This is a genomic window from Nodosilinea sp. FACHB-141 (assembly GCF_014696135.1).
Classification (GTDB): Bacteria; Cyanobacteriota; Cyanobacteriia; order Phormidesmidales; family Phormidesmidaceae; genus Nodosilinea.
This window is the reverse complement of sequence record NZ_JACJPP010000029.1, coordinates 1-57,671: the sequence shown is the minus strand read 5'-3', so window position 1 is coordinate 57,671 and position 57,671 is coordinate 1. Positions and strand designations below refer to the sequence as shown.

The window sequence follows — 57,671 nt, the reverse complement described above, 5'->3', positions numbered from 1 at the left end:
GATGCGCCGGAGAAAATCACCGAGAGTACGTGCTTCCATACAGAGTAGAGAGAGCCTCGTAAAATAGGCATCACCGAGAAGGTTGATTGATAGGCTCAACCAACCAAAAAGCCGTTATAGAACCTGTGGATGCCTACCCTTCAACGAACGAACTAATGAACAAACGATAGCCACACGCAGACCAGACAGGGCCTGCGGGAACGCGTCCGTCCATACGTCCGTATGTCGGGTGGACAAAGACTCGAACCTTTGGGTGCGTCGAGCCGTCCGGATCCACTTTCCTATAAGCAGTAACAAACCGCGTCTTTTCAATCAGTTAGAAAAACTAAAAGACAAGGTTTGTTTCCGTTTTGCTTTGAAAAACAACAGTTGTTTGAACTGTCTTGGTTGCTAGCTAGTGAGCTGTCTTTTCGAGTTTCCGTTTTGCCATATGCCTTCCCTTGCAATAAGCAGACAATTGTTGTTAATGGCCGTGCTGGTTTACCAGGCACCCGTGTTTCAGAGTGCCTGGTAAGCCCAGAAGCGGCGAGATGAACTACCGATCGTGTGAGACCCCTCAGCGCTTTCGTAGTCTGTTCAAAAGATGCGGCTACCACCCCGCATCCAGAATGCCATTGGGAGCAGCCTACTCCCCCGCTGACACGCCCCACTCGACGTCGAGTGGGACCACCTACTTGCGCCACGCTCCCAGACTTTGAGGTTTGACCGTTGGCCTAGCGTTTGGCCAACCTTTGCGGGAACCACCCGCCAGCCTCGAAGTCCTTCCCCAGTTCGTGTCAGTCGTTCCACGTGAGATCCTGTCGCTAGCGGATTACTATCCGCAGTGGTAATCGTGCTGGTGGCTTACCCACTCACCTTGCAGTTTTCGGGGGCAGAAAGCGGAAAGCTCCCCCTTACAAGCACGCACCGTTTTTGCAGTTCGGCATCAGCTTCTCACGCAGTTACCAGGAAGGGCATGGTTCATTTGTGTGAACTTGGTGCCCCTTTCACCGTTGAGCTTTTTAGCGGCTCTGATTTCCAGAGTCCCCGAAGTTACCATCCTCCGGTGGGCCACATTACTGTGCCCAGCCTCCCGGCCCTGGGATACGTTACGCGCCATTACAGCTCGTCCCATACCACGGATTAGTCGGGGTTTAACCCGACGCACATCGGTGGCCCGATGTGGATTTCACCGCTTCGACTGCTATTCCCTACGACTCACTTTTACCCCCGAAGAGGATTGGAGCCTTCAGGTTGCCACGACCTTACGCACAAGCGACGACTACGCTGCCGCTCTGACGCAAGGCATTCCCTGGTCGCCAACCTTCAAGAAAACAACTGAAGGGAGAATTCCTCCCGCTAAAACAACACCGAGTCGAATGGAAGGGTTACTCCTTACTCCGGAAGACGCTGCTTCCATCAAGTAAGGGATTAGTCTCCCAAGCCCTCGTTACGCACAGGCAAGCCCCTCTCGAGGCACCTGGCGCGAAGGTGCAGTGGGTTGTGGGTGGGTTAGTCCCACGCCCTTAGCCTTGGCTTGGTAATATTGTTGCCAAGGTTTACCGGGCTCCACCGTCACACGATCTGGTAGCTGAACTCGTTGCTCTGTTTAAGCGAACTGGTAGACACAGCCTCTGGCGAGGAACGGTACTCCATGGGGTTAAGGATTTACAGGAAAAAGTGACGAGATAATAGATAGTTGCAGACCGGGGGAGTATGGGCTCAGAAGGCCTGTGTCGCTCAACAGTAGCGACGAGAGGGAGAGAGAAAGGCGGGGACACACCCGCGAAGAAAAAAAAGACAGCTCACGGGTATGTCCCCATGAACCGTAAAAAAACCAACCGGGGGAGACCTTAGCACGGAAGATTAGGCGAGAGGAAGAAAAATAGTGAGCGCGATCAGTGGGATAAGGTTTGATTTAGGTGGTAAAGGTGCGTTCTTTGATGAACGTACTGGGCGGGGGCCAAGGCGGCTTCGGGTTTAGAGTGTTCCACGCACTTTTGGAGGACGCGATCGCACGACGATTTTTGGAGTCGCGTTGGGGCTGCTAAGTCTTTGAAATAAAAGCTTTCCTGCATACTTCTGGGTCTTCCTTAAGGAGGCTTTTCGGGGTGACATACCTGTGGAACACCCGTAGACTTTGCCGCAATAAACATTAGCTGGCTACCGATTCTTTGGTGAAGGTATGGATTCTGGCTTACGCGAAACGGCGCGTGCACTTCATTCGACAGGAGTAACAACCCCGGAAATCTGCCAGCGCCTGGGACTTGGACTTGATGCAGTGATGGCGCTGCTCCTCCCGGTACCGCCACCGACGGATAGACGAAAGGACGGGCCTCAGGGGGTAAAGCGCCCCGTCGGTCGCCCTCCCTGGAGCATAGAGAAAGAGGATGGGGTGCGGCTGCTTGGTCGGCTCGTGGGCCATGGTAGTAGTGGTAGCAGCACTCCTTCCATCTGGACTCTTCCCCAGTTGGTCACCGAACTTAGAGAGGTGCTGCCGGCTTATCCCCCTTCGGTAGATACGGTGCGGCGGGTGTTTTATCGGTTGGGACTTACTTTTGAGGCGCAGGTGGAGGAACTCTGTTCCACAGGGCGATTGTTTCCTCGGTGTCGAAAGGGTCGGTGTCGGGAGCTCTTGTACCTGGTGACCCACCGAACGACCTGTCAGCTTGGGCTTGTCTCGCTGCTGCCCCCAGCGACAGTGGTGGTTGGCCTAACGCCTGGAAATCGGGTGGCGCTTGCAGTACGGATGCAGAGTCGGGTATCGCCCAAATTTATCCGAGAATTTTTGGCTGGTCTCTCGGCCCTTCATCCGAACCGGCGGATGGTTGGGATTTTGGTTTGAGGGGTGGTGTTTGCAATTCGCGATTCGCGAATTGCAAATCGTCGGTAGTTAGGGTATTCCTACATCGATGGCTTCTAAATCGGTACCCTTAAAACCCCAAGACGTTTTGCTGCTTTTAAAGCTCTTGGCTTGTCCGGAAGAGCAGTGTCGCATTATTGACCTTGCCCACGGAATTCAGGTGAGTGCCTCTGAGGTTTCTCATGGGTTATCGCGGTTGCAGTCCTCCCGGCTTATCGCGGCTGAGACGCGAAAGCCTCTCGTGCTCAACGCCATTGAATTTTTGGTTCATGGGCTCAAGTATGCTTTTCCCCCTCAGGTAGAAGCTGCGACTCGTGGGATCCCGACCGCCCACTCAGCTCCACCTCTTGTTGCATTGCTCACTATGACTACAGCGGGTGATCACTATGTGTGGGCTCACGAGAGTGGGTCCATTAGGGGACATGCCTTACGGCCTCTTTACCCAAGCGTTCCTTCAGCAGCGCTTAGATGCTCAAAGCTCTATGAGCTACTGGCCCTTTGTGACGCGATTCGGATTGGGAGGGTGCGGGAGCGAAAGCTAGCAGAGCAGGAACTTAGATCGAGAATCCTTCGGGAACTGGCGGTGTGATGGGTGATAGCGGCGCAATTGCAATGTTAGAAGAAGCATCCAGTGTGTTGGAGCCTCTCCTCAATCAGATCGCTTTTGTTGGTGGTGCAGTTGCAGCTCTTTACGTTGATGCAACTGCTGCCATCCCTCTACGGCCCACTGAGGATGTTGATTGTGTTGTTGAGATCACTTCACTAGATCAGTATGCCGAGCTAGAGGAGGAGCTTCGGGGGTTGGGTCTGAGGCAGGATCACACGTCACCTTGCATCTGTCGTTGGCAAATTGGTGACTTGAAGATAGATGTGATGCCCACAAGTGGTCTGATACTTGGATTTATTCATCAGTGGTATGTGCAAGGGCTTCGTCTTAAAGAAGAGCGAGTTCTTCCGAGCGGTCGGAGTATTTTTGTTTTCCCTATCGCATGTTTTCTCGCGACCAAGTTTGCAGCCCTCAGGGATCGCGGAGGAAGCGATTGGCGTACCGCTCACGATCTTGAAGACATTCTCTTGGTGATCGAGGGATGTGTTGACCTACTCTCTAAGGTTGCCGTAGCTCCTGTCACGGTAAGGTCGTTCCTGGGGGAGCAGGCGAGAAGACTTATTGCAGATTTGGATTTTGAAGAGTTACTTATTTCTCATCTTGGTTGGGAAGGTAGTTCAGCTATTGGCAGGGTGAAAAGACTCCTTCTTGAGGTAGCGCAGCTTCGCTGACAACCAAAGATAACCCTCGTTCGACTGACCGACCGACCGAGGGGTGATCTAGACCGCCTCTCCACTCTTATCCAAATCGGCGGGTAGTGACGTTTCTTGCACACAGGGTTAGACAACTCACTTTTTTCTTGAACCACCACTACACATTTCGTTATTTTCACTGCGCACCATATCGACACGGGTAGAAGTCGGCTTGTAGCTCCTTGGGCCAGGAGACCATGCAGGGTAGATAGCCCCACGGTTTTTTCCTATTGAGGGTTTTTTATCTTCCGCATGGGCCTGCGGTATTAGCAGGAATGTCCTTTGCGTGTAGAGAGGGTTTTAGCCGATGGCGAATCCACCATATTCGCTGACTGAAGACGAGCTTTCGCAGTTTACCGGTACATCACAGTACTACCAGCACCCGTTAGGCGTGCTGTACACCGATGGTGTGCAGTACATGGCGGAGCGAGGCGGTGGGTACTGGATTATCGATGTGATTGCTGCGTGGCAGTTGCATCCGCAAGTGGCTCTCGATCCTATGCTCCAGCAGATCCAATTCTGGAAGCTCATCGTTCACGATGATGGTTCAGCTACCATGTTCTGTGAGCGGGATACTGACGATGTCGCAGTCTCCCAACGGATTCCACTTACGGATTTTCCGCTCAAACAACTTCGGCTCTACTTTCAGAATGGGGTAGTGCTACTCCCTTCTGAGTATTGAGCCAGTGAGAGAGCCGTCTTTGTCATGCAGGTGGTAGGAGTGTGAAGGTTTTTCGCTGCTCCCCTGCATGATCCCCTGGTCTAGTGCTCTGTTTTCTAGCAAACGCCCCTATGGCTCTGGCACTAGGCGCAACTGCGCCCCTATGAATCGGAGCACCACTGCTGTTCGCAGCCCTCTTTGCCTAGATTGTAATTATGTTAGCGAGTGCGATCGCCATCATCGCAGGACTTTGGTATATCCTCAGGAACCTGTATCTAGCGCGATCCACCTAATGCGGCCTCTGGCTATTTACCTAGGGGCTTTTTGCTGGCACACTCGCTCCGCTTACTACTGCTCTATCTAAAGTTTCATGAGGTGCGCTGCCTCAACAACTCATTCCAATATTCAGCAACGCTCGCTCTCGCTCCCACAGTAGGATTTCATATTAGGTTGAAGTTTTAATTGAGGGAATTATAGACATAAATATCTGGATAGCGGTGTTGCAGTTCATCCCAGGGTAGCAGCAGGCTATCTTCAATGTCAGCTCGAACATCTGGGCTCACTGCACCCTCAATTTGCATTAGTTTAACGAGGAAGTGATTGGCATCGTAGTAGCGTTGCAGTTGTTGTTTCTGTTGCTGATTAAACTGCCAGTCATGCCCTATGTTGCGGTGCTCAATCATTGCCTGCCGCAGGTCCTCCAGCCACTGTCGACCCTCTGCTTGCCACCATTGCTGAAAGTGCTGCCAATTTTTTGATAAAGGTAATCTAGTTTTCAACTGCTCCAGTTTGACTGCAAGTTTATCGTCAAGGACACGGGCGCGATCGAGGGCGCGGTCAAGAGTAAAGGCGCGGTCGAGGGCGCGGACGCGGGCGTGGTCGAGTCCGGGGTCGAGTCCGGGGTCGAGGTCGTCGAGGAGGTCGTCGAGGTCGAAGTCGAGGGCGCGGTCGAAGTCGAAGTCGAGGTCGCGGGCGAGGTCGAAGTTGAGGTCGAAGTCGAGGGCGCGGGCGAGAGCGAGGTCGAGGGCGAGAGCGAGGTCGAGGTCGAGGTCGCGGGCGAGGTCGAGGTCGAGGTCGCGGGCGCGGTCGCGACCGAAGGCAAAATAGAAGGCCCGAAGGGCGGCAGGTTTATCGTTTGTTCGGATCGAGCCTGCTTTCTGCAAAACCCAGTTTAAAAATCGATTCAAAGTTAGTTCACCTGCGATTGACCGATCGATGGATTGTTTAATCAGGCGCAATAAGCGATCGGCAGGCTGCTGTGATTTCACTAATTGCTCGACAACCTGCTGCCATTGCGAGTCTGCAATCTTCTCGGCCAGTTGTGCTGGGGACAGTTGAGTCAGCCATTGAACGGTAAAATGTTCCTGAAACGTGAGGTGGGAAAAAGACCACAATTCGTCTGCCCGTTCGATTAGCAACCCGTGCTGAGCTTCCATTGCTTTCAGGACTGCAACACCTTCTTTGTGGCTAGCGAGGTGGAGAAATTGGGCAACCTGAGTGCCAATCTCTGCTTGTTCAAATAAAACAAAGTTCTTTGGGTTCTCAAATTTGCGGGCGGCAATCTCAAGCAGTAGTGATTCTTTTTGCTCCACACTTAATTTTCGGTAGGTGTCACTACCTACCTCCCACCCTTCGATTGCCTTGGTATCATTCCATTTCTCTAGCAGTAACCGAATCCCTCTTTTGTAAAGATCAGTCATTCGTGGGGGCATTTCTCCTTCGTCGTGGAGGACTAAACACATCAGACTCAACAACACCGGAGTCACTGTCAGCTCCCTCAGTGCCGGATTCTTTTCTACGGCATTGTTGAGCCTCTCCCACTGCTGCAACACTTCTGCATCCGATTCTCCGCTTGCCTGAAACCAGTTCTGGACAAACTGCTGCACTTGTTCTGAACTGAAGTCTGCTACTTCCACTGAGGTGAGCCAATCCGGAATCGATGCAATAATCTGGGTGCGACAGGTCAAAATCCATCGATTATTGGCATACTGATTTGCCATCTCTAGAAATTGATTCTGGGCCTTGCGTCGCAGTTCACTCGTTGGCACTTCGTCCAATCCATCCATCAGCACCAGGAGTTTGTCTTGCTTCAGCAACTCTTCAGTTTGCTCTGAAGTTTCCAGTCCCAATTCCTGGCGAATCGCGTTCAGTAACTTCCATTCCCCATCCCGAATGCGACGAAGTTCGATGAAGACCGCAATCAGATCTGGCTGAAACTGTTCCTTACACCAGTCCACTGCCAAGTGTTTGAGAAAGGTTGTTTTTCCTGCACCGGGTTTACCCAGAATCAGAAGTTTTGCATTAGTATTGGCAACCTCAAAACTCGGATTGCGTTTGATGCGATCGCCTAACCCCAGCCGATCGTTCCGCAAATCAAAGGTTTGCAGCAGCTTATCTTGAGACACCTGAAAGGTACGAGGCGAGCGATTCAGCAACCAGACATCGACATAAAGCTGATCAACTCCAATCTCCTCCCCACTCAGCAATCTCATCCGACTGTGAAGGTTAAAGATTTTTTGACGGCAATGTTCTCGAATGTGCTGGAGTGTAGCAGTCTCCTTTTCGGATTGGGAAGCGTTAGCAAAGCTCTCCGCAGGAATCGCCTGAACCGTAGAAACTTCTTGCCAATTCAGCCGCAAAGCTAAACAGATCTTACGGAACTTCGCTTCACGCACAGGCTTTTGATTGAAAAAAGCGGTGATGGTGGTGCGGGACATCTTAACGTGCTCTGTCAGCTTCGATTTATTGCCCTCGAAATATAGATTCAATGCATCGTTCGCTTGTGTCCAATTTGTCAAAGCCAACTTGCGCGATCGCTCCATCCATCCCACTGCTCCGCTATTCCAGCCTGGTCATCATTCTATCCACATGGACACATCTGGACACTCGTGAACAACTCTGAACACTGGCTGAACAAGTGCTGAACAGCCTGTTCCATAGGGCTTTGACAGACTGAGAGTAAGTTGACCAGGTAACCAAACAATGAAAAGAACACTACTTACTCTTGCTACAGTTATCACCACCAGCGCCACTGGCATCAGCCTCTACATCGGTACCCTGCCTAACCCCACCGATGTTCAAAAACAGCTGAGTAACACGACGAACACGATCGCGATCGCTGGGGCAACAGCGCTTTTTGGGTTGCTTGACGATAATGATGAAGGCAACAGCACGAATCCTTAATTTCTGATGTCTCAGGTTTACCAGCGAGGGTTAGCAATTATCTGAGATAAATGTGGGCCGAGATAGCAAACGTCTCTTAGCTAATAGGTCGATTTGTAATGCTGCCCCTAGTGCAAAACTGGGGGGTTCTTCACCCGAATTTTGAAAAGGCACTTAACCAACGTGTTAAAGCAGTATGAGCGCGGTCCTGATGAACTCTCGTTAGGCCCACCAGATTATGATCTCAAAGCTTTGCCAAAAGTCGCTTTGTAGCCGTCGACCTCAGGTTTCGCTCTATTTCTCTATTCTGCTTCAACCATTCGTCTGAGGAGCCGTTCTCTGGTCACCATTTGAAGTCGAAAGACCCGTATGGTGTTTGAGTCAAGCGAGTTCCAGATAGGAAGTAAGAAGCCATAGATGAGAAAGAACTGCATTAATGGGAAGAAAGAGTAGGGCGTGCCCCCTGACTGCTGTCAGGGGACCGGGCTCTTCCAGGGCTTCGCGTCGTCGAGACGACGCTCGGTCCTAGCGGACGCCGCCAAGGCGGCCCCTTCCGATCCCTCACGCGAGGAGAAGTTCTTTGGAGCGTTGCTCCGGGTAACGTGAGCAGCAGCGGAGCCTTTTACCTGGCAAGAATGCACTGCCCGCAAAAACCTTCGAGATCTTTGTTTTTGTGGGAATAAAGTGCTGCTTTGGGACTGCTGTGGTCGCTTTCCACTGCTGTTCTTTGTGTGGACGCTTCCTTTAGGAAAGGGGCCTCTACGGCGGCCCCTCTCGTCAAGGGACTTCACTAGACAATTTTGGCTCCCCCCACCTGTCGCTTCGCTCCATGCGGGTACCCCCCAAAATTCTCTAGTGAAGCTTCCCCTTGACGATTCACCCAGCCTTAAAAAATCCAGCTGTTAAGGAAAGTGTGCGCGGCACACTTTCCGAAAACGAGTTTCGGAAGTGAGCCCAAAGAAAGAAACGAGGCCATCCACAAGCGCACAACCGACTATGGATGGCCCCAAAAAAAGGCATTGCTATGACTGCTGACTATACCGAGGGTTCGCTTCGAGAGGAAGACCTTCGCCAGTTCAGATGCACTGAACAGTACTGGAAAACGGGAATGCCGTGGCATCCGTTTGTCTACACCGACGGAGTGCGCCACGTGGTGCACCGTGGCCAGGCTCTCTGGATGCTCACCGTGATTGGTTCTTGGCAAACGGATCCGAAGGTGAAGAAGAATAAGAGGCTTCAGGATATGCAGTTCTGGACGTTTGAGAAGGATAAGCACGGTTCTGGTGCGGTGATGCGATGTGAGCGCGATGAAAATGATGTAGTCGTTGAACAAACAATCGGCTACACAGACTTTCCGCTTTCACAGATGCGCTTTTACTTAGCCCATATGTGGTGCCACTGGGAGGCCCGCTCAAAGAAGAATGGCGACGAGGACTTGGGTTTCTTAAGGCCAAGCACCGGAGTTCTTCTGTTACCGAGCGAGTACTAAAGTTGTGAATGATTAAGTGGCGAGGCTCCCTCTATGCGGGGGCCTCGCCTTGATTGAACAGATGGTTCCTTGTTTATCGGAGGAGTCTATCTACACAGGGTCGAATATGAATATGACTAGAAAGCCGTTTGTATATATTGAAACAAGTGTTGTGAGCTATTTGGCGAGCAAGGGTAGTCGGGATTTAGTTATAGCCGCTCATCAAGAAATTACGTCTGAGTGGTGGACGCTTCAGAGAGCCCATTACCGATTATTTGTTTCGGAATTGGTGTACCAGGAGGCGAATATAGGTGATGACGAAGCCCGGAATCGGAGAATTTCGTTGATTGCTCAAATTGAATCTCTCACTATTGATGCAAGAGCAGCGGATCTTGCAAAACAATTGGTGGAACGACGTATAGTCCCTCAAAAAGCCGCCGAGGATGCTGTTCATATTGCGCTTGCTGCCGTTAATGGGATTGATTTTTTGCTTACGTGGAACTGTAAACATATCGCAAATGCATTGATGGAACGAGCTATTCGTAAGGTATGCGGTGATGCAGGGTATTTAATGCCCTCAATATGTACACCTTTAGAGTTGATGGATTGGTGGGATTATGTCGAAGGAACAAGTTAATCAAAGGGAAGACTCAATAATCGCTGAGGTACGCGAAGCGCGTGACGTGCACGCGCAAAAATTTAACTACGATGTCGATGCTATTGTGGCTGATTTGATAGAGCAGCAGGAAAGGCGTGCGGCGGAAGGTGGTTGTAAGCTTGTGTCTTTCCCCGAAGATGATGATGATGATGACACAATACCTTTTGGTGTTACAGGTAAGAAGCCTGATCAATCAGCAACTGAATCGTCGTGAGTTTTTTACCCAGTGAGTACCCTACAGGGTACTCACTGGGTGATTCTGGGTAATTCACCAGTCATTTACCCCAGCTCTCCCCACCGACTTACCAGCGTATTTACCAATTGATAACCACCTTAAGGCCCCATTTATTAGCCAATTAGAGTCCCCACACCAATGCACTAAAGTGCTCTGAGATCGAGCAACTGCCAAGGTGACTTAAAGGCTCCTTTAAAAGTCACTACAACCTTTTAGACATGATTAACTGACATTAGCTCTCAGGGTGTTCTGGATAATCCAAAAAGAACGTTGGATAATGCTCCTCTAAATGGTGGGGATTTTGGGTAAGGAAACTGTGGAGTGTAGTTGCTGCTGCCCATTCCTTCCTGATTCCCTTCATGTAAAGACTGCTTACACCTTCGGGCAGGTTTTGAAATTCAAATATAGGGAGCTTCATCGTAGGAACCCGATTAACTGATGGTAGGAAGAAACTTTTGCCACTGCTTTTCTCTGGATCATAAAGATAAGCACCTAGGCGTGGTAGATCTTCGGTTACCCTTACATTGAATGCTCTATGATAATTTTTATTTCGGGATTCTAAATCCGAGTGGAATTGCTTAAGACGTCGAAGTGCACGAACGACACTGTTTTTACAAGCATTCCTCAATATACTTTCTTCCTCATTCAAAAGGCGCGCTAGGTTAGGAATCTGCTCACTTTCAGGATTTAGAAAAAGGACGTTTATGCTGACCCCTCTATGCAGACATTGCAGAAATTCATCTTCTGTAGGACTAAGACTTATCTCCAAAGAATAATCATAAAGCCAGACTTCTTCCGTTGCTTGTTGCAGTATAGAAACAGCCTGATTGTAATATTCGACCTTGGAGTGAATCTGCACAAAGCCAGACCGAGAGGTTGTTTTCTGTTGGGGTTCAGCTGGTGGAGGAAGTAGTTCTATCGATTGCTTCCACTCAAAATATGACTTTTGGTAAAGAAATTTACAGAGTACTTCGACTGTTGATTGACGGAACCGAACCGAAGTACTTGAAAGGAAACTACGACGAGTTTGATGGCTTATGGCTTTGCAGGTTTTCGCCGTACACACGTCTTCTTGGGTGCAATGTTTAAGTTCGATACATTTCTTTATAAAGGAGGTGTGATTTACGTAACCTGCTCCTGCGAACGTATCGCGGAAGTCCTGCCGAAGCCTTTCACATTCTTCTTCCGATAAAGTGATGACTGGGTCTGCCATAAGATAAGGTGGGAAGCCCAAGTTGGGGCCAAGTTGCGGTGTGCTGTTCACTGTTTCACATTGCAAAATCCTTTGTCCGGGAATCTTTATAGGCTGGCCAGCATAGTTTTTGAAGTCTTTAAGACAACGTGAAGCACAAGTTGAGAATGCGGTCCAAGTTGGTAGCAAACGAAGTGCTTGTACTAGTTTTGCTTCCACACAGCAAAAATATGGTTTATGCTAATTTCATCTCTGAAAGCTAGTTTTAATGTACTAGCCTTCTTAGAGCATAATCTGTCGACTGAGCCGCTGAGTTTTAGTAATCAAGCTTATGAGGACAGCTTCACGGGAAGAGTTTCCTTGGATTGATCAAACGTTCTCTGATTTCAGGAGATGCATTATGCATTCAAAAGCTCGTCTCCCCAGTGCTCATAATTAACTAAACCCACCTGCATGTCGGATTACCCACAACGCGTGGGACCAACGGATAGGTGTCAATGTGCAAGGTTCATCACTTGCCCCTTTAGATTTTCCCCAAGCTCACCCTAGCGTGTGCTGTACATAGCCTGTTTTCCCTTCGACTCGACAGAGTAGAAGGCGAGATTGTGTACGCAGATAAACCAACTAGACCAAACGAAAGTGGAGTATACGGCGAATGCTAGATGCTTTGGTTGTTGCGATACATGATTCGGTTGTCGCCCTGATAGCGGTAGTACTTAGCAGGGTTTCGGTCCCATTATTATTGATAGCTCAACAACAACAACGACAACTCAAGTATGGCCCTCGTGGGCGAATTTATCTTGCCGTTGATAACCCCAATATTTTGGCAGCTGCGCGTGAGAATAGCGTGCATGTTTATTTCGATAAAGTGCTGCGGCAGGCTGGGCAGGGGACTAAGGGTGTTGCAGAAGCTCATTTTTTTACTCAGGCCTTTGGAATTAGTGCGGAGCATGAGCGCTTCCTACAGCAGATTGAATCTGCTGGCTACACCACGATTAAGGCGCTCCCAGGAAGGCCTAAAAACGGTAAGCAGCATCCCGATATTGATTGTTTGCTTATCACTGACATTCTGGCCCACCCAGAGCGCTTTGACACCTGCGTCGTCCTGAGCGGAGATCTCGATTACCTCCACGCCTTTAGGTACCTCCGATCGCTTGGCAAGCGAGTAGAGGTTTGGGGGTTTCCCAACAGCACGTCTCAGGAAATCAAAGACGAAGTAGATGCCTTTGTTGATCTGCGGACACTGCCTGGTGTGTGTAAGCCCCGCCAACAATAGCGCGGAAGCTAGGTAATTCGTTAATGGGGGAGCGTTTTCTCCTACAGTTTCCCCATTTTGTCTGTTCTTGGCCCAAATACAGATAGAAAAAGAAGGATGCAGCTATGACTTCAAGTACAAAAGTCACCTTAGAGGACAAATTCCCACCGAGTAAGTTTCGGTTGGAAGAGCTGTCGCGTAATCGCGAAGGTGGCCGAATCACCTATAAAGCGACCGATATAGCGCTCAAGAACGCCTTCGTCCTAAAGCAATTCCGGTTTGCGAATAGTAGTGACTGGTCAGGTTGGGAGTTTCATCAGCGAGAAATCCGAGCGCTAATGAAGCTTAATCATCCGGCAATCCCTAAGCTGCTTGAGACTCATGAGACGGATGATGGATTTCTCCTTGTTCAAGAGTATGTAAACGCTACCTCGCTTGCAGCGCAGATGCGCCATCGGGTGTTTACCCAAGCCGAGGTGCGTGCGATTACAACGTCGCTGCTGCTTATCCTTCAGTACGTTCATGAGAAGGGCCACCTGTGCCACGGCGATATTCAGCCTGGGAATGTTCTTGTTGACCTGAGTAGCGGTATATCGGTGTACCTAATCGACTTTGGGCTTGCACGCTCAAGCGGTGACTCAGTGGCGGTCACTACGGCGCTCGGGGGCACACCAGGATTTACCGCTCCCGACCAGGTGCTTAATCGCCAGGCAGAAGCTCACGGTGACATTTACGGCATAGCCGTAATTGCAATTTGTCTTTTAACCGGTAAAGACCCTGGTGATATTGCATCGCTTCGAGACCCTCGGACGTTTCGATACAGCTATCGGGAGTCACTGAAAGGGTCAGCAGCAGCAGCACCTCCTGAGTATTTCCTAAAGTGGATTGATAAGTGTGTATCGCCAAATTCCGCTGACCGGTATCAATCGGCTCGGGTTGCCCACGAGGCGCTGAAAGTCAGTGAACAAAGGCATCAGAAAGCTCGCACTTTCCGTTGGTGGCTTGCACCTCCTTTAGGGCTACTGCTAGGCACGATCATTGTCGGAGGGTTTTGGAGATACCAGACCCGAACAATCGATAAGCACATGGCGGAGCTGGCCGAACTAGAGGCTCAAAGCAAGGCGCAGCTGAGTGCAGCCGAAGAGCGAGCTGAGCAGCGTCGTCAAGAAGAGCTAAAACGCCAAGAGGAAGAACGTAAACGCCGAGAAGAAGAAGCCGCTCAGGCGATTCTCGATCAAAGACAGTGGAACGTAGAACAGCTCGTGCAAACCAGATCGTGTAATGGGTGCGACCTCAGAGAGGTCGATTTATCCCGGTTGGATCTTGAGGGGGTTGACCTTCGCAATGCTGACCTATCGAGAGCAAAGCTTGAATCGGTGCGCTTAGTGGGAGCAAATCTCGCGGGGGCAGTGCTTACAGAAGCAAATTTGAGCGATTCGAATATCTCCAATGCCAATTTTTCTGGCGCCTATATGGAAGGAGCCCAGCTCCAGCGGGTTAATGGCTCAGAAGCAGTATTTCAAGGTGCAGTCCTGACCCATACAAACTTTGGTAGCGGCATTCTTCCAGGCAGCACGTTTGTTAGTGCGGACTTATCAAATGCCGATCTCGGTAACGCCGAATTTGAGGGGGCGAACTTTGAGATGGCCAATCTTGATGGAACGTTTACGTTCTTTACCTCGTTCCGAGATGCCCGGATGCCAAACGGCTTTGAACGCTAATTTCTCTCGATGCCCAATAACTATTCCTAGGAAGTGGCACCCATGAATCCGCTACGACAGCTGAGCAACATCATCTCGCTCATCATTTCGCTTTTGGTTATCGGCTGGTTTGGGCTCACCTGCTTTAAGGCAGGATGGCATGCCCATGAGCAACCACTGCTTAGCCCTCTCCTTATGCGCCTGCTTGCAGGTAGCCACGCCGAGGACGCTGAGAAATAGCGAGGACCACTATAAGGCCTCAAATACCACAGTAACCAAGCGATAAGCGCGTGGGGCAAAGAGCGAGTCTGCCAACTAAAACTGGCGCACTCGCAACCAAAGAAACCGTTGCCCCACGAGAACCCATTTATGTAACCCACTTACCGCTGCTAACCGTTATGACTCCCACATCTTCGCTGGATGCGAATCAAAATCCGGACAAGTCACCAGAAAAAATAATAGCCGAAATCCTCACTCTTCAGGTTGAAGAGTTGCAGCACTTAAAGCACGAGGTTCAGGCGCTACGCCAAGACGTCGGGGCGCTTAAGGTAGCGCACTACGTTGCTATGGAACTAATCCTTATCCACGGCAGTGGCCTCTCTCCTGATGAGGCTCATGAGTCTATGGAGGAGCTTTTTGCGGGGGGAGGTGCCGGATGGTAGCCACGGAAATGCTTCTTCATCTAGGTAGTGCGAAAGCTCCGTATTACACCAAGCTAGGTCCTGAGCATTATCTTGGTTTGTCTCCTAACAAGGACGACGACGACGAGATTTCACTTGGTCACTTCGATGGAGAGGGGGCAAAAGTTCTCGGGCTTTTTGGAGAGCCCATACGTGAGAACGATCAACGCTTCGCCGCACTGTTTCAAGGGCTTCATCCAGAGACCTATGATCCAATGCGTAAAGGGCTTACCGAGCGCACGTACGATGGCAAGCCTCGAAAAGCCGTCGTTGCAGATGACATCGTATTTTCCGCTCCACCAGCCGCAACTGCCATGTTTGCTGCTGGAAGCCACGAAACTAGGATAAGGGTCTTAGCTTCTCTTGAGGCTGCGGCAAAAGACACGCGCGCGCATATTGAAAAGAACTATTGCTTCACTCGAACCGGTGCAGGGGGAAGTGTACGCACACAAGCTCTGCCTATATGGGGGTGCTTTACCCATATAGAAGATCGCGCTGGGATGCCACAACTACATGTCCATAACGTTCTTTTTACAAGTGCGGTTCGGCAAGATGGCAAGTATGGAGCACTTGATTTAAGGCCACTTCTTAAGCGAGAGACAATTTTTGAGATAGGGCAGGTATTTCGAGATTCGCTGCGCGGTCATCTTGCAAGGGAGTTTGAGTCGTCGTACCTCCAGTTTCCAAATGTACCTATTAAGAATGGGCGGAGCTTTACGGTTCAGGGATACGGAGGTGAGGAGATTCCCCAAGGGCTTCTTGATAGGTACAGCCCTCGAAGTAAAACGATTCGGGAGGCTCTCCGTAATGTGCCTAATCCAATCTCCAAGGAGGTGCAAGCAGCGGTTCTTAGGACAAGGCCTGAAAAACCCCCTGTAGAGACAGCTGCGCTCCGTCAGCAAGAGTGGCAAACGATCGCAAAGAAGGAGTTTAAATTTGACACAGACTCGTTTTTGGGGCGATCGCGCGATCAGTACATAAAACAGGCTACTGACCAGGCAGTGTTTGCGGTCTTACGGGATCGCGTAAAGGAAAGGCAGCAACTTCAACAGCCGCAACCTTCAACCTTTCCGTCCTGGCAGGCAAAAGCGTCAAAGCAGGCAGCGGCTATCAACCGTCGGGCTGGTGCACTTGCGAAAGACCGTCGAAGGAGTGCTTCGGTACCAAGCGGTAAGGTGGCGTCGGCCCCCAAAAGGGATATTTGGGCTCTTACCCGCTCTCTTGTAAGGCGGCATAGTAGTAACCCCCAGGGAAAGAACCGGCCTCAGTATTCGTTTGAAGGGGCGCTCAGTGATGCGCGCGCAAAGAGCCAGAAGCGAGCACAACGGTTTCGCACCAAGCTTCGCTTTCTCTATTACACCTCTCAGATCGATCACGCGACGTATAAGAAATACACTCGTCCGCCAAAGAAACAGACACGGCTTGCAATTGAGACCAAGTACTGGACTGGGCAAATAAGCCAAAGCCAGCGGCTGTTTCTGCATTCATACAGCGGCCATAGGACTCCACGGTACGGGGTTCCTAAAAGCCGACTCGCAATTAATTTTTCTTACGCGACGGGCCAGATTAGCCGTACTCAGCAGCTAGTTCTTTTGAAGCAGAACCGGCACATCAAGCCAAACTCACCTGAGATTCGTGTCCGTAGAACTTTTCGACATTCCTACGACTAGGGAGGCAACAATAAATGCGTCACTTTTTTAGACTGAAACGTCCTTCGCAAGGCGAGCTTCGTAAGCTTCAAAGCAGAATGTTCAGGTTTGTGAAGAAACTTGGCAAATCTTTCAACTCGCTAGTGATTCAGACAAGTAGGTATTTAAAAGAAGTCATCACCGTCTACATAAGGGTGTTTCAAGGCATTGAGCACGAGATGCTCCGATCAACAGGGGATCTTCTCTCAGCCATCAATCGACCCACAGCAGTGTTACTGGGCATGCTGCTTGGCTATGCCTATGGGCCACATTTCGGTCCTGTTATGGAGGCATGGACCGCAAACCTTCTGCTCCATCCAGTTCCGCTCCATTGGTGGGAAGGGATTCTACAGTGGCTCTGTGCACTTGTATGGGGGGTCTCCGGATGGGTAGCCGCCGAACACTATGAGCGACTCTTAAAGCTTCGAAGGGCTCACTCCGACCTGTATGGCGAATTTTACGAAGTTGCTCGCCCGACAGGGGGATGGCTCACGGATATCTTGTGGGGCTATCTAGCGGGCTTTGTGATCATGACCGGGTCGTTTGTCGCCGGATGCTTATTTTGGCCATTTCTACCGTTTCTTGTCTCTAGGAACTGGTTTGTTGTAGGGCTTTTGCTCTTGCTGCTTGCTAGTGGCTGGCAATTAGTAGCCCTGGGTACAAGGACCGTACTTACTGATGTGTTTAAGCCGCGACGTCTTGAGTACGAGGTGCAGAATCCAGGGGTAATAATCCCACGATTGAAGAAGGCTTTGGATGAGCGACGGAAGAATTCTTCCAAAAAGAATAAACCTGAAGATGATGAGGTAAGAAAAGATGCATGGTGATTTTTTTGCTGAAACGCCGAGCGATGTGGCTCGTCGGATTATTAGGGCAGAAAGACTTGGCGATAGCACTCTTCAACGCCCTACACACCACTATCAAGATGCGTACGAAATGCTTAACGGACCGCCCATATCGTTTGCTGGGCATAAAGTTGGTCTGGATGAGCTTGGTCATGTCGCAGTCGTTGGAGCAAGTGGTGCCGGAAAGAACTTTACGATGGGTCCAACAGCGCGAACGTTGATTGAAGCAGTCCGTGCTGACCCGTCGAGACGACTGCTCATTTTAGAAACGAAGGAGGATTTTTTAAAGGCAGTACGGGCAGGAGGTGTGCTCTATGAGCTTGTGACATTTACCTACAAGGACGGCAAGACTTGGAATATTGCTCGTGACTTTGCCTCTCCCCAGCTTATTGCTCAGCTTGGATATGTGCTTTTCCCTGAAATGGAAGGCAATAATGCGTTTTTCCGCAACGCTGGCCGAGCGCTGTTTGTTGCAAGTGTCATCTCGATCCACCAGGTAACTGAAGGAGTATGGGGCATGGATGACTTAGTGAATGTCGCTCTTGCTGATCCAGTAATTCTTAAAAGGATACTTAGGCAGAGCGAACCGGGCCAGTGGGTACTTAATACGCTCTTTGCAGGTAAGGATGGAGAGGAGCATCTCAATAAGGTTCGAACTGAGGTTATGTCGCGCGTGTGGCTCTATCTTATGACGCCTGCCGCAAAGTACCAACACTCTGAATCAGGCATAAGCCTTGTGGACTTTTGGAAGGGGCATACGGAAGCTTCTATCCTCGTCGTGAAGATTAACCCTGAAAAATACGACGTCGAGCGTCCAATCGCTCAAGCCATTATTTCTCGAAGCTTGGACATCATTATGGCTTCTCCCGAGAGTGACAAAAAAGACAAGATTGTTGTGGCTGACGACTTCAATTTTTACGGTCCTATTCCAAAATTTCGTGAGGCATCAGAGCTTATTCGTGGGCGCGGAGGACTTCTATTTATATTGTTTCAATCCATTGAGGGATTACGAGCTAAGGACTCCTACGATGATCGGGCGGAGGCAGTCCTTGCGAACTTTAGTTGGAAAATTATGCTCCGGGCATCTTCTCCTGAAACAGCTCGGTGGTGTGCGAGTCAGTTTGGCCGTGACGTGGTGCGCGAGACCGATGTAGGAGTCTCGTTTGACAAACGTGGAACTAGTGGAAAGGAAGAAAATCGTCGATCAGTGGAGAACATTGTCCACGAACGAACCTTCCTCAATCTGCCTCTTCCATCAAAGGCGCATGGTATCACTCTCTATCTCAAGACACCGAAGTGGGGAGAAGAGCTAGAAAAGCATCTCCCTTGGGATCAGGTAGTGAAGCGTCATCCGCCCCGCACAAAAAAAGTGATTCTTCGCCCTCTTCCACCAGATCAGGAGTTACCAAGCCTTTGGAGTAATGCCCGAAGCGACTGGCTAATTACTGGTGAGAGGCCGAGTGAAGATGAGCCAAAACCTACTAATCGTCCAAAGAATCAAGGTGTCATGGATAACTTTGAAATCTTTGAGAGCGAACTACGTGGCTGTGTCTATGACGAAGTATTGAATGTCATTAAAGATATGGCCGTTTACCTGGAGATTCCCGACGATAACACAGCTGACTAATTGTGTTGAGTGATTTGCTCTGATGTTCTTTTCATTGTGGTAACTGCCATGAACTACAATTTTGACCCAGACCGTGATTATTCAAAGAAAGAAATTGCTGAAATTACCGAATTATCAGCTAACACAGTGACGGATAGCCTTAAAACTGCGGGGCTCTCAACAAGTAAGCGATTCTATACAGGTTCTGAACTGCTTGAGCGGTTTGTACCGGTACGGAAGATGCTTGATGCTGGCCGCACACACGAGGAAATTTGTGCAGCGCGTAGAATGAGACAAGCAAGTTCCTCTACCCAGGAAAATTGGCCGGGTGGAGGAGGTTTCCAGCCACCGGACTCCTCGTCGGCGCTTGAGACAGATGAGGCTGTGATTGCTGGAATGGGCTCTTTTGAAGATGCTATTAATGCAGGAATAAGAGAGTCTATTGAAAGTGCCGTACAGGATGCTACGCGAGACATCGTACAGTTCATTCCTGCTATGGTTGCCAAAGCGCTCGCGGAAGCGGCTCAATCGGGGCAGATTCGAGACGTCTTTCATAGCAGGCTACGGGAGTATTTTGCGCAGCGACGAAGTGCTGAATTTCTGCTTCAAGCCAATAAAGACAAGGAACATTTGGATTCTAAAAATGGTGATGAGGATGATGGAGACTCCGTCAAAGATGGAGACGGCGACACTACTGTTGATATATCAGCGGAGGAGTAAATAGGCGTCTTTACGGAGAGATGTTGGGGAAGGAGCGGTCGGTCTTTGCAGCATTCTTAATAGTTGTTACTGAGAACGCTGCAAGGGCTACTTCTGCCAACATCTTTCCGTAAGCGGTAGCTCATTGAGCTCGGGCCGAGCTTCGCACCAGGTAAGATAGTGCTCATTGAGGATGGCGATAAAGCGATTCCAGTGTGGGTCAAAACGGCAGACGCCATAAAGCTCATTGGGTTATCCTCTTCGTGCCTGAAGAACTACTGGCTGAAGCAGGGATACCTAATCAAAGGGATCTACTGGGTGTATACGAATTCAGGCCGGCGGATGATTCTCTATAACGTCGAACTGCTGTGCGATTGGGTGGCCAACCGGGGGAGTCCGAAGGTGCATTTGAGGAGGATTGAAGCGTATTTAGTGGAGAGGGAAAGGCGAGGGTAGGATAATCGCTTACAAGCAGCAGAAAAGGAAAAAGGAGCTGGCAACTGTCACTGCACTAACGCAAAACTTAGAACCCGCGTAATTCGCAGCTCCGCACATATCCACATTCAACAACGGTAATACTATGGCTGAATATATTTCGGTACAACCGCCTGGCTGCGCTGATTGGCCCGATGAGGATTGGCCCACAGATCAAGAGGCATCAAACCCACTTTTTGATCTCTCTAACTTCGAAAATATTCGCAAGCTAGCGAGGGCAATAGCCTGTCAGAACGATATGGTGGACGCTGGATTGCTGAGCGGAGAGATTGCCTATGCCTATCAACATGAAGAGTACAATGTGGCGTGCATCAAAGAAGTGCTTGTGGGCAGCTTTAAGGATGACCTTGAAGAGGTGCTCGCCGCGTTAGCTGACCTCAGTGCTGCCGGTAAAAACAATGTTGCTCAGGTCCTTACAGCTGGGGCTCAGAGGGCACTTGATCAGAGTCGAGAGCAATTTGGATCTCAGTCGAAGTGAGGGGGCTAAGAGTGGGCCGGATGTACACTTGGCTTGCACGGCAGTGGCCGAAAGCTTTATGCGGGTTCAATGGTGAGGTGGTCTACGCAGCTCGCTAGATAACAGTCATGGGAGAAAACGAATTAGGAGGTATTGTCGGTGGACGAGTAGAGAGGGCGCACGCAAAACTCGCACCAGTGGTGCGAGAGCGTATTCGCGCTAATTAATTAATCGTCGGTAGTGTCGGCTTCACCGTCCTCCATCTCCTCAATAGCAGTGCTTAGTTCCAGATCGAATTGTTCCACCGTAGGTAGGCTGCTTTGGATATCTGGCGGAAGTTGTCCCTGGGTTTGAAAGGTTGAAACTCCGATCGGCTGCTGGGTCCCCTGGAGCGCATATTCCACAATGGTTTTGTCTTTGCTTCGACAGAGAATAATGCCGATCGTGGGGGCATCACGTTCGGTGCGCATGAGGTTATCGACCGCAGCAACATAGAAGCTCATCTGGCCTGAGTGCTGCGGTTCGAATTCGCCCATTTTGAGATCCAGCACAACGTAGCAGTGGAGCTTTACATGGTAGAAGAGGAGATCGAGGCGATACTCTTTATCACTCACCACGAGGGGATACTGACTGCCTAAGAAAGCAAAGCCCATACCGAGTTCGAGAAGAAAATCGCGGATGTGATCAACGAGCCCACGCTCAAGTTCTCGCTCTTGTGCGTCTTTGCCGAGGGTAAGGAAATCAAAGTTGTACGGGTCTTTGAGGAGCTGCTGTGCGAGGTCAGATTGAGGAGCAGGGAGCGCTCGCTCGAAGTTGGTGACAGCACTACCTGTTCGTTCAAAGAGGCCGCTTTCGATCTGCATCTCAAGGATGTTTCTACTCCAGCCGTTTTCAACAGTTTGCTGAACGTACCAGAGCCGTGCCTCCGGATTTTTTACCTTCTCTATGATGCGGATGTTGTGGCTCCACGGAATTTGGCCAACAGCCTGTTGGCCAATTTGCTCCTCGGTGTAGGCCTCGGCAAACACCCGCATTGATTTGAGGTTTGACCGGGAAAAACCTTTGATATCTGGGAACTCGCGCTTCAAGTCCCGAGCTAAATGGTCAATGACCTTACTGCCCCAGCTTGCCTGCTTCTGCTTGGCTATGATCTCTTGCCCAATATGCCAATAGAGAAGGATGAGTTCTTGGTTGACAGCGAGGGCTGCTTTGACCTGCGCTGTGCGAATGCGCCGCTTTAATCCATCAAGAAAAGCAGTGTAGTTGCTATCTAACGAGAGGGGGGACTCTTTCGGCATGAAGAAGACTATAGCAGGAGACTAGGCTTCATACTGCCTGCTCAAAACGGATCCACTAATTCCAGAGAATTATTTAGGATCCAACTCTCCTATCCATAATTTTTTCCATTACATAATTCCTTTTTATGTCATACAATAAGCGCTGACTAATACATGTGATCTTTGTACTCTAAATGGATCCACTGTGAGTAACCTCATTCGGCCTCCAAGCAGTAGTTCACCCATACTTTCGGGCACTGAGTTTCTCTTGCCCGCTATCGTGAGCCGGGCTAGTGAGCGAACCACTTATCGCTACCTTGAGTTTTTCACTGCTGGGATCCGAAACCCGAACACCCGGCTTGCCTACTACCGAGCCCTCACTCGATTCTTTGACTGGCTTGAGGAGTGTTACCCCGGACTCGGCCTCCACCAGGTGAACTCTATTGTCGTGGCCCAGTACGTAGAGGTTCACCCAGGGTCTGCGCAAACGAGAAATCAGCACCTCTCTGCCATTCGCTCGCTCTTCCGCTGGCTGATTACCGGTGGTTTGATGCGCGAGAACCCAGCTGGAGAAGTGCGTGGTGTGAAGCATCGAGTGAAGCGCGGTAAGACGTCGGTGCTTAGCGATGAAGAGATGAAGGAGCTCCTCTCAAGCATCAGCACCGACGATATCGTCGGCCTACGCGATCGGGCGCTTATTGCGGCAATGTTTTTCAGCTTTGCCCGAGTTGGTGCTGTGCTTGGAATGAACACGGGTGACTATTTCTCTAAGGGCAAACGCTACTGGTTTCGACTTCATGAAAAAGGCGGCAAGTACCATGAGGTACCAGTTCACCACACAGCGGAGGAGTATCTTGATCTCTATATGGATGAGGCGAATCTGTGGGATGAGAAGACTACTCCCCTCTTCCAAACAGCACCTCGACGTTCTCGCACACTCACTGGTGTTCGGTTACAGCGCCAGGAAGCATGGGCAATGGTGAAGCGCCGTGCGCTTGCTGCTGGTGTGAGTACCGATGCGTGTAACCACACATTTCGTGCGAGTGGAATTACCAATTTCCTGCGCAACGGCGGTAGCCGCGATAATGCTCAAAGGATTGCAGCGCACGAGGATGTTCGCACAACCACGCTGTATGATAGGCGGGAAGATGCGATTTCGCTGGATGAAATTGAGCGAATCCGGTTATAGAAAATCCGCTAAATTTACGTCGAAGCAGAATATAAGCCTATGAACTAGGAGGCTCTTGAATAATTTTGCTTGTTTGTAAGATAAGAACATCTCTCTATGATTAGCATCACTATTTTACGTGATGCGAAACACACAGCGACTCAATTTAAGGTGGTATTAAATGAATTACGTTTAATTCAAACTAAATAATTATAACCATTTTTGAAGTGAATAATAACTTTCTTGAAGCTGTTCGCTCATCTCAAAACTTTCTCCGTGAGCTTTGCATCTCAGAACGTAGCGCCTTCATATTTTCTGGTGGAGCTGTTCACTTATATCAGCTGAGTATCGGTTGTTTGGCGGATAGAATCCCAACTGACCTCGACATTATATTTCAGGGATTTGAAAATACAGATAGCATCTTACGGTCGGCACTCTCCATCGGTAAATCTCATTTCTCGCAGTTAACAGTTAAACTAGAAGATAGATGGCACCAGTCTTTTTTCCTCAAAGGACCAATTATAGAAGCAGAGACAATCAACAATTTTCCTGTTGATTTCGTGCCAGGAGCAATGGCAACTCACTTTCCCAGAAACCATAATACATTTCCTAATCATTGCTATATTTATCCTGTCTTTAAGGACACATTATTTCAACTGTCGCGAAATACAAGTATTCCTGGTTTTGGTGATGTACAACTTGCCCATCCAGCATTTATTGCTTTCTATAAGCTAAATTTAATGAGAAGTAGGGACGGTAAACAGGATGCCTTAGATATTAGAAGGCTCATTGAAATGGGATTGGTGCACTCGAAGTGTGAAGAGACATTGCAAGTTTTTCAATTCCTTTCGTATGGAAATTTGCGAATAGCGAATAGCCTTATCAAAATGCTCAGAGACATTGAGCTATCACTTTACGAACAACGGCGCTCTATGCCCGGCGAGCGAGACTGTATTCTCTCGCCGGGCATAGAGCGTATACGGCTGTAATCTAGCCTCGCTGGTTTATGCTGCCTGCGCCTCCTTAAAGAGCGTTCGGATGAGGCCTTTCCAGTTTGGACGATGGATGAACCGCGCGAGATGCCGGTTGTCGTTTAGAATCTCGGCTTTTGTAAGCCGAGAGAGTTCTTCCCATCGACTGCGAAAGACATAGGTTGCATTCTCGTAGAAGGCACACTCGCATATGTAGATGTCTCTAGCCGGGAAGCCAAAGATGACGTATCCGCTAAAGCCACCGTGCCCAACAGCTGCAAACTCTGGACTGTAGCTGTGTATAAGCGCAAGTCGATGAGCTACTACTGGCCGATTACCAGGCTTTTGGCGATCAATTACTGGCTGGATGTGCGGCTGCAGTGTTGCCCACGGCATTCGGCCGGGTGGAAGAATCTGCCAGTTAAGCGAGGTGACTGGTACTACTCCAGCAGGTAGTAGGTTTTTGCCCAAAACGTCGCAAAACCTGAACAGCTCTAGCATGAGGTTGATGGCATGCCGGAGCTCGTCTGGGTTGTCGAGCTTCAGTGGGACGATGCTTTCTGTTGCGAAAGCTAGAACACCATCCGGAAGCGCGGTTACTATGAGTTCTACCCCTGGAGGCGGAATGAGTGTGCGTGGGTACTGTTGGTAGGGAACATCCACAATCTTTGTGGCTTCGACTTTGTCTTTGCCGTGTAGTTCCGTGTACTGCCACTCTCGTTGTCGGTAACAGGTCTCCTTCGGCTGATCGCGGTGTCTTATAAAAGAACCTTCAGCGTTTAATCGTGAGATAGGGCCTAAAGCCGCTGGCAGAACTCTTTGCCCAATTTGAGGGGTATTTGAGAAGCCTATCTGCTCTCTACGCTCTGGAGAGACTTCACTTACCGGGACTACCAGGACAAGCTCTGCCGCTCCCTGGATACCGGGGAGGTTTTTTTCGAGGTTTTTCACTCGGGTCTTTTGGATACGCATAGTAGTACTAGTTACCCTCGAGGCGGATGAGGATCATTGCCGTGAGAGTCACGGCTTCGGATGCGCCCATCTTGACCATGGATGAAGAGCTCAGAGCTTTGGTTTCGGGCGATCTCTCGACCTCGCTCGATTGCTTCTTTCTGCGTCGGATGCACAGAAGAGGCTCTAGACGCCCCTTCTGACTTTACGGCCCACCCTTTGGGGTGGGGCACAATGTGTTGTGGGTTTTTAGCCATTTTGTTGCCTTTTGGTTAGTAAACGATTTTCAGGGATAGTGCGACTATCGCACATCTCCATCCTAAGTATAGCAAAATGTGCGGCTATGTCAACATTATGTTGCTTAGGGTTGCCAAAATGTGCGATCATGGCACATAAGAGGGAGGGTATGACCATGGCACTGACATACGAAACAATTGGAGAAAGGCTTAAAGAGGCAAGGCAAAATGTGCGCTTAAGCCAAGAGATGGCGGCAGCGGCGATAGGTATAGACCGGACTGCCCTCACCAAGATCGAAAAAGGGACTCGAACCGTTACTGGCCTTGAACTTCAGCAGCTCGCTCGGCTTTATCGCCGCGACCCGGGCGACTTCCTTGCTGACCAGCCGCTACAGGAAGACCCCTTTATCACGATTGGACGGATTGACGGGAATGCGTCCGTTGAGTGGACTCAAGAGGTAGCCCACAACGTGGAGATTTTGAAGGAGGCCGTTCGGCTAAGAGAGTTGCTCGGTGATAAGGCCAACGTAGTACCACCGTCTTATCAGCTACCATCTCCCCGGACATATGAGGAGGCAGTTGAACAGGGAAAAGAAATAGCTGTTCTTGAACGGGAACGACTCAAGTTCGGTTCCGGTCCTATCCCTGACATTGTTTCTCTCATTGCCTCTCAAGGGGTATGGACCGCTGCAGTGCCATTTCCCTCTGATGTATCTGGGTTGTTTATCGCTCACCAAAAGTACGGGCTTGCTATTTTCGTCAATCAAGAACACGCGACTGTGCGGCAACGATTTTCTTATGCCCACGAGTATGCGCATGTCTTAGTTGATCGCAGCCGGGGGGAGCACGAGCCTACGTCCACAAAGAATCGAAATGACTTCATAGAGAAGCGAGCAAATGCTTTTGCGAGTGAGTTTCTTATTCCAGCGGCGGGAGTCTATGAGACCCTTGAGCGCATGCATAAAGGCAAGCCAAGCCGTGCTTCTTCTTGGATTTGGGATGCGGCAACTGACGAAGCGATGCATCATGAAGTCCGCAGTAATGCATTGGCACATAAAATTTGTGCATCTGATGTTGCGCTTATCGCACACGAATACATGGTTAGCTATGACGTAGCAGCTATTCGGCTTCGAGACATTAATGCTATCTTTCAGAAGGAGCTTAAAATGCTCCTTGAACAAAAGGATCAGGGCAACCAGCTTCTGCGTGCGTTAAAACTTTCATATGACTTTCAGTGCTCAGAACAAGAGAGAGAGAATCAGCCATACCTTGTTAGGCAGCTTATTCTCCTTGCTATTGAGGCATTCAGGCAGGAGAAGATATCTCAGGGGCGATTCCGTGAGGTGTGTCAGCTAGCTGATATTCCTTATGAAGAGTTAATCCCCGTTGCGATGGCGGGACTACTTCCTGAAGAATAGTTTTTATTGTGTCTGGCTCAGAAAAAACGTTGCTTCTTGCAGATGCTTCACCGCTTATTTCATTTCTCAAAATCGATCGCTTTGACCTATTGGCGAATCTCGGGCGAACAATTGCCTGCACTGATTTTGTAAAGTCTGAGGTGCTCTATCCTCGGTCTGTTTTTGAAGAACTCTGCCAAGCGGGAAAGATTGTTGAGATTGCGGTAACGGAGCCAGCACATCATAAGGAAGTTGATGCTCTCTATCAGAGGGGGCTCGGACGCGGGGAAGCAAGTTCAATAATTCTTGCAGCAGGCAACGGATATGAACTTATCCTGGATGATAAAAAAGCATGTAGAGAGGCGTTGAGTAGAGGCATTTTTCTCTACTCAACGGCAGATATTGTTGTGTGGAATATCAAGCAGGAGAAAATCACTCTTGAGGAAGCTAACGGTTTTATTGGCCTGTGGCGAACTCTTGGTGAATTTCCGGTTAGAGTCAAAACATTCAATGAGTTTTTTAACGTAATTTGAGTGGAGCGATTGTTTACTTCGCTGATTGACCTTCATTGCTGTCTTTCACCACATTCAAAACTTGCTCACCCGGCAACCTATCCCGGCACTGGGATCCAGCTCTTTTGGCGATCGTCTGATCTGCGTGAATAATTACGCATCGCGCAGATGCTACTCCCTTGGTGGTGAGTTGAGCATAGAGCACGAAGCCGCCAACAAGAGCGGCTATAGGAGCTACGAGCCAGGTGATGCGATTCCAACGAATATGCGATTTGTTGTTCATCATCGAGCCTCACAACCCATACCATCGCTATCGCCATCAAAGCCGTGCGGATCGTCGCCGGTGACGGTGAAGTTGCGGTGGGTTATGTCGCCGCAGTCGAGATCTGGTGGTGGTGAGGGGATGCAAACGTCTGGATACGCTGGGTCGCAGTCAGCTTCAGCAGCCTTTGTGAGATTGTGGTCTGCTGCTGTCAGGAGAAATGGGAGCATTGGAATTAGAAGTAGCTCTCTCATAAATAGATAAACGGGGTGGACGTGCCTCTAGAGTGCCCAATTTTCCCGCTACTGAGGAGCTTTCAACAGGCCTTGACATTTATTAAGTAACGAATCTTGTCGATGGATATAGCTTTGGCCGGGTGGCTAGAGTCCACACGATACTGTGTGGACTCTAGCCACCTTTCGCTCAGCCGAAGTATTCAGATGGACCCTAATATGTTGAGGTATGATTCATAGCAATTTTCTGGCAAGCTTAATTAATTGCCCTGCTTGGGTAAACCAAGACTAATCCTCGCCATGGTGTGTGTAGTTCGTTTGTGGGTAGTAGGCATTACGCTCTAATCCTGTGGGTTGCACAGTTGCAAATGCCATAACCATTTTGTCCATTTTTCTTGCACAGCCCTTGATCTTAATGGTGTTCTTGTGGTTGAGCCCTCTGGTTGGAAAAACACCCTGGCTGTGACCAGTCTTTGCACGGTCCTGCTGGGCAGTGTCAGTAACGTTGGTTGGGCAGCCCACGTGCTGGTGGCGCAACAAACGACTGTTCGCACGCCTCAAACTGTAGAGGGCCACCTAGACCAAAACTCTAATCAACTTGACGATGGCAGTTACTATGCTACCCACGCCTTTGAGGGCATGGCTGGCGAAGTTCTTACCATCGAACTAACTAGTGAGAATTTTGATACCTATCTCACTTTGGTTGGTCCGGATGAGGCAACGATTGCTGAGAATGACGATGGAGCCGGGGGCACCAATTCTCAAATTGTGGTTACCTTACCCATCACTGGTACCTACAATTTGATTGCCAGCTCTTTCGAAGCGGGGCAGACCGGGCAATATCAGCTTGAGTGGCGAACTGCAACCGCTCAAGAGCAAGATCTTGCCCTGGCGAATCAGCTGAATCAACAGGTGACAGATTTTTATGGTTCAGGTCGCTATAGCGAAGCTATTCCCCTAGCCGTGCACGTCTTGACCATTACTGAAGCGCAATTGGGGCCCGACCATCCTGATACGGCAACGAGTCTGAATAATTTAGCGGAGCTGTATCGTTTGCTGGGTCGCTATGAGGAGGCGGAACCTTTGTATCAGCGCGCCCTGGCTATCCGCGAAGCGCAATTGGGGCCTAACCATCCCAATACGGCAACGAGTCTGAATAATTTGGCCTTGCTGCACGTTTTGATGGGGCGCTACAGCGAAGCGGAACCGTTGCTTCAGCGCGTCTTGACCATTACTGAAGCGCAACTCGGGCCTGACCATCCTAATACGGCAACGAGTCTGAATAATTTGGCGGAGCTGTATCGTTTGCTGGGTCGCTATGAGGAGGCGGAACCTTTGTATCAGCGCGCCCTGGCCATCGAAGAAGCGCAATTGGGGCCTGACCATCCCAATACGGCAGCGAGTCTGAATAATTTGGCCTTGCTGTACGTTTTGCTGAGTCGCTACAGCGAGGCGGAACCGTTGCTTCAGCGTGCTCTGGCCATCCATGAAGCGCAACTCGGGCCTGACCATCCCAATACGGCTCTGAGGCTGAATAATTTGGCGGAGCTGTATCGTTTGCTGAGTCGCTACAGCGAGGCGGAACCGTTGCTTCAGCGTGCTCTGGCCATCCATGAAGCGCAACTCGGGCCTGACCATCCCGATACGGCAACGAGTCTAAACAATTTGGCCTTGCTGTACGTTTCGCTGGGTCGCTACAGCGAGGCGGAACCGTTGCTTCAGCGTGCTCTGGCCATCCATGAAGTGCAACTCGGGCCTGACCATCCCGATACGGCAACGAGTCTGAATAATTTGGCGGGGCTGTACGATTTGCTGGGTCGCTACAGCGAGGCGGAACCGTTGCTTCAGCGTGCTCTGGCCATCCAAGAAGCGCAACTCGGGCCTGACCATTCTGAGACAGCCACGAGTCTGAATAATTTGGCGGGGCTGTACGATTCGCTGGGTCGCTATAGCGAGGCAGAACCGTTGTATCAGCGCGCCCTGGCCATCCAAGAAGCGCAACTCGGGCCCGACCATCCCAATACGGCTCAGAGTCTGAATAACTTGGCTTTGCTGTATCGTTCGCTGGGTCGCTATGAGGAGGCGGAACCGCTGTATCAGCGAGCCCTGGCCATCCGAGAAGCGCAACTCGGCCCCGACCATCCCGATACGGGGCAGAGTCTGAATGGTTTGGCTGGGCTATACGATTTAATGGGGCGCTATGGGGAGGCGGAACCTTTGTTTCAGCGCACCCTGGCTATCGCCGAAGCGGAACTGGGTCCTGACCATCCCAATACGGCTCTGAGTCTGAATAATTTGGCCTTGCTGTACCGTTCGCTGGGGCGCTATGGGGAGGCGGAGCCGTTGTTTCAGCGCGCTCTGGCTATCCAAGAGGCGGAACTGGGGCCCGATCATCCCGATACGGCTCTGAGTCTGAATAATTTGGCGGAGCTGTACGATTCGCTGGGTCGCTACAGCGAGGCGGAACCGTTGTTTCAGCGCGCTCTGGCTATCCGAGAGGCGGAACTGGGGCCCGACCATCCCGATACGGCAGTGAGTCTGAATAATTTGGCGGCGCTGTACTGGGCTCAAGGGCAGCTGGAGCCCGCTTTCAACTACCTGCAACGGGGCCTAGCGGTCGAAGAAACGGTCCTCAGCCGCAATTTAGTAGTGGGCTCAGATGCTAACAAACGCGACTACCTGGCCACGGTTTTTGGTACCACTGATGGGGCAATTAGCTTCCACCTCAATGACCTGCCCATCAGTGGTGAGGCCGCTCACCTGGCCCTCACCACTATCCTGCAACGCAAAGGGCGCATTCTCGATCTCTTTACTAACCTGCGGGCCCAACTAGCCGATGACCCTGAAGCGGTTACTCTTTTTGATGACCTCAGGGCCACCAACACCCAACTTTCCACCCTAACGTCTAGCCCACCGCCCGACTTGTCTTCTGAGGCCTATCAAGCCCAGCTCAAGTCTTTGCAGGACCAGATCACGACCCTCGAAGGCCAGCTCAGCCGCCGTAGTTCAGAGTTCGCAGGCCTCACGGCCTCGCTCACTGTAGAGGATATTCAGGCAACGCTCCCCGAGGGTACAGCCTTGGTTGAATTTATCCGCTATCAGCCTTTCATCCACACAGCATCAGTGTCAGAGCGCTTTGGACCTACACGCTATGTCGCTTACGTCCTCGCGGCGGATGGCACCATTCAAGGCGTAGATCTAGGGCCTGCTGAGGTTATTGACGCGGCTGTCCGTACCTTCTCCACCAGCCTGGCCTCGCCCGATACGGCACTTTTCCAAGTTAAGGAAGACGCTCGCGTCCTGGATGACCTGGTGATGGCCCCGGTGCGAGTGGCCCTGGGCGATACCACGACGGTGTTTATCTCCCCCGACGGTATCCTCAGCCTGGTTCCCTTTGAAGCTCTGGTGGATGAAGCGGACCAGTATCTGGTGGAGACTTATCGGTTCCGTTACCTCACCTCAGGTCGTGACTTAATGCGGATAGCCGATGCTGCCGCCAATGACAATCCAGTTGTGCTGATAGGCAACCCCACCTATGGCCGTGCCGGGGCACTGGTGGCCCAGGCCGATACTCGTGCCATTGATTTCAAAAATTCCATCTTCCCGGCTTTACCAGGCACCCAAGCAGAAGTTGATCTGATTGCACCCCTACTTTCCAATCCATTGGTTTACACGCAGACCAATGCCACCGAAGCGGTCATTAAGCAGCAGGCTGAACCCAGCATTCTGCACATCGCCACCCATGGCTTCTTTGAACCTACCGATGACGCTAGCAATCCCTTGCTGCAATCAGGGCTGATTTTGGCCGGGGCTGCTGATGGCGGACAGAGTGGGCCTAACCAAGACGGCATTCTCACTGCCCTGGAGGTGACGGGGTTAGACCTGCGCGGGACTCAACTGGTGGTGCTTTCGGCCTGCCAGACTGGGCTGGGAGCACTCTCTACTGGGGAGGGGCTATACGGCTTGCGTCGAGCATTTGTGCTGGCCGGTGCTCAGAGCCAGGTGATTAGCCTCTGGAAGGTGAGCGATGACGCGACCCAAAAGCTGATGGTGGCGTACTACCAGACATTGCTCGCGGGCACCCCTCGTGCTGAGGCGTTGCGAGCCACTCAGTTGGCATTTTTACAAGAGCCTGCCTATGCGCACCCTTACTACTGGGCGGCGTTTATCGGCTCTGGTGATTGGCGACCCTTGCAGCCATAAAGGGAGGTGCGTTCCACTCCCTCATTTAGGATAAGTTCATTGCCTCTGTTGTAGCCCATGCCCCCTCACGCTCTTGGTGCCGCCCTAACCGCTTATCGAGAGGCCCTATCTTCTTTTGTTGCAGATCAAAGCCCTCAGGAACAGCAAGTGCTGAAAGTCTTGAATGCTCGCGATGTGCTGTATGTAGGGATAGAGCAATCGCCCCCGCCCAAGCCCCATCTGCTGAGTGAAATTCATGCCCTCGATCGCCAGCTTAAAGACCAGGCGGCGGTTATGGCTGAACAGCTCAATTTCAGCACCTATCGCCAAAGCTTTTCAAAATCGCCAGAGCAGTGGTGGTGGTTTCTAGACGAAACATTGAAGGTTCCAAGCTCAAATCCTGACGACTGGGTATTCAAAGGGCTGACAACCTTAACCTGGGCTATTATTGTTGGCCTGCTGATCAACATTAGCGGTCGATTTTTGCTGGGTGGGGCTGGAGTGGCCGGGCTATCTGCCATTGCGCTGTCGAACCTGTTGACGCTGCTGCAGGCCCGTAGCGATTTGACAGATGCCGGTGGCGAAGGGGTGCAGTTTTTCTTTGACCGCTTCAAGGTCTCAAATCCCTGGCGGCTAAGGGCTAAGTTTGGTACTACGGCGCTGTTGGCTGGAGTTTTGTTTGCTTTTTGGTTGGCATTGCCCAGCATTTCAAGGCAGTACAACCAGCGAGGGCAAACTGCTCAAGAGGCAGGCAAGCTGGGCTCTGCAGAGCAAAACTACAACCGCGCCATTGCCCTTAACCCAGACAATGTGGATGCCCACTATAACCTCGGCACCCTTTACGAAGACATCCAAAACCTAGAACAAGCCGAAACCCAATATCTAATTGCCATTCGAGGCGATTTGCCAGAGGCGTATAACAATTTGGCCAGATTATATCTGGAAAAGCCAGAACCTAACCTGAATAAATCATTAGCGCTATTAAATCAGGGCCTAACGTTGGCGGATGAGCAGCAGAGCTTTCCAGAAACTAAGTACAGCCTCTATAAAAATCTGGGCTGGGCATTGTTTCGGCAGGAGCAATATGCATCTGCTCAATCAGCGTTGGAGACCGCGATCGTACTCAGTGCAGAACGCGAGGCCCAGCCTCACATTAACAACCCTGGCTCGGCCCACTGTCTGCTGGCCCAAACCCTGGAGGCTCAAGCTCAGGGTGAAACGGATACTCTGCCGGTCTGGCAGCGCTGTTGCCAACTGGGCGATCGCGGTAACCCCGAAGAAAATGCCTGGCTGATGCTAGCCCGCGAACGTTTTGAATCTGCAACCCTAGACTACAACGACCTATGCCGACCTACCGCTACGCCGCTCTAATGGCCTCTACGGGCTTAACGCTGGGAATTATCGGGGCGATCGCCCCACCTGCTTGGAGCCAAAACCAAGGGATTCATTACATCCATGGTGTCCGGGGTGATGTTGTTGTCGGGCAATTTTTAGTCACGCCCGATCCGGCTTCTGAGGGAATGCTGCTGCCAACTACGCACAAGATTCGGCTAGGTCGTAATAGTCGGGTAACTCTAAATTGCAGTAATGGCGGCAGGCACAACTTTGATAATGTCGGCACGTACACTGTGGCTGACTATTGCCGATCTGCTGCCAGGAGACGGCCTGGATCTGCAAATAATCCATCACGAGCTCCATTTGATGTCTCTTTACCCCATGTCCTTAGCCCTCGCAACACGGTTCTTCTCGGAACAGAGCCCCTGACACTTCAGTGGCAGTCCGTAGAAGGGGCGACATCTTACACGGTTGTGATCCAGGGTTCAGGGGTGAATTGGACGACCCAGGTGAATGAACCTCAGGCTACCTACGATGAAGTAGACCAGCTAAAACCTGACTATCGCTACACCATTGTCGTGACGACGGATAGTGGTCTTTCTTCCGCTACGGGGCCAGATGTGGGTTTTGCAATGTTGCCCCAGGCTGAGCGCGATCGCATTAACGCTGAGGTGGCCGAGGTGAAGGCGCGGCAGCTAGAGCCCGACGTGGAAGCGATTGCCCTAGCGCTGGTGTATTTGGGGTTTGAGCACAGCGACCCCAATCGCCAAAGCTACGCGTTGAACCAATCGGCTTTGGATGTTCTAGAGACTAGAATTCTGGCTGGGTCTGAAAATAGCCAGCTTTACCTGCTACAAGCAGAGACTTACCTAGCGGTGGGGTTGCCGCTGCTGGCGCGGGAGCGCTATGGGCAGGGGTTGGCGTTGGCTGAAGCATCGGGGCAGCGAGAGCTGCAGGTTGATAACCATTTGGGCTTGGCGACGGTGGCGGAGGGGCAGACGGAGTACGATGCGGCGATTGCCCATCTGCAAGCAGCTCAAGAATTGTACGAGACGTTGGGTGAGCGCGAACAGGTTGAGGCGTTGCAGGCGCGCATTGAAACCCTAGAGAAGGAGATATAGCGATGTTGAACCCATGGCCGCAGCGCAGTCAGGGACGATGGCTCCATGCTCTGGTTTTGGCGGGGCTATGTACAACCTTGCTCGGAAGCACTAGCGGCGCCAGCCGTGCCCAGCCCGTGCCAATTGCTCAGGTAACAGAGCGCACACCACAGACCATCACAGGAGAACTCTCCCCTACTTCGCCGGTGGTGGAAGATGACGGCAGCTACTACGAAGTCCATCCCTTTGAAGGCACAGCTGGAGAAGCCCTGACCATTGACTTGATCAGCGACGACTTTAATGCTTACCTGATCTTAGTGAGCCCGACGGGAGAGCGGATTGCCGAGGATGACGATGGCGCTGGGGGCACCCTTGCCCGTATTACCCTAACGATACCGACCACCGGAGCCTATACCCTACTGGTCAATAGCTATGGGTCTAGAGAAACCGGCTCCTACCGACTAGAGACGCGAGCAGCCAGCGCTACCGAGCAAGCCCTAGAGCCAGCGAATCAACTCAACCAGCGGGTGACTGAGCTCTACCAGGCGGGTCGTTATGGTGAGGCAATTCCACGGGCCGAAGAAGCCCTGGCAATTAATGAGCAAGCCTTAGGCCCCGACCATCCCGATACCGCCACCAGCCTCAATAATTTGGCCATGCTGTATCGGTCGCAGGGGCGCTACGGGGAGGCCGAACCGCTCTTGCAGCGCGCCCTGGCAATTAACGAGCAAGCCTTAGGCCCCGACCATCCCTCTACCGCCACCAGCCTCAATAATCTGGCCGAGCTGTATTGGTCGCAGGGGCGCTACGGGGAGGCCGAACCGCTCTATCAGCACGCCCTGGAGATTAGAGAGCAAGCCTTTGGCCCCGACCATCCCTCTACCGCTGACAGCCTCAATAATCTGGCCTTTCTGTACAAGTCACAGGGGCGCTACGGGGAGGCCGAACCGCTCTATCAGCGCGCCCTGGCGATCACTGAGCAAGCCTTAAGCCCCGACCATCCCAATACGGCCACCAGCCTCAACAATCTGGCCGAGCTGTATCGGTCGCAGGGACGCTACGGGGAGGCCGAACCGCTCTATCAGCACGCCCTGGAGATTAGAGAGCAAGCCTTAGGCCCCGACCATCCCTCTACCGCTAGAAGCCTCAACAATCTGGCCGTGCTGTATCGGTTGCAGGGGCGCTACGGGGAGGCCGAACCGCTCTATCAGCGCGCCCTGGCGATTAATGAGCAAGTCTTAGGTTCCAACCATCCCGATACCGCCACCAGCCTCAATAATCTGGCCGATCTGTATCGGTTGCAGGGGCGCTACGGGGAGGCTGAACCGCTCTATCAGCACGCCCTGACGATCACTGAGCAAGCCTTAGGCCCCGACCATCCCGATACCGCCATCAGCCTCAACAATCTGGCCGTGCTGTATCGGTTGCAGGGGCGCTACGGGGAGGCCGAACCGCTCTATCAGCGCGCCCTGGCGATTAATGAGCAAGTCTTAGGTTCCAACCATCCCGATACCGCCACCAGCCTCAATAATCTGGCCGTACTCTCCTATGCTCAAGGCCAACTCCAACCGACTCTCACCTATCTGAGCCGAGGCCTGGCCATGGAAGAAACGGTTCTCAGTCGCAACCTGGTTGGGGGCTCTGATGCCCACAAGCGTCAGTACCTGGCCACCATGGCAGGCACGACTGATGCTGCTATCAGCCTTCATCTCAATGACCTGCCCACCGATGCAACGGCGGCACAACTGGCGCTGACCACCCTTCTGCAGCGCAAAGGTCGCATTCTCGACCTGTTTACCAACCTGCGCGCCCAACTAGCCGATGACCCTGGAGCTGTTACTCTTTTGGATGAGTTGAATGCCACCAGCACCCAACTCTCTAATCTGACCACCAACCCACCGCTGGATCTCTCCACCGAGGCCTATCAAGCCCAGCGCCAGTTCCTCGAAGAACAGCTCACCACTTTTGAAGATCAGCTTAGTCGCCGTAGTTCAGCGTTTGCTGACATAACGGCGTCGCCCACCGTGGAGGACATTCAGGCCACGCTCCCCAGGGGTACTGTGTTGGTTGAGTTCATCCGCTATCGGCCTTTTAATCCCGCCGCGTTAGCGTCAGAGCGCTTTGACTCCTCTCGCTATGCCGCCTATATCCTCGCGGCGGATGGCACCATTCAAGGCCTAGATCTGGGGCCTGCCGATGCGGTGGACGCGGCTGTTCGGACCTTCTCCACGAGCCTGGCCTCGCCCGATACGGCACTTTTCCAAGTTAAGGAAGACGCTCGCGTCCTGGATGACCTGGTGATGGCTCCGGTGCGAGCAGCCCTGGGCAATACCACGACAGTGTTTCTCTCCCCCGACGATGCTCTCAGCCTGATTCCTTTTGAAGCCTTGGTAGATGAATCCAATCGGTACCTGGTTGAGACCTACCAGTTCCGTTACCTCACCTCAGGGCGTGACCTGATGCGGATAGCCGATACTGCCCCTAGCAACAATCCGGCTGTGCTGATGGGCAACCCTACCTATGGCCGTCCTGGTTCCCTAGTGGCCCAGGCAGAAACCCGCACCATTGACTTTAAAAGCCGCATTTTTCCCGCTTTGCCGGGTACTCAGGCAGAGGTTGATCTGATTGCTCCTCTACTCCCCAGCCCATGGGTTTACACCCAGACCAACGCGACCGAAGCGGTCATTAAGCAGCAGACTAAGCCCAGCATTTTGCACATCGCCACCCATGGTTTCTTTGAGCCGAATGAAGATACCTTCAACCCCCTGCTGCAATCGGGGCTAGTTTTGGCTGGGGCCGCTGATGGCCAGAGTGGCCTTGACCAAGACGGCATTCTTACCGCCCTAGAGGTGACGGAGTTAGACCTGCGCGGTACCCAGCTGGTGGTGCTCTCAGCGTGTCAAACTGGATTAGGAGAACTCTCTTCTGGGGAAGGGCTGTACGGGTTGCGACGGGCCTTGATGCTGGCTGGTGCTCAAAGTCAGGTCATTAGCCTCTGGAAAGTAAGTGATGATGCGACTCAGAAGCTGATGGTGGCGTACTACCAGTCATTGCTCTCGGGCACGCCCCGCGATGCCTCCCTGCGGGACACCCAGTTGGCGTTTTTGCAAGAGCCTGACTATGCGCACCCTTACTACTGGGCGGCGTTCATCGGTTCTGGTGATTGGCGGCCGTTGGAGTAAAAGGTGCTTGACAGCGTAACTCATGACTAATGGCCACAACATCTTTTTCCACACTCTGGACAAAACTTCGCTTAGAGCAGCAGCGGTTCACCATTGCAGATGAAGATGTAGTTAGAACATTCTAGGGGAGTAGGAATATTGCTTGAATAGCGATGCCAGCTGCCTATAGTGACGATTTACGTGAAAAAGCGCTTGCTGCTGTTGATCGAGGTGACTCCAAAAGCCACGTCAGTTGTACGTTTAGCATTAGTCGCAACACTCTCGACCTGTGGCTGAAACGGCGCGAGGTGATGGGCAGCGCCGCTCCCATTCGCCACTACTATCGAGGGCCAGAGCCAAAAATTAATGATCTAGAGGCCTTTCGAGCCTTTGCCCAGACTCATGGTCATCTGACTCAGCAAAAAACGGCTGACCTATAGCTTGAACCAATCACCAATCGCACTATTGGCAAAGCGCTCAAGTGCATTGGGTTCACCCGTGAAAAAAGACCTATGGTTACCGAGAACGCAGCGAGGCCAAACGCCAAGCCTTTTTGACCCAAATTGCCCAGTATGAGGACGCCCAAGTGGTGTACCTCGACGAAGCCGGTGTTGATGATACCGAGGACTATCCCTATGGATGTTGTCCTCATACCGAGCGGTTCTATGCCCTCAAATTGGGTCATCGAACCCAGCGCATCAGTATGGTGGCGGGCCGGTGCAATCGGACGGTCCTCGCCCCAATGACCTATCAAGGACACTGCGACACCCGCTTGTTCGAAGCGTGGGTTGAGCGCTATCTCGTACTTGAACTGAACCCTGGGCAGATTGTCATGATGGACAACGCCAGATTCCACAAATCTCAGCACACTCAGAACTTAATTGAGCAGGCCAGTTGCATCGTTCTGTTCCTACCACCCTATTCGCTAGACTTTAACAAAATTGAAAAATTTTGGGCGCGGTTGAAACATCATCTCCGCAAGATGCTTAGCGCCTTCGATACTCTTTAGAATGCCGTTGATGATGCCTTCAGAAAACTGTCCTAACCATCCCGTCCACTGCAATACAACCCTCTTTTATTACTCTCGCTGGAGAATAGCTGAAATATCGGAAATTCGTTCGTCATGGTTTGGGTAAATTGATGAAAACTGAGAGTAAAAAAACATAATTTTTAATCCCCTTCCGAGAGGATTAAAGAGGGATTAGATACTTTGCTGATAAATTCTTATCAGTACTTAAAGAGCAATCTGTATAAAAATTGGCAACCAGATTGGAAGCAAATCAGTAAAGCTGAAATGCTACTTTAGTTGTCAACGTAGCAAAAATAACCTTCATGGGTATCGCCATCTAATTAATGAGTAATTTTTACAAGAACTTATGAAGTTAAAAGTATTTTTCGGGGAACAGTAACCCTTCAAATAGAATGAAGGGGCTTTCTCAGACTTATAGGAATAACACCCATGACCGATAGTGCAGGTGCTCCGGAAAGCTCATCTACCCAATATAGTTTGCCGGGAATAGAAAATCTTCCACAAGTAGAGCCTGGTGCAAGTGCTTGGTTCCGCTGTCCTACTCCAACTGTTGTTTCTTACGAAAGAGTTACGAAACGACTTCAAGGCAAAACTGACTCATACCCTGAGATTGGTTCACCGGAAGAACAAAAAGAGCTTGAAGAACTTCGTCAGTTTGCCGCAAACGCTGAAGACGCTAATGCTCTTGACCAGAACTCTCTAAGCGCTTTCTTAACGAATCGTCGTTTTGTATCTCCTCCACCTGCCGGGGCTGTTCTAAGTAAACGTACAGATACTAACAGTCCTATTATTCGTAACGGGCTTGAGTTGGCATACCTGTTTCAATCAGAGACCCCTGGAATATGGCATCGCCATATCTTGAACTTCATTCTTGCTCCAGAACCTGAGTCTAGCTTAGGCTTAAGGCTGTCACCACCTCGTCATGCTCTCATCTGGGCTACGCTTGATGTGGCGATCCATAGTGCTCTTATGGCTGCATGGCACTACAAGTGGGTAGCAGTAGAAGCAGATGGCACAAAGCTTGACCGGGTTGCATTTCGTCGCCGTCCTGCTGAAGCTGACCCAAGCTTAGAGATTGTCTACGATTTCATGAGTAATGATGAGACCAAAGATGGCAGTCTCACAAGAGGAGAGAAACGATTAGAGCCACAACCTTCCCCAGGAACTCCTCGCCATCCTGCTTACCCTTCTGGGCATAGCACCTATTCGGCAGCGGCAAGTTATGTACTTGGCTGTTTACTGCCGGAGTTCAAGGAGGACTTTGATAAGCTTGCTGACAACATTGGTGAAGCCCGCATCTGGGGTGGGGTTCACTGGCGTAGTGATCACGATTTTGGTCAGCTTGTAGGCAGAACTGTAGGAGAACTGGTAATAAGGCAGCTCAATAAGTCCGGGATCGTGGTTTGCCCAGAGCCAAATTCAGAAGTACCAGCGCGAGACGAATTAGAGGCAGCAGCTAAACAGTTTGATAGCAACTGCGGAGAAGCTGACAATAACTTCTGTAGCGGTGTAGATTGCTCAACACAGCCTGAAGTTATTCAGAACCTCTAAAGAGCTTCTACAAGCTCAATAACTTTCCCTCCTCGTTAGCCTTTCTGCTTGAAAAGTCAAAGGGGAGCGAAAGTTATATAAATAACAATTGAACCTTGAAAACATAACCGCTCTCTCTTTTGTTACTCTCGCTGGAGAATAGCTGAAATGACGGAAATTCATTAGCTATTAGGCAGAGCGCTCGGCACCTAGCAGCGTGGGCAGATCTGAAGGGATTGCAGCGCCTGAACACCGCCTCCGAATACGCAACTCGAAGATACTCAACGGGCGCCTGAAGTGCTATGGCGATCCGATTGAGTACCCAGCCTTTGAGCTTCTACCCCTCCACCCTGCCGTTCTCCGGTCGAAGGATCGTAGGGAGGTTAATCTGGGCGCGACGGGCTAACTTGGTCTTCGTTATCTGCCGAGTTTTGCGCACACGCTTTACGTATGTCCTAAGCGACTGGCGCTGGAGATTAAGCGTTGCTGTAGGTGTGGGTGCCATAGGGTTCTTAAACGCCTAATGCGGAGTAATTTTGCTTCGTACATCGCTCTACATATGGCATCGTGATGCCGCTAGTAATAGGGATGCATATGGCCACATCTCGTATCCTGGCAGGGGTCGCGCGTGAGCTACTCCACAGACCAGAGTAGTTAAGTACCTAACTCAAGCGCAGCTCCGTACCATGCTGCAAACCCCAATCCTCGAATCAATGCCCTCCTGTGGATTTTTTATGAAAGTGGCGCCCGAATCGCAGAAATGCTGGCCTTTCCGCTCATAAGTGTAGACCTAGCGGAACGCCAAGTTCAGGTGATAGACAAAGGCAACAAAAATCGGCTGTGCTTCTTTAGTGGACGGCCGGTGCGCTTTTCACCAAACGACTCACGCGATCGTGCTACGTGTGCCCCCTTTCCTACGCCATCGCTCACCGAGACTTGAGAGAGGCCATCGACCAGTACAAGTCACTCAAGGGTACTCGGTTCCATGACCTCCGCCACACCTTTGTTACCGAGCGAGCCCAGATAATCCTCCTAGAAGTCTTACGAGCGCTGCTTGGTCACGAAAAGATTCAGATGACACTTATCTACCAAAAAATCACCTCGCGAGTGGCGCAGGAGAGCGCCGAGGAGGCTCTCCAAAAGCTAGCGAAATCATGGAGCGGTAACGCTACTTAATGTTGCGTTGTTGGAGCCATGTGCAAGGCAAGCCAAGACTATGGACAATAGTCTATGAATCGGAAACACAGAGGAAGCCTGCCTAGACTAGAAGCTGGAATATTTGTTTTTTGGAGAGGGTACTATCAGAAGCGAGTGACGATGAGGTTTACGAAGAGGCAAAGTATGCCAAAGCTTTCCTGCTGTGATCGGTGTAAGTACTTTGCTCATAGTCTTTACCTTGTCTGTGCTGAGCACCCTACCGGCGTTGATGGGCACATCTGCGACGACTTTAGCCTTAGGGGTGAGGATGCTCGCGAGATAGATGATCCGCTTGCCTGGTACGACGACGACGAGCAATGGCACCCCGCAGGGGCAAGCTACTATGCTGGTGACCTCTTCTTAGATCCTGTGGAGCGCCTTACGCTTGACCAGCGGCTTCATTTACTTGACACCCATCCTCTCTTTACAGGCCGATGTCACCATTGTGAGAGGCCTCTTAAACAGACCTATCCGACTCCTCGCATCCACTGGGATTGTGAGCACTGTGGATGGGTAGATAACTCCCTATAACGAACGAATGACAGTACTTAGCCATAAGTAGCGAAGCTGGCGATTTAGGCCTATTTAGTACTTTTGTGCTGATGAGTGGTCGCGGCGCGGGGTAACTAAACCAGGACTTAGAGTTGTTTCACTAGGTGTCTCCTCTTGCAACTGACTCATAGTTCCGCCACCAGTCGTTCCAGATTCTGACGAACAGTTATCGTCTCTGGATGGGCCTCGCCCAAGAACTGCTTCATCATCGCTGAAGCTTCCAGGTAAAGGAGTTCGGCCTCCTTATAACGCCCTTGGGATTCGTAAAGCAAAGCCAGGTTATTGAGGCTTCGGGCGACAGCGGGATGGGCCTCGCTCAAGGACTGCTTCATCAGCAGGAGCTGACATAGCTGAGTGTAGTGTCGGACAAATTTTGGAACGTTTCACGAAAGAGCTGTCGAGAGCGGTTGTGATGCTGCTCTGCGGCGCGGGGCAGCTACTCCACAGGCGACCAGAGGGCTAGAACCGAGACAGAAAGGGGATAGCGCGAGCTTTAGTAGACGAGCTCGGCTCAACGAGATTTCGATGACTTGCAAGATATGGTCTCCCGCTTCATGACCATAGGTGTCGTTGAACCGCTTGAAGTGGTCTACATCGACCATAATGACGCCAATGGGTTGCTGGTGCCGCTGAGCCCGCTGCTTTTTCCATGCCCCATCAATACACTGTCATCATCGCTTTAGTTGCGAACTGCTAAAGCGTGTATCGAAGCATTAAGACATTGGCTTGATTTGTTCTCACCCTTAGCAGATGGCCCATCCTAAATCATGCCCTGCTCTTTTCACCTCTAACTTAGAAGGTATACAGGTGCATCCTGAGGAGTACCATGGCTCTACCGTTCCCGCCAGAATCTTCTAGGCCTGGGATTGGGTCTTCTGCTGAGGATAAAAACCGTAGGATTCAAGACACCTCTGCGCAGAACGAGCAGGCAAATGACCTGGATCAGAGCCTCCGGGACCGGCAGCTGCGGGCCTTCTTTGAAGGGGCACTCGATGCCATGGTGGTCTGCGACGATGAGGGGCATTACCTGGATGTGAATGCCGCCGCTTGTGAGCTGCTGGGGCTTCCCCGGGAGGAGTTGCTGGGCCAAAAGGTCAGCCGGTTCGTGCGGGCTACAGAATACACCGATGTCTGGCATCAGTTTCTAGACGATGAGCGCCTGACGGGAGAAATCGAGCTGCTGCGGGCCGATGGCACGGTGCGGGAGGTCGAGTTCGCTGCCACGGCCAATTTTTTGCCCCATCGCCACCTGTCGGTGATGCGCGATGTCACCCGGCGCAAGCAGCTGGAGCGCTCGTTACACCAGCTCAACCAGGAGCTGGAACAGCGGGTGGCGGAACGCACCGCCGCCCTGCAGCAGAGTAATGCACAGCTGCAGGCCGAGATTCAACAGCACCACCAGACGGAACAGCGTCTGAGAGAGTCTCGGGCCATGCTGGAAGTGGTTCTGGATAACGCCATTGCCTGTATCGGCTGCTTCAGAGTGTTTGCCAATGGCGATTGGGTCTATGACTATTGCTCGGCGGGCAGCCTGGACTTATTTGGCTTCTCTGCCGAAGCCGTCATGGCGGATCAACACCTGTGGATGAATGGAGTAGAGCCAGAGGACCTCGAAGCCCTGGTACCCCGCCTCTATGAGAGCGTCTATGCTGAGCACAATACCGAGGAAGAATACCGATTTCACCACTGGGATGGCAGTCTGCGGTGGATCTGGGCCCGGTACGCCAGCCGCTACGATACCGAAGCCCAGTGCTGGAGGGTCACCTGTGTCCATACGGATATTAGCGAGCGCAAACGCAGCGAATCTCAGCTCCGCACCAGCCAGCAACGGCTCTATGAGGCCCTGGAATCGGCCCAGATCGGTATCTGGTACTGGGATCTCACCAGCAACATCATCCACTGGTCTGACACCAACTATCGGCTCACAGGCTATGAGCCCAGCAGCGACGATAAACCCTTTGATGTATGGAGACAGGCCATTCATCCAGAGGACTGGCCCCGGGTGAACGAACAGATTCAGCAGGCTTTAAGTTCCCAGGACGACATGCAGATAGACTATCGGGTGCGGCTGCCCGATGGCAGCGTTCGCTGGCTGCGCAGTCAGGGCCAGATGATTCTGGATGACAACGGCGAACTCTATGCCATCGCCGGTATCCAGATGGATATGACGGAAGCGCAGCAGAACAAAGCTGCACTGGTGCAGGCATCCACCCTCCTGAGCCAGGAAATCACCCGGTACCGTGAGCACGAAAACCGGTTTCAACTGGCCCTGGAAGGCTCCGGGGATGGGCTATGGGATTGGACTATCGACACAGGCAGGACTCTCTATGACCAGCGCTGGCTCGCCATGCTGGGCTATGGCGTAGGGGAACTGCCCCAGCATGTCAGCACCTGGGAGAACCTGATTCATCCAGACGATAAACCGAGGGCAATGGCAGAGCTGGCGGCCCATCTGCGGGAGCAGAACTCTGGTTATCGGTTTGAGTATCGACTGCGCACTAAATCCGGTGACTGGAAATGGGTTGAGACCTATGGCAGAGTAATCGCCCAAGATCCCGAGGGCAACCCCCTGCGGATGGTCGGCACCCATCGCGACATCAGCGATCGCATTCATGCCCAATCTGCCCTGCAAGAAAGTGAAGAGCGGTTTCGAAGTGCCTTCGACCATGCTGGCATCGGTATGGCGCTAGTGGGGCTGGAGGGAGCGTTTCTCCGGGTAAATCGGTCATTCTGCTACATTACTGGCTATTCCGAGGCAGAGCTACTGCTGCTGGACTTTCAAACCATCACCCACGCGGATGATCTGAAGGCCGACCTGGCCCTGATGCGGCGGCTCCTGGCTGACGAGATTCCGTCCTATCAAATGGAGAAGCGTTACCACCACAAGCAGGAGTTTGTCGTGAGGGTTTTGCTGACGGGCTCTCTGGTGAGAGACCAGCACCAGCAGCCTCTCTATTTCATTGCTCAGGTTCAGGACATAACCGACCGCTTTACCGCTGTTGAGGAACTGCGCCATTCGGCCATGCACGATGCCCTTACCGACCTGCCCAACCGCAATCTGCTGATGTCGAGTCTGGAATTTGCCCTCCAGCGGCAGCAGCGGCAGCCCAATTTTCAGTTTGCGGTGCTGTTTTTGGATTTAGACCGCTTCAAGCTGGTGAATGACAGCATGGGGCACCAGGCCGGGGACCAACTGCTGAAAGCCGCCGCTGCAAAAATTCTCCACATCGTTCGCCCGCTCGATATCCCCGCCCGTTTGGGTGGCGATGAGTTCGTAATTCTCCTAGATGGCATTGATGGCCTCTCAGAGGCTACCCAGATTGCAGAACGGTTGCTGGATGCCCTCTGCCTACCTTTTCAGATTCAGGGACGGCAGGTTTACATTACCGTCAGCATTGGGATTGTGCTAGCCTCCGCCCAATATCTCCACCCCTCAGATCTGCTGCGCGATGCTGACATTGCAATGTATCAGGCCAAAGCTCAGGGGAAAAACTGCTATGCCCTGTTCGACCCTGATTTTCATACTCGGGTGGTGCATCGTATGCAGCTTGAGCACGAGCTACGGCAGGCCATTGTCCACGAGCAGTTCACCCTTTACTACCAGCCGGTTGTTAACCTCAGTACTGGCGATATCACCGGGTTCGAAGCCCTAGTGCGGTGGAAACATCCTGAACTGGGGCTGGTTCCTCCCTGTGACTTTATTCCCATCGCTGAGGAAACCGGACTGATTATTGGTCTGAGCCGCTGGATTTTGCGCACCGCCTGTGAGCAACTGCAGGTCTGGCGGCAGCAGTTTCCGACCCTGAGTCATCTAAGAATGAATGTCAACCTATCGGTTGAGCAGCTTAACCACCAGGGCTTCTTGTCTGAAGTCGAGCAGGTGCTCCACCAGACCGGTCTGGATGGCCAACACCTGACTCTAGAAATTACTGAAACCATGCTGATCAGCAACACCGAGGCCATCATTGAGCTGATTAATCAGCTGCAATCCCTGAATATTCGCGTTGCGATCGATGATTTTGGTACAGGCTACTCTTCCCTTAGCTACCTGCACCGTCTGCCGATCAACTCGCTTAAAGTTGATAAATCCTTTACTCAGCAGATGCACCAGGACCAGATCAATCGCGATATCGTAGTTACTATCCTGACGCTAACGGAGCGGCTAGGACTGCAGGCAGTAGCCGAAGGGATTGAAACCGCTGACCAACTAGCTTTGCTAAAAGCGATGGGCTGCAAACAGGGGCAGGGCTACTACTTCGCTAGACCTCTGCCAGCCCATGAAATTCCACCGCTGCTAGCTAGGGGTACCATTTCACCTGAGAGTTAAGTCTCATCAGAGTTAATGCTTATCGTCCCCTTCACTGCATTGGATCCTATTCTTAATGGTTTTTCTACAGCGAACCTGTTTTAGCCTTTTTGCTGGCCGCCCCAGTTGTGGGTTTACGGCAAAGATCTACGATCTACGACTGTTGGTAAAGCGGTGAGAGAAAAATTCAGTCTCAAGGTCTTTGTACACCTGGGGTATTCCGTACACCAGCACTAAAATAACTTGCTCATAGGCCTCATCTGTCGATGCCGGAGGGTTAAAGCCATTCAGGCAGTGCGCCCTTTCAGTTAACGATGAACTGATATGTGTCCAAACTTGAGTAGTACACAGCTCGTTTTCGACTATTTTTGGCACTGACATCCTCAATTCTTTCGTTGGATAGCTGCCTGTTGTCTGTCAAAACATGCGGCCGAATAGGTCAAAAGCGCAACCTCGCTACTTTAGGGCCTCTAGCTGTGATAAATAGTTGCTCCTGTGATGAATAGTTGCCTGCGCGCAATGAGTCAATCTGGCTTACCCCACGCCTGTACTCACGAAAGAGCTGCCAAGAGAGGCTTTGATGCTGCTTTGTGGCGCGGGACAACTATTCTAGGCAATTCTGTGGCTTGACCAAGGCTAGTCCCAGTCGCTGGAGCTTTAGGAAACAACCACTCCACCGTAATCTTGAGATTTGCATAAGAAGCTTAGCCACTTTCGTTGCAGGCACTGTGGACCACCACCCAATTACGTCTTCTGGTCTTAGCCTGATAGAGAGCCACATCGGCAGGCGGCTTTTACCACATCAATACCCTTGCCTCCCTTGGTTAGGAAAGCTCGCCACCCCCAGCTGCGGGTGCTGTCACCTCTGGCTATGCCGAGAACATCTTGCCCCACTGAAAGGGCTAGAGACAGAGATATACCTGCTGCACAAACCCTACCAGCAGGCCGAGTCGGCCTACAAAATCCATCAAGCTCTCACCGGAGGCTAACCATGAGATATTTCTCACCGTACCGCTATGACCTCCCCAGTTCCCATTCCCTCCCCTCGTCTCACCAAAAGGTTTGTCCTCGCTGGGCTGGCGTTGGCGTTTGCCACTGATACCTTGACGCCTTTGGGGTTTGCCCACGCTAACCTGTACCCGCTGATTGTGGCGGCAGCGGGCTTCTCTCGCAGCGATCGCTGGGTGCGAATGGCTGCCGTTGCCAGTCTGGGCTTGACGGTGGCGGGCTTTTTTGTGTCGCCGCCAGCTCCCCCCGATTTTGCCATTGCCTATGTGATTGGCAATCGACTGCTGGCAGCTATGACGATCGCTATAACCAGCGGCCTCACCCTAGAAGTTTTGCGATACATCAAGCAGGTCGACACCTCTCAGCAAGCGCTTAGCGACGCTTACGACACCCTGAATTCGCAGCGGACCCTGCTGCAAATTGCAGGCGAAATTGGCCGCATTGGGGGCTGGCTGGTGCCCCTCAATAGCCCCACTGTGATCTGGTCGGAAGAGGTGTGTCGCATCCACGAGGTCGAGTCGGGGTTTGCCCCTACCCTGGCCCAGGCAATCGAGTTTTACTCGCCCGAATATCGCGATCGCATTGCCACCGTCGTTACAGCCTGTATCGAGACTGGCTTGCCCTTTGATGAAGAGCTGCAAATTATCACTGCCCGCCAGCGCCGAGTGTGGGTGCGCGCCATTGGTCAGCCCGTGCGCGACGACCAGGGAGAAATTGTGGCAATACAGGGGGCCTTCCAAGACATTACGGCCCAAAAGCAGGCCGAAGAATCCTTAGAGCATAGCGAGCAGCGGTTTCGTCAGCTGGCCGACGCCATGCCCCTGCTCGTTTGGACTGCCGAACCCGACGGCACTATTGACTACACCTGCTACGCTCTGCGGGTCTACACCGGCATCTATGAACCCGAACCCCATCCCGGTCAAACCTGGCCGATGCTGCTGCATCCCGACGATCGTGACCCTTGCCTGGCCGCGTGGACCGCAGCGTTGCAAAGCTCCATGCCCTACCGTTTTGAGTTGCGTCTGCGGCGCTACGACGGGGACTACCGGTGGCACCAGGTGCAGGCTGTCCCTGTTCGTGATCAAGACGGCACTATCATCAAGTGGTACGGCACTGCGGTTGAAATTCACGAGCAAAAGCAGCTTGAACATAAAGCTCGCCAGACTGCCGATCACCTTAACACCACTCTAGAGAGCATCACCGACGCCTTTTTTACCCTCGATCACGAGTGGCGCTTCACCTTTCTCAACCGTCAGGCCGAAGAACTCTTGCAGCGCCGGCGGTCTGATCTACTCGGCAAGTATGTCTCGCATGAGTTTCCAGAAGCGGTCGGCAGTGTCTTTCATCAGCAGTTTGAGACGGCTATTAAAGAGGGGCGCTCGGTTGAATTCCGAGAATTTTATTCGCCTCTAAATGCGTGGTTAGATGTACGAGCCTACCCCTCCAGCGAGGGCCTGACCGTGTATTTTCGAGACGTCACCGAGCGCCTTGCCCTAGAAGAGCAGCTGCACCAGTCCCAGCGGCTAGAATCTATCGGCCAGCTGACGGGTGGCATTGCCCATGACTTTAACAATCTACTCACCGTCATTTTGGGCAACGCTGAGTTGCTCAGCGAAATGCTGGCCCCCGACCCTCGACTTCAGCCCCTAGCGGAGATGATTGCCAGCGCCGCTCAGCGGGGAGCCAACCTCACCCAGCGGCTACTAGCCTTTGCCCGTCGCCAGGCCCTCGCCCCCGAAGCGGTGGATGTCAACCAGCTGATGACCACCATGGACGGGCTACTGCGCCGTACCTTGGGTGAGCACATCGACATTGAAATGGTACTTGAGGCCGGGCTGTGGCCTGCCTTGGTTGACCCGGTCCAGCTTGAAAGTGCCCTGCTCAACCTCTGCCTCAACGCCCGCGACGCCATGATTCAGGGGGGGCAGCTCACCCTTGAAACCGCCAACACCGATCTCACCCAAGACTATACCGACCAGCAGGCAGAAGTGGCGCCGGGGCCATACGTGATGATGACGGTGTCAGACACAGGGTTGGGCATTACCCCCGAGAATCTGGAGCGGGTGTTTGAACCCTTCTTTACGACCAAAGAAAAGGGCAAGGGCACCGGGTTGGGCCTGAGCATGGTTTACGGATTTATTAAGCAGTCGGGGGGCCACATCAAGCTCTACTCTGAGCCGGGCCAGGGTACCACCATCAAAATGTACCTACCCCGATTTTCGGGCGACACCGGGCCTCAGCCCCGTCAGGTAGATAGCTCCGTAGTGGGTGGCTCAGAGCTAATTTTGCTGGTTGAAGACGACGAATTGGTGCGCCGCTATGCCCACGATCAGCTCGTGGATTTGGGCTACCGGGTGCTGGTGGCCACCAATGGTCCCACTGCCCTGATTCTGCTGCGTCAGCGAGACGACATCGACCTGCTATTTACCGACATGGTCATGCCCGGCGGCATGAGCGGACGTGAGCTAGCCTATCTGACCCGGCGATTTAGACCAGAGTTAAAGGTGCTTTATACTTCGGGCTATAGCGAGAATACCATTGTCCATCAAGGCCGATTAGACCCTGGGGTACAGCTGTTGAGTAAACCCTATGGCCGAGTCAAACTCTCGCAAAAAATTCGTGATGCGCTGGCTGCGCCACACTGACTATGACCGTGCCGGCCCTTCCCTGCCTATTTCAGAGCAGCTGCGGTTTCAGATGCTGCGACTGCACTGGAGTGTGGTACAAAAGATGACCCCAGCGATGACACTGGGCTTAATCACTTGTCCAATCTAAATGCATGAATTGCTTAATTTCCAATGCTTTGAAGCCTTCCTACTTCAACGAACTAGTGCCGTCGTTGCACTCCAACCTATTGGCGCTGCTTTTCAAATTACCTTTCCTGCGTAGGCTCCTATGGAGGAAAAATATTTTGGTCGTAGAAGATGAATTTGTAACGTCCTCATGCTCACCCTTGAAGGTAGTCTGTGCGCTCGTCAGATAACTCATTCACAAATTGTAAATATGTACTTTAATAAATAAGAAAAATATCTATCTAAGGTAGAGGGTGAAGCTTCATCATTTAAGTCAGAGTAGGCAGGAAAATTGTGATAGGTTTTTTCTTGTCCATCGTCTCTAGGTAAGCCTCTCGAATGTGTGGCGCTCAAACCTTCCGTATACTTGTTGTGGATGACATCATTGACAACTTATTTCTGCTGCAAACTGTTTTGGAAGCAGCAGGGTACCAGGTTGACACAGCGGACAACGGCAGAACAGCTCTTGTGAAAGTAGAAGCTTCGCCACCCGATTTGATTTTGATGGATGTGATGATGCCTGAAATGAATGGATATGAGACAGTTGAAAAGATTCGTCAAAACAAAAACATACCATTTATTCCTATTTTAATGGTGACTGCCCATGAAGATGCTAATCGCATTCAGGGGCTGGCAGTGGGTGCAAACGATTTTATTCGTAAACCAATAGAGATTGATGAGATTTTAGATAGAGTTGCAAGCTTTTTACGGTTTGGGAAACAAGCCATATCCTCTTAATGTTTAAGCTTATTACAGCTTGTAATCCACCTTTAGCAATTGTTCATGACGCCTCCGCCCTGATTATTCCTTGAGTGTTTGGATGATTGAGTTTAAAGGGCAAATCTTCATCTACGGTGCGGCGAATCTCGACAGGCATTACCCTACCGCCCATTCTTTAGCTTTTTCTGTCTTCATGTGGTCGTATCGGGATGACACGACTAGGCCATCTAGTTCTCTCATTAACGCTTCAGCAGTACTCATGTCTCCGTCATTCGAGGCCTGAATGTAGGCGTCTAGCAAAATGCCAAATTCGTTGATTATCATTTGCCACCCTTCTTGATGCTGCGTCAGATTGATTGCTCCGTTTACGAGATAACACTCGTAGTGATTGAGGAGCCACAACCGAACGGCGGATTTCCCAGGAAGTCCTCCTATTGGTGCTGACTGCGCTAGCAATCGAGTGCCTGTACTAGAAAAGATGCTGGTGGTGGGTTTATTTTGGTCTTTTGAATCCCGAACGGCTTAAAATAGGGCACAAAGCAAGCTCGGCCAAATCACCACAGGTGGCATCCTTTTGAGCACTCTTATGGATATCAGGCCTCTATTCCCAAAATGCTCCCAACAGAAAAATCGATGCGACTGGCAGATTTCATTCTCGGGAACGTCGAGCTGATTCTCTCGGAATGGGAGACGTTTGCGCGCAGCCTCGCGCCAGGGGGAAAGATGACCAAGCTCGCCTTGCGTAACGATGCTGAGGCAATGCTGCGGGCCACCGCGCTAGATATGCAGAGCGGTCAGAGCCTCGCGCAGCAGGCAAGCAAGTCCAAGGGCCACGGCGGCGCTGTTGGTGAAGAGAGCGATGGCCTCGACCACGCCTCAGTGCTGCACGGTGTGGCCCGCATGGGCTCGGGCTTTGACATCATGGAGGTCATCTCCGAATACCGCGCCCTGCGCGCCAGCGTGCTCCGCCTGTGGACTGAGCGCCACCCGCAATTCGACATCAACGATGTCAACGATATCATCCGCTTCAACGAATCGATCGATCAATCGCTCGCCGCCGCTGTCGGCAGCTACACGCGCCGCGTCGATCAGTCGCGCCGCATGTTCCTGGCGATTCTCGGCCACGACTTGCGCAGCCCGCTGAACTCTATCAGCATGGCGGCACAACTCATCTCGCGCACCTCAGGCGAACACCCAGCCTCTCCTAGAGCCCTGTCGGTGATCCAGACGAACACGGAGGCGGTCACCCGGTTGATCCGCGACCTGCTCGACTTTGCCTCGACGGGGCAGGGCAACAGGATGCCGCTGAGGTGCGATCTGGTCGATATAGAAATCCTCTGTCGCCAAGTCTTCGAGGAATTTTGTGTTGCCCATCCGCAGCGCACGTTGCGCTTTCACTCAGACGGCAACCTCACGTGCGACGGCGATGCGGCTCGACTCCGCCAGGTCGTTTCCAACCTAATGGGCAACGCAATTCAACATGGATCAGACGAGGGGCCGGTGGACCTATCGCTCACTTCAGAGGGATCAACCGTGGTTTTGAGCGTACATAACGAAGGGCTGCCAATTCCATCAGAGATGGTGGACGTAATCTTTGATCCACTCACGCGCCACACCTTGCCAGAATCGACAGCGCAACGAGTTCCAGGCAGTGTTGGTTTAGGGTTGTACATCGTGCGTGAGATCGTCGTCGCCCATGGAGGTACGGTAGAGGTCACCTCGACAGCGGAGGAGGGCACAACCTTCACCGTCCGCCTGCCACAGCTGCGCCCGGTAGGGGGCGAGCGGCAGTTAGCGTAAGGTTCTGCTGCTCTATGGCGCAGGGCAGCTACTCCGAAATCGTAGGCACAAAGCTCTTAACTTTTCCTAAAACCAATTATGCTGACAGCAGTAAAGGACTTTATAAAGTGTGAGCGCTGTGGCCTTTCATCAGGACTACTTAGGGATCAAACAGCCCGCCGTTGGTCAATTGATTCGAGAGCTGCGGCAAACCTTAAAACTGACCCAGGAGAAGTTTGCGGCTCAGCTTGGAGTCTCCTTTCCCACCATCAATCGTTGGGAAAACGGACATGCCACCCCTTCTCCCTTGGCACTCAAACAACTTGAAACCTTACTGAACCAATTGGCGGAGTCACCTGATAGGGCTTTACAGGAAAGCAGCCAGGCAATCCAAAGAAAATATTTGCCTCCAAGGAGGCTAAACGCATGAGGTCAGAGCAACACCGAGAGATGCCTGACAAGCTCTTTGGAAGCGGTGGTGAGATAGAAACACTCCTGCGCTCGCACGACTGGTCGCAAACGCCATTAGGAGCGGTTGAAACCTGGTCAGACGACTTGAAAACGGCAGCGCAAATTTTACTGACCGAGCTAGAGCAAGTACAGTCAGCCCCAGAGAGATCGCAAGATCATGCCTTACACCAGGCCAATCAGCTCAATGCGTTTCGAGTCAAACTAGCAGAGGCCCTGCGGCCGATTACTGATGCGTCAGAAATTCAGGCGATCGCCGCTCGCATTTTAGGTGAGTCTCTGGGCGCAACTCGCGTCATTTATATCGAAGTCGTGTCGGAGGGTGAGGAGGTCGTCGTTCGTTGCAACTACACCAATGGTGTAGCCTCCTTGAGCGGACGATACCGATTGGAGGACTACCAGCGCAATCTGACGGCTGATCATGAGGCTGGGCGCACTCAAGTCGTCACCGATATTCCCAACGACTCCACCTATACAGACGCTCAGAAAAAGAAATACCGCGAGATTGATATCGCGGCCCACATTGATGTGCCGCTAATCAAAAAAGGTCAGTTTGTGGCCCTACTGGCCGCTCAGCAATCAACACCACGTCAGTGGACGGAAACCGAGGTCAAACTAGTTGAAGAAACCGCAGAACAGACGTGGGCAGCCACTGAACGGGCCTATGCCGAAGCCGCACTGCGTGAGTCGGAAGCCAAATATCGCACCTTGTTTGAGTCGATCGACGAGGGCTTTTGCATTGTCGAGGTGCTGTTTGACGAGAACGACACGCCCGTTGATTACCGCATCTTAGAAGTTAATCCCGTGTTTGAGCAGCAAACCGGTTTACGACAAGCTGTCGGTAAAACAGCGCGTCAGTTAGTGTCCGATCCAGAATATTTCTGGATCGAAACCTACGGCAGAGTTGCCTTAACGGGAGAACCGATTCGCTTCGAGAATCATTCTGCACCGATGAACCGCTGGTTTGATGTTTATGCCTGCCGCACTGGACAACCGGAAGACCGAAAAGTGGCGATCGTATTCAAAGATATTAGCGATCGCAAACAAATAGACGAAGCGTTGCGGCAAACATCAGCCGACCTCGAACGTGAAGTACGAAAGTTTGATGCTACGCTTTCGACCCTCACCGATTTTGTATTTAGCTTTGACCTCGATGGGCGGTTTCTTTACGCCAATCAAGTGTTGCTCGATTTGTGGGGAGTCACCGCAGCAGAGGCGATCGGCAAGACGATGGCTGAACTTAATTATCCCGCAGCCGTTGAGCAGCAAGCGTTGGACGATATGCGACGAGTCTTTGAGACCGGAGATACCGTCAAAAACGAAATTACTCACACAAATCCAGCCGGAACTGAGGGCTACTTTGAGTATATTTTTAGCCCAGTGTTTGCCGCCGATGGCACTGTAGAGTCTGTTGTTGGTTCAGCCCGCGATATCAGCGAGCGCAAGCAGGCAGAACTTGAAATTCAAAAGTTTGTTTCCCTAGCCGATAACAGTGGGGTATTTATCGGCATGTACGATATGAATTTTGTCCCGTTTTATGTCAATCCAGCGGGTCAGCAACTAGCGGGACTGGATGATGTCCAGCAATACATTGAAACCTCAGTTAGAGACTTCTTTTTCCCTGAAGATCAAGACTTCATCATCAATGAGTTTCTTCCCCATGTATTGCAGGAGGGGCAAGCAGAGGTAGAAATTCGGTTCCGTCATTTCAAGACAGGCGAAGCATTGTGGATGATCTACAACGTCTTTCATATCAAAGATGAGCACAACCAGCCGATCGGGTTAGCCACCGTCAGTCGCGATATTACCGATCGCAAACAGGCAGAAGCTGCCTTGCAAGAGAGTGAAGAACTAAAGCAACGCATTTTGGAGAGCAGTCAAGACTGTATCAAAGTTTTAACGTTAGAGGGCCGACTCGTTTACTTGAATACAGGCGGCTTTAATCTCCTGGAAATTGACGATCCGGCCTCTGTTTTGAACGCCAAATGGCTCGATTTCTGGCAAGACGAAGATCGTCAAAATGCAGAGGCAGCGTTTATAGCCGCCAAAGCAGGCAATGCTGCTCAACTTCAAGGATGCTGCCCCACGGCAAAGGGCAACTTGAAGTGGTGGGATGCTATCGTCACCCCTATTCAAGATGCATCTGGCAAGGTTGCACAACTGTTAGCAATCTCACGCGATATCACCAGGCAAAAGCAAGCTGAATCGAAGCAAGAGCAACTGCTAAAACGAGAACAAGCGGCACGAGAAGAAGCAGAACGCGCCAACCGGATTAAGGATGAGTTTCTCGCAGTGCTGTCTCATGAGCTGCGATCGCCCCTCAACCCGATTTTGGGCTGGACCCAGTTGCTGAAAACCGGCAGATTCGACCAAGCCCGCCAAGCGGAAGCACTCGCGACGATCGAGCGCAATGCCAAACTGCAGTCTCAACTGATCGAAGACTTGCTTGACATCTCCCGCATCATGCAGGGCAAGCTGACCTTAAATCCGACTCACGCCAGTTTAACGTTTGTGATTTCTGCGGCCGTCGAAACCGTGCGGTTGGCAGCAGAAGCCAAGAATATTGAGATTGCACTTGACCTCGATACGCAAGTTGCCCCCATCTTTGGCGATGCTGCCCGGCTCCAGCAAGTGGTCTGGAACCTGCTGACCAATGCCGTCAAATTCACGCCCAAGGGCGGGCAAGTAACGGTCGAACTGCGGCAAGTGGAGCAATTGGCGCGAATTCGGGTAATCGATACAGGCATTGGCATCAAGGCTCAATTCATCCCTTATGTGTTTGAGTATTTTCGGCAAGAAGATGGTTCCACCACCCGTAAATTTGGCGGTCTAGGGTTAGGGCTCGCCATCGTGCGGCAGATTGTGGAACTCCACGGCGGTACAGTGGCGGTAGAGAGTGACGGTGAGCAGCAAGGTGCAACCTTCATCGTGCAGCTACCGGTCCTGAAGCGGCCAACACCCGTTCTCTCTGAATCAACCCAGCCTCAACTCAACTCAGAAACACTCCTAGACAACGTTCAAATCTTGCTCGTTGATGACGACGCTGATACCCGCGAGTTTCAGGCTTTTCTGCTAGAGCAATACGGGGCAAGGGTAACGGCGGTGCCTTCTGGCTTAGAGGCGCTGCAAGCCTTGGAGCGGTTGGTTCCTGATGTGATTGTTAGTGATATTGGCATGCCAGAGATGGATGGCTACGGGCTGATGCAGCAGATTCGCTCCCGTCCACCCGCTCAGGGCGGGACGGTTCCTGCGATTGCGCTCACGGCTTATGCCGCAGAAATTGACCAAAAAAGAGCCCTCGAAGTTGGATTTCAAACACACTTGACGAAACCGTTAGAGCCAGAACGATTTGTCGGCGAAATTGTAACCCTGCTCCAGCTGAATTGAGTCTAGACATTGTGCCTCGCCACAAGCTGTGCCACCTCGGCTAGCTCCACTAGCTCGATCTTCTCCACTAGCGCCACCATTAACCCTAAGTGATCGAGAGGCTCGCTCTTTAACGGGCGTTCCCTGCTCGCGCAGCTAGTCAGGTTGCCTATGTCCTGGCTTCCGATTGAGGACCAAGCAAAACAAAACCCCAGCGATCGCCAGGGGCAGATGTGAAATTCCATGTACGCCAAACAGCTTACCCCTGCTACCATCCCCACTGACAAGGGCATCCTAGGCAAGTAACGGGCAGAAGTCTTGAAGTCGTAGATGCACCCTAAGAACCAACCCCCACAGGCACCGCTGGCCCATGGGGTTTTTTGTTTAGCATCTCCGTAGGCACTACCCCACCGTCCATCCTTTAGCTTTTTCTGTCTTCATACGATCGTATCGAGATGACATGACTAGGCCATCTAGTTCTCTCATCAACGCTTCAGCAGTACCCGTGTCCCCGTCATTCGAGGCTTGGGTGTAAGCGTCTAGCAAGATGCAAAATTCGTTGGTTATCATTTGCCACCCTTCTTAGTGCTGCGTCAGGTTGATTTCTCCGTTTACGAGATAACACGCGTAATTATAGAGGAGCCACAACCGAACGGCAGATTTCTCAACGCACTACAGCAGACTCAATTGCTGCACCCTGGGCTGTCCCATTTCGATCGGCACGGCTGGCGATCGCCTCCCTGACCTGGGCACCATAGACCGACAGCGGCGATCGCATGTTTGCGTAGATGCACCCGAACTCCCCACCCCCACGGCACCGCTGGTCCATGGGGGTTTTGTTTTGAATGTCGATCGCCACGGCTCATCTTCTCTCAATGTGGCGGGCCGCAATGGTTGGCACAAGGTTTGTGCCTAATGGCCTTAACCTGCTTAAGGGTTAGATAACAATTAGTACGTTTATGCCTGCTTGGCCGCTTCGAGGCCCAAGCTAAAAGCGGACAGGGGCATTGTTGTAGAAGAGAGTTAAGCATGGATATTGCTGCCAACGGCGCGATCGCGGCGGCGTATTTCATCATTCCTCTAACTCTATTGCCGCTGCTGCTAAAGGCCAAGCGCGACATTTGGCTCAATCTGCTGCTGCTGATCCTATTCATCTTTAGCTGCGGCGTCGGCCACACCCTCAGCGCTATGAACCT

The 57,671-nt window shown here is 51.8% G+C and carries 44 protein-coding genes (1 of these 44 running past the window's edge); 33 read left to right on the top strand and 11 right to left on the bottom strand.

Annotated features, from left to right (window positions below):
• Window positions 1-39, bottom strand: partial view of a hypothetical protein gene (locus H6F59_RS25505; RefSeq protein ID WP_190707825.1) — the 5' end (the start) only. The gene continues 582 nt to the left of window position 1, outside the view; only the first 39 of its 621 coding nucleotides appear in the window; the start codon lies at window positions 37-39; its stop codon lies off the left edge, out of view.
• A 2,224-nt stretch (window positions 40-2,263) separates the two neighbouring features.
• On the opposite strand from H6F59_RS25505, the gene H6F59_RS25500 reads away from it, so the two are divergent.
• The 3 genes from H6F59_RS25500 to H6F59_RS25490 all read left to right on the top strand — a co-directional run bounded on the left by H6F59_RS25500 (window position 2,264) and on the right by H6F59_RS25490 (window position 4,823).
• The gene (locus H6F59_RS25500) at window positions 2,264-2,824 is read left to right on the top strand and encodes a hypothetical protein (protein WP_190707820.1); all 561 of its coding nucleotides are present in this window, start codon (window positions 2,264-2,266) and stop codon (window positions 2,822-2,824) included.
• Window positions 2,825-3,430: 606 nt separating this feature from the next.
• Window positions 3,431-4,120, top strand: coding sequence for a hypothetical protein (locus H6F59_RS25495; RefSeq protein WP_190707817.1), 690 nt, complete (start codon window positions 3,431-3,433; stop codon window positions 4,118-4,120).
• A 328-nt stretch (window positions 4,121-4,448) separates the two neighbouring features.
• The gene (locus tag H6F59_RS25490; protein WP_190707814.1) at window positions 4,449-4,823 is read left to right on the top strand and encodes a DUF6876 family protein; all 375 of its coding nucleotides are present in this window, start codon (window positions 4,449-4,451) and stop codon (window positions 4,821-4,823) included.
• A gap of 437 nt (window positions 4,824-5,260) precedes the next feature.
• Here H6F59_RS25490 and H6F59_RS25485 read toward each other — a convergent pair whose 3' ends face one another.
• On the bottom strand, window positions 5,261-7,624 hold the full coding sequence (locus H6F59_RS25485) for an NACHT domain-containing NTPase (RefSeq protein ID WP_190707810.1): 2,364 nt from the start codon (window positions 7,622-7,624) through the stop codon (window positions 5,261-5,263).
• 160 nt (window positions 7,625-7,784) lie between these two features.
• On the opposite strand from H6F59_RS25485, the gene H6F59_RS25480 reads away from it, so the two are divergent.
• The 4 genes from H6F59_RS25480 (at window position 7,785) to H6F59_RS25465 (ending at window position 10,304) form a co-directional block, all read left to right on the top strand.
• Entirely contained in the window at window positions 7,785-7,985 is a 201-nt protein-coding gene (locus H6F59_RS25480) for a hypothetical protein (protein WP_190707806.1), read from the top strand.
• A 1,003-nt stretch (window positions 7,986-8,988) separates the two neighbouring features.
• On the top strand, window positions 8,989-9,453 hold the full coding sequence (locus H6F59_RS25475) for a DUF6876 family protein (RefSeq protein ID WP_190707803.1): 465 nt from the start codon (window positions 8,989-8,991) through the stop codon (window positions 9,451-9,453).
• Window positions 9,454-9,559: 106 nt separating this feature from the next.
• The gene (locus tag H6F59_RS25470) at window positions 9,560-10,069 is read left to right on the top strand and encodes a type II toxin-antitoxin system VapC family toxin (protein ID WP_199325984.1); all 510 of its coding nucleotides are present in this window, start codon (window positions 9,560-9,562) and stop codon (window positions 10,067-10,069) included.
• Complete coding sequence (locus H6F59_RS25465) at window positions 10,050-10,304, top strand: hypothetical protein (protein ID WP_190707800.1); 255 nt, start codon at window positions 10,050-10,052, stop codon at window positions 10,302-10,304. The genes H6F59_RS25470 and H6F59_RS25465 overlap by 20 nt, the downstream gene beginning before the upstream one ends.
• A gap of 253 nt (window positions 10,305-10,557) precedes the next feature.
• On the opposite strand, the gene H6F59_RS25460 is transcribed toward H6F59_RS25465, so the two are convergent.
• Window positions 10,558-11,736, bottom strand: a complete 1,179-nt coding sequence (locus H6F59_RS25460) for a DUF5919 domain-containing protein (protein WP_190707797.1) — start codon at window positions 11,734-11,736, stop codon at window positions 10,558-10,560.
• 436 nt (window positions 11,737-12,172) lie between these two features.
• Here H6F59_RS25460 and H6F59_RS25455 point away from each other — a divergent pair, with 436 nt between their 5' ends.
• From H6F59_RS25455 to H6F59_RS25420, 8 genes are all read left to right on the top strand, one after another.
• Window positions 12,173-12,793: an NYN domain-containing protein gene (locus tag H6F59_RS25455; RefSeq protein WP_190707794.1), complete on the top strand. Its 621-nt coding sequence runs from the start codon at window positions 12,173-12,175 to the stop codon at window positions 12,791-12,793.
• 104 nt (window positions 12,794-12,897) lie between these two features.
• Entirely contained in the window at window positions 12,898-14,493 is a 1,596-nt protein-coding gene (locus H6F59_RS25450; protein WP_190707790.1) for a serine/threonine-protein kinase, read from the top strand.
• Between the two features lie 377 nt (window positions 14,494-14,870).
• Window positions 14,871-15,134, top strand: a complete 264-nt coding sequence (locus H6F59_RS25445; protein WP_190707777.1) for a hypothetical protein — start codon at window positions 14,871-14,873, stop codon at window positions 15,132-15,134.
• Window positions 15,128-16,822: a MobF family relaxase gene (gene mobF, locus H6F59_RS25440; protein WP_190707774.1), complete on the top strand. Its 1,695-nt coding sequence runs from the start codon at window positions 15,128-15,130 to the stop codon at window positions 16,820-16,822. Before H6F59_RS25445 ends, mobF begins: the two co-directional genes overlap by 7 nt.
• Window positions 16,823-16,836: 14 nt before the next feature.
• Window positions 16,837-17,667, top strand: coding sequence for a hypothetical protein (locus H6F59_RS25435; RefSeq protein WP_190707769.1), 831 nt, complete (start codon window positions 16,837-16,839; stop codon window positions 17,665-17,667).
• The gene (locus H6F59_RS25430; RefSeq protein ID WP_190707765.1) at window positions 17,657-19,312 is read left to right on the top strand and encodes a type IV secretory system conjugative DNA transfer family protein; all 1,656 of its coding nucleotides are present in this window, start codon (window positions 17,657-17,659) and stop codon (window positions 19,310-19,312) included. Before H6F59_RS25435 ends, H6F59_RS25430 begins: the two co-directional genes overlap by 11 nt.
• A gap of 48 nt (window positions 19,313-19,360) precedes the next feature.
• On the top strand, window positions 19,361-20,011 hold the full coding sequence (locus H6F59_RS25425) for a hypothetical protein (RefSeq protein WP_190707762.1): 651 nt from the start codon (window positions 19,361-19,363) through the stop codon (window positions 20,009-20,011).
• Between the two features lie 559 nt (window positions 20,012-20,570).
• A complete protein-coding gene (locus H6F59_RS25420; protein WP_190707759.1) occupies window positions 20,571-20,963 on the top strand; it encodes a hypothetical protein in 393 nt (130 codons plus the stop codon).
• A gap of 206 nt (window positions 20,964-21,169) precedes the next feature.
• Here H6F59_RS25420 and H6F59_RS25415 read toward each other — a convergent pair whose 3' ends face one another.
• A complete protein-coding gene (locus H6F59_RS25415) occupies window positions 21,170-22,240 on the bottom strand; it encodes a YhcG family protein (protein WP_190707756.1) in 1,071 nt (356 codons plus the stop codon).
• A gap of 259 nt (window positions 22,241-22,499) precedes the next feature.
• Between H6F59_RS25415 and H6F59_RS25410 the strand changes: the two genes are divergently transcribed.
• Window positions 22,500-23,408: a tyrosine-type recombinase/integrase gene (locus H6F59_RS25410; RefSeq protein WP_190707752.1), complete on the top strand. Its 909-nt coding sequence runs from the start codon at window positions 22,500-22,502 to the stop codon at window positions 23,406-23,408.
• 206 nt (window positions 23,409-23,614) lie between these two features.
• Window positions 23,615-24,376: a hypothetical protein gene (locus tag H6F59_RS25405; protein ID WP_190707740.1), complete on the top strand. Its 762-nt coding sequence runs from the start codon at window positions 23,615-23,617 to the stop codon at window positions 24,374-24,376.
• Window positions 24,377-24,391: 15 nt separating this feature from the next.
• On the opposite strand, the gene H6F59_RS25400 is transcribed toward H6F59_RS25405, so the two are convergent.
• Window positions 24,392-25,309, bottom strand: coding sequence for a hypothetical protein (locus H6F59_RS25400; RefSeq protein ID WP_190707737.1), 918 nt, complete (start codon window positions 25,307-25,309; stop codon window positions 24,392-24,394).
• A gap of 32 nt (window positions 25,310-25,341) precedes the next feature.
• Window positions 25,342-25,566, bottom strand: a complete 225-nt coding sequence (locus H6F59_RS27785) for a DUF2188 domain-containing protein (RefSeq protein WP_190707733.1) — start codon at window positions 25,564-25,566, stop codon at window positions 25,342-25,344.
• A 155-nt stretch (window positions 25,567-25,721) separates the two neighbouring features.
• On the opposite strand from H6F59_RS27785, the gene H6F59_RS25390 reads away from it, so the two are divergent.
• Together H6F59_RS25390 and H6F59_RS25385 are read left to right on the top strand one after the other, a co-directional pair.
• Window positions 25,722-26,963, top strand: a complete 1,242-nt coding sequence (locus H6F59_RS25390) for an ImmA/IrrE family metallo-endopeptidase (RefSeq protein WP_206755228.1) — start codon at window positions 25,722-25,724, stop codon at window positions 26,961-26,963.
• Between the two features lie 8 nt (window positions 26,964-26,971).
• A complete protein-coding gene (locus H6F59_RS25385) occupies window positions 26,972-27,475 on the top strand; it encodes a hypothetical protein (RefSeq protein WP_190707717.1) in 504 nt (167 codons plus the stop codon).
• A 261-nt stretch (window positions 27,476-27,736) separates the two neighbouring features.
• On the opposite strand, the gene H6F59_RS25380 is transcribed toward H6F59_RS25385, so the two are convergent.
• The gene (locus H6F59_RS25380; protein WP_190708018.1) at window positions 27,737-27,946 is read right to left on the bottom strand and encodes a hypothetical protein; all 210 of its coding nucleotides are present in this window, start codon (window positions 27,944-27,946) and stop codon (window positions 27,737-27,739) included.
• Between the two features lie 429 nt (window positions 27,947-28,375).
• Between H6F59_RS25380 and H6F59_RS25375 the strand changes: the two genes are divergently transcribed.
• The 8 genes from H6F59_RS25375 (at window position 28,376) to H6F59_RS27780 (ending at window position 41,463) form a co-directional block, all read left to right on the top strand.
• On the top strand, window positions 28,376-32,152 hold the full coding sequence (locus tag H6F59_RS25375) for a tetratricopeptide repeat protein (protein WP_190707713.1): 3,777 nt from the start codon (window positions 28,376-28,378) through the stop codon (window positions 32,150-32,152).
• Window positions 32,153-32,299: 147 nt separating this feature from the next.
• The gene (locus H6F59_RS25370) at window positions 32,300-33,502 is read left to right on the top strand and encodes a tetratricopeptide repeat protein (protein ID WP_190707710.1); all 1,203 of its coding nucleotides are present in this window, start codon (window positions 32,300-32,302) and stop codon (window positions 33,500-33,502) included.
• Window positions 33,503-33,957: 455 nt separating this feature from the next.
• Entirely contained in the window at window positions 33,958-34,587 is a 630-nt protein-coding gene (locus H6F59_RS25365; RefSeq protein WP_190707706.1) for a hypothetical protein, read from the top strand.
• A 2-nt stretch (window positions 34,588-34,589) separates the two neighbouring features.
• Window positions 34,590-37,748 carry a tetratricopeptide repeat protein gene (locus H6F59_RS25360; RefSeq protein ID WP_190707702.1) on the top strand — a complete coding sequence of 1,053 codons (3,159 nt, stop codon included), beginning with the start codon at window positions 34,590-34,592 and terminating at the stop codon, window positions 37,746-37,748.
• 152 nt (window positions 37,749-37,900) lie between these two features.
• The gene (locus tag H6F59_RS26620) at window positions 37,901-38,167 is read left to right on the top strand and encodes an IS630 transposase-related protein (protein ID WP_242021697.1); all 267 of its coding nucleotides are present in this window, start codon (window positions 37,901-37,903) and stop codon (window positions 38,165-38,167) included.
• A 113-nt stretch (window positions 38,168-38,280) separates the two neighbouring features.
• A complete protein-coding gene (locus H6F59_RS26615) occupies window positions 38,281-38,736 on the top strand; it encodes a transposase (RefSeq protein WP_242021695.1) in 456 nt (151 codons plus the stop codon).
• Window positions 38,737-39,186: 450 nt separating this feature from the next.
• The gene (locus H6F59_RS25350; RefSeq protein WP_190707699.1) at window positions 39,187-40,308 is read left to right on the top strand and encodes a vanadium-dependent haloperoxidase; all 1,122 of its coding nucleotides are present in this window, start codon (window positions 39,187-39,189) and stop codon (window positions 40,306-40,308) included.
• 879 nt (window positions 40,309-41,187) lie between these two features.
• Entirely contained in the window at window positions 41,188-41,463 is a 276-nt protein-coding gene (locus H6F59_RS27780) for a tyrosine-type recombinase/integrase (protein WP_190707696.1), read from the top strand.
• Window positions 41,464-42,161: 698 nt separating this feature from the next.
• On the opposite strand, the gene H6F59_RS25340 is transcribed toward H6F59_RS27780, so the two are convergent.
• Together H6F59_RS25340 and H6F59_RS27775 are read right to left on the bottom strand one after the other, a co-directional pair.
• Window positions 42,162-42,368: a tetratricopeptide repeat protein gene (locus tag H6F59_RS25340; protein ID WP_190707693.1), complete on the bottom strand. Its 207-nt coding sequence runs from the start codon at window positions 42,366-42,368 to the stop codon at window positions 42,162-42,164.
• Between the two features lie 51 nt (window positions 42,369-42,419).
• Window positions 42,420-42,698, bottom strand: coding sequence for a diguanylate cyclase (locus tag H6F59_RS27775; RefSeq protein ID WP_190707999.1), 279 nt, complete (start codon window positions 42,696-42,698; stop codon window positions 42,420-42,422).
• 164 nt (window positions 42,699-42,862) lie between these two features.
• On the opposite strand from H6F59_RS27775, the gene H6F59_RS25330 reads away from it, so the two are divergent.
• The 3 genes from H6F59_RS25330 (at window position 42,863) to H6F59_RS25320 (ending at window position 50,880) form a co-directional block, all read left to right on the top strand.
• Window positions 42,863-46,363, top strand: coding sequence for a PAS domain S-box protein (locus H6F59_RS25330; protein ID WP_190707690.1), 3,501 nt, complete (start codon window positions 42,863-42,865; stop codon window positions 46,361-46,363).
• Window positions 46,364-47,358: 995 nt separating this feature from the next.
• Complete coding sequence (locus H6F59_RS25325; protein ID WP_190707687.1) at window positions 47,359-49,995, top strand: PAS domain-containing sensor histidine kinase; 2,637 nt, start codon at window positions 47,359-47,361, stop codon at window positions 49,993-49,995.
• A 519-nt stretch (window positions 49,996-50,514) separates the two neighbouring features.
• Window positions 50,515-50,880, top strand: coding sequence for a response regulator (locus tag H6F59_RS25320; protein ID WP_313887318.1), 366 nt, complete (start codon window positions 50,515-50,517; stop codon window positions 50,878-50,880).
• Window positions 50,881-51,018: 138 nt separating this feature from the next.
• Here the strand turns inward: H6F59_RS25320 and H6F59_RS25315 are convergent, their stop codons facing one another.
• On the bottom strand, window positions 51,019-51,186 hold the full coding sequence (locus tag H6F59_RS25315) for a hypothetical protein (protein ID WP_190707679.1): 168 nt from the start codon (window positions 51,184-51,186) through the stop codon (window positions 51,019-51,021).
• A 288-nt stretch (window positions 51,187-51,474) separates the two neighbouring features.
• Between H6F59_RS25315 and H6F59_RS25310 the strand changes: the two genes are divergently transcribed.
• The 3 genes from H6F59_RS25310 (at window position 51,475) to H6F59_RS25300 (ending at window position 56,496) form a co-directional block, all read left to right on the top strand.
• Window positions 51,475-52,662, top strand: coding sequence for a sensor histidine kinase KdpD (locus tag H6F59_RS25310; protein WP_242021693.1), 1,188 nt, complete (start codon window positions 51,475-51,477; stop codon window positions 52,660-52,662).
• Between the two features lie 109 nt (window positions 52,663-52,771).
• Window positions 52,772-53,071, top strand: a complete 300-nt coding sequence (locus tag H6F59_RS25305; RefSeq protein ID WP_313887317.1) for a helix-turn-helix transcriptional regulator — start codon at window positions 52,772-52,774, stop codon at window positions 53,069-53,071.
• Window positions 53,068-56,496, top strand: coding sequence for a PAS domain-containing protein (locus H6F59_RS25300; RefSeq protein ID WP_199325982.1), 3,429 nt, complete (start codon window positions 53,068-53,070; stop codon window positions 56,494-56,496). Before H6F59_RS25305 ends, H6F59_RS25300 begins: the two co-directional genes overlap by 4 nt.
• A gap of 643 nt (window positions 56,497-57,139) precedes the next feature.
• Here H6F59_RS25300 and H6F59_RS25295 read toward each other — a convergent pair.
• Window positions 57,140-57,334, bottom strand: coding sequence for a hypothetical protein (locus tag H6F59_RS25295; protein ID WP_190707676.1), 195 nt, complete (start codon window positions 57,332-57,334; stop codon window positions 57,140-57,142).
• Between the last annotated feature and the right edge of the window lie 337 nt (window positions 57,335-57,671).

Excerpts from the sequence above, each read along its gene's own strand:
- H6F59_RS25380 (WP_190708018.1), bottom strand. The coding sequence starts at position 27,946 with ATGCTCCCATTTCTCCTGACAGCAGCAGACCACAATCTCACAAAGGCT.
- H6F59_RS25420 (WP_190707759.1), top strand. The coding sequence starts at position 20,571 with ATGGCTGAATATATTTCGGTACAACCGCCTGGCTGCGCTGATTGGCCC.
- mobF (WP_190707774.1), top strand. The coding sequence starts at position 15,128 with ATGGTAGCCACGGAAATGCTTCTTCATCTAGGTAGTGCGAAAGCTCCG.
- H6F59_RS25310 (WP_242021693.1), top strand. The coding sequence starts at position 51,475 with ATGCTCCCAACAGAAAAATCGATGCGACTGGCAGATTTCATTCTCGGG.
- H6F59_RS25425 (WP_190707762.1), top strand. The coding sequence starts at position 19,361 with ATGAACTACAATTTTGACCCAGACCGTGATTATTCAAAGAAAGAAATT.
- H6F59_RS25455 (WP_190707794.1), top strand. The coding sequence starts at position 12,173 with ATGCTAGATGCTTTGGTTGTTGCGATACATGATTCGGTTGTCGCCCTG.
- H6F59_RS25445 (WP_190707777.1), top strand. The coding sequence starts at position 14,871 with ATGACTCCCACATCTTCGCTGGATGCGAATCAAAATCCGGACAAGTCA.
- H6F59_RS25470 (WP_199325984.1), top strand. The coding sequence starts at position 9,560 with ATGAATATGACTAGAAAGCCGTTTGTATATATTGAAACAAGTGTTGTG.
- H6F59_RS25450 (WP_190707790.1), top strand. The coding sequence starts at position 12,898 with ATGACTTCAAGTACAAAAGTCACCTTAGAGGACAAATTCCCACCGAGT.
- H6F59_RS27785 (WP_190707733.1), bottom strand. The coding sequence starts at position 25,566 with ATGGCTAAAAACCCACAACACATTGTGCCCCACCCCAAAGGGTGGGCC.
- H6F59_RS25360 (WP_190707702.1), top strand. The coding sequence starts at position 34,590 with ATGTTGAACCCATGGCCGCAGCGCAGTCAGGGACGATGGCTCCATGCT.
- H6F59_RS25330 (WP_190707690.1), top strand. The coding sequence starts at position 42,863 with ATGGCTCTACCGTTCCCGCCAGAATCTTCTAGGCCTGGGATTGGGTCT.
- H6F59_RS25490 (WP_190707814.1), top strand. The coding sequence starts at position 4,449 with ATGGCGAATCCACCATATTCGCTGACTGAAGACGAGCTTTCGCAGTTT.
- H6F59_RS25500 (WP_190707820.1), top strand. The coding sequence starts at position 2,264 with ATGGCGCTGCTCCTCCCGGTACCGCCACCGACGGATAGACGAAAGGAC.
- H6F59_RS25430 (WP_190707765.1), top strand. The coding sequence starts at position 17,657 with ATGCATGGTGATTTTTTTGCTGAAACGCCGAGCGATGTGGCTCGTCGG.
- H6F59_RS25390 (WP_206755228.1), top strand. The coding sequence starts at position 25,722 with ATGGCACTGACATACGAAACAATTGGAGAAAGGCTTAAAGAGGCAAGG.
- H6F59_RS25465 (WP_190707800.1), top strand. The coding sequence starts at position 10,050 with ATGTCGAAGGAACAAGTTAATCAAAGGGAAGACTCAATAATCGCTGAG.
- H6F59_RS25435 (WP_190707769.1), top strand. The coding sequence starts at position 16,837 with ATGCGTCACTTTTTTAGACTGAAACGTCCTTCGCAAGGCGAGCTTCGT.
- H6F59_RS25300 (WP_199325982.1), top strand. The coding sequence starts at position 53,068 with ATGAGGTCAGAGCAACACCGAGAGATGCCTGACAAGCTCTTTGGAAGC.
- H6F59_RS26620 (WP_242021697.1), top strand. The coding sequence starts at position 37,901 with ATGCCAGCTGCCTATAGTGACGATTTACGTGAAAAAGCGCTTGCTGCT.
- H6F59_RS25340 (WP_190707693.1), bottom strand. The coding sequence starts at position 42,368 with ATGAAGCAGTCCTTGAGCGAGGCCCATCCCGCTGTCGCCCGAAGCCTC.
- H6F59_RS25350 (WP_190707699.1), top strand. The coding sequence starts at position 39,187 with ATGACCGATAGTGCAGGTGCTCCGGAAAGCTCATCTACCCAATATAGT.
- H6F59_RS25415 (WP_190707756.1), bottom strand. The coding sequence starts at position 22,240 with ATGCCGAAAGAGTCCCCCCTCTCGTTAGATAGCAACTACACTGCTTTT.
- H6F59_RS25485 (WP_190707810.1), bottom strand. The coding sequence starts at position 7,624 with ATGGAGCGATCGCGCAAGTTGGCTTTGACAAATTGGACACAAGCGAAC.
- H6F59_RS25315 (WP_190707679.1), bottom strand. The coding sequence starts at position 51,186 with ATGATAATCAACGAATTTGGCATTTTGCTAGACGCCTACATTCAGGCC.
- H6F59_RS25475 (WP_190707803.1), top strand. The coding sequence starts at position 8,989 with ATGACTGCTGACTATACCGAGGGTTCGCTTCGAGAGGAAGACCTTCGC.
- H6F59_RS25495 (WP_190707817.1), top strand. The coding sequence starts at position 3,431 with ATGGGTGATAGCGGCGCAATTGCAATGTTAGAAGAAGCATCCAGTGTG.
- H6F59_RS25325 (WP_190707687.1), top strand. The coding sequence starts at position 47,359 with ATGACCTCCCCAGTTCCCATTCCCTCCCCTCGTCTCACCAAAAGGTTT.
- H6F59_RS25480 (WP_190707806.1), top strand. The coding sequence starts at position 7,785 with ATGAAAAGAACACTACTTACTCTTGCTACAGTTATCACCACCAGCGCC.